Raw genomic sequence first — 53,895 nt, forward strand, 5'->3', positions numbered from 1 at the left:
GCGCCCCGGGGCGCTCGTGCATAGTGGAGCCGCTTCCGGCAAACCGATCAGTCGGTCCACGAGGTGCGGTGCTTCATGGCGTACGAACAGAACGGCCACGTCGCGGGTCCCCGCCCGGCGCCGGAGCGCGAGGCTCCGCGCCCCGGCCGGGGGAGTGCCCGCCCTCGCCCCGCGCCGGAGCGCGAGGCTCCCCGCCCCGCGGTGGTGACCGCGACCGCGCTGTTGACGGTGCTCGCCCTCGGCGCAGCCCTCGCCGGGTGCGGGCCGCTCGACGACGGGCGCGCGGCCGGCGACGCCCCGCCCGCGGGCATCGACCCCGGTCTCGACGAACTCGGCGGCGCCCCGCAGCGGATCGCACCCTCCACCGTTCCGTCCGACGCGCCCTCCCCGCCGCTGCCCAGCCCGCGGCCCAAGCCCCCGTCCGCCTCCGCCCCGGGCTCCGCCGCGCCGCCCGGGAGCCGCCCCGGCCCCTCCTACGAGGCGTGGGCGGGCCCCGGCTGCGCGGGAGGCGGGCGCTACGAGGAGGAGGGCCGCTACGACGACGGCGACGAGGGCTGGTACACCGTGCGCTCCGGCGGACATCGCGGCGACGGCTGCGACGGCCGCTTCACCGCGATCCCGATGTCGGGCGCCCGCGACGAGGACAGCGGCGGCCGGGCGACCTGGAGCTGGTACGTCGGCAGCGGCTACCGCACCTGCACGGTGGCCGTCGTCGTACCCGCGAGCGAGCGCGCCGAGGACGTGGCGGGCCAACCGTCCACCTACCGCGTCCTGTCCGACCCGGGCGACCCGGACAGCGCCGTGCGCACCTTCGAGATCGACCAGACCCGGCTGCGCGGCGAGGGCGTCGTCGTCGAACGCGTCCCCGTCCACGACCAGCGCCTGACCGTGCAACTCGTCGACCGGGGCCAGGACTGGGGCCGCGACCGGAAGGGCGCCCACCACGCGGCCGCCCAGATGCGGGCCGAGTGCGGCGGCTGAACACCTGGTGGTCCACGCGGTGTTCCTGACCCGTCGGTGACATTCCGGGTATCGCTCCGGGACCGGTACCGCCGGAGACCGCGTCCGGACCATGCGGAGACCGCGTCCGGACCATGCGGAGACCGCGCCCGGACGGCATCCGGAGCCCCGAGCGGGCCACGCGTCAGGCGAGGTCGGAGAGATCCTCCGGTGAGAGGGTGATCGCCCCGGCGGCGATGTTCTCCTCCAGGTGGGCCAGGGAGCCCGTGCCGGGTATGGCCAGCGTGACGGGGGACGAGGCGAGCAGCCAGGCCAGGGCGATCTGGGGCACCGTTGCCCCGTGCCGCTCCGCGACCGCGACCGCGACCGCGGCCGTCCGGTCGGCGGTGAGGTCGCCGCGACCACCGCCCAGCGGGAAGAACGGCACATAGGCGATGCCCGCCTCCGCACAGGCGGCCAGGAGGCCGGCGTCGTCCCGCTTGGCCGCGTGGAAGTGGTTCTGCACGGCCGCGACGGGAGCGATCGCGCGTGCCTCGGCGAGATGCCCGGCGGTGACGTTGCTCAGGCCGAGGTGGCGGATCAGACCCTCCTCACGCAGCGCGGCCAGCGCCTCGAACCGGGCGGCCACGGATTCGCCGTGCGGCGGCGGGGCGATGCCGCCGATGCGCAGATAGACGAGATCGAGGCGCTCCACACCGAGGGTCTCCAGGTTCTCCTCGACCAGCCGGCGCAGCCCGGCGGGATCGGTGATCGCGGCCAGGCCGCCGTCGGGGGTCCGGTCCGGGCCGACCTTGGTGGCGAGGACGAGGCCGGCCGGGTAGGGGTGAAGGGCCTCCCGTATCAGGGTGTTGGCACGGACGGTGCCGTCGCCGCTGGTGTAGAAGGCGGCGGTGTCGATGTGGTCGACGCCGAGCTCCACGGCCCGGCGCAGGACGGCGCGGCCGGTCTCCGGGTCCCGGGCGGGGCCGCGGAAGACGTTCGTGGGCAGACGCATCGCCCCGAAGCCGATCCGGTTGATCAGGAGGTCGCCGTCGAGGCGGAAGCCGTTGGTCATGCGTCCAGGCTGGCCGCGGGACCACCTGGGTCGCGAGTCTGTGGCACCTTGCTGCCATCGGGCAGGATGAGGGCGTGGCAGAGACCCTGACGATCCGTGGCGACCTGGAACTCCTCGCCCGCGCCGGGCACCTGTTCTCCTCGGTCCGTGAGGAACTTGTGTGCGCCGCCCGTGATGTCGGCACCTGGCCCCGCCCCGGTGCCCGGGAAGCCGCTCGCGAGCGCATGCGGAACGGCGGTACCCAGCAGGTCCGCAAGCTGTTCAGCCCGTCCGCGCTGGCCGACGAGCGCAGCCGCGCGCACCTGAAGGAGGTCGTGGCCATGGGCGCGCAGGTGCGGATCGCCGCCACCGCCCTCCCGCACGAGACGATCGTCATCGACCGCCGGTACGCGATCCTCGCCGGCCCGCACCTTCCCGGAGGCCGGGAGTACACCGTGACCACCGAGCCCAACCTGGTCGGCGGAGTGCACACGTTGTTCACGGCCGCGTGGGAGGCGGCCACCGATCTCGGAGCCTTCCTCCGGGGCGAGCATCCCCACCTCGACGACGGCGGCCGGAGGGTGCTGCGCACGCTGGCATCGGGCGCCACCGACGAGACGGCCGCCCGAGAGCTGGGCATGTCCCTCCGTACCTACCGCCGCCGGGTCGCCGAACTTCTGGCCGCCCTCGACGCGGACTCACGCTTCCAGGCCGGGGTGCGCGTGGGTGAGCTGGGACTGAGCGGCTGACACCGGAGACTCCACGGGCCACGCCACACGTTCCGGCCCGACTCCCCGACTCCCCGGCGCCGTGGCCCCGCGGCGTACAACCGTCCGCCCCTCTCCGGGGTCTTGCGGGTGCGGCCTTCTCCGCCGCACCCGCAGGACCCTTCCGAGGAGGCCCCACCGCATGTCGCGCGCCCGCGTCCGCACCAACCGGTTCCGGCTGACCGCAGCCGTCACCGTCGCTCTGGCCGCCACGGCCGCCGGCACACTCGCCACCCCCACGGCCTCCGCCGCCTCCGCCACGCCCGCCACCGCCGCGGCCTCCGCCGCTCCCGCCGCGGTGCGGGACGTCGCACCGTTCCCGGCGGGCGGCACGCTCCTCAGCGCCGGGCCGACCGGCTTCCTCGCGAAGGCGGGCACCACCGCGACGCCGTACTTCTGGACCGGGTACGACGGCACGGTCACCCCGCTGCCCGGCTCCCGCTACTACGGCGCCGCCGGCACCGACACGATCGTGCGGGCCGAGGAGAACGGCACGTACACCCTGTACGACATGGGCACCGGCGCCGAACCGGTCGTCATCACGACCCCCGGCACGCTCGCGGGCGTCGTGGGCTCGACGCTGGTGACGACGGACGGCGACGGGATCCATCTGGTGCACAGGGCGGGGGACGAGATCGTCTGCCGCGCGGTGACCGGCCTCCCCGGCCCCTCACGGGTCGAGACCTTCGGAGAGGGCACGTTCACTGCGGTGACCGGTGGCGGGGCGCTCCTGTCCCTGGTGGACGTCGCCACCGCCTCGGCGGTCGCGACCGTCGAGTCCGACAACAGCGTGCTGGGGTTCGAGGCCGTGGCCGGGTCGCCGACACATCTGACCTGGTACGACTACACGCCCGCGGACGACGGCGGGCACTTCCACGTGCTCGACCGCACCACGGGCACGTCCCGGATCCTGCCCGAGGGCGTCGGCGGTCGCCCACCGGCCCTGTCGAAGGACTGGCTGGCGCTCCTGAACACCAGCAGGGCCTCCGGACGGCCACTCCTCCTCCACTCCCTGAAGGACGGCCGGAACCTGCGCGTCCTCGACCGCGCGGACGAGGTGAAGGTCGCTGCCGACGGAACCTTCCTCGTGCGGGGCAACCTCGCGCGCCAGGACGGGATCTACCGTGTCTCCGTCGGCGATGACGGAGCGCCCCGAGCCGAGCTCGTGGCGGACGGCGGACGCCTCGCGGACCTCACCGTGACGCGCCAGGCGGTGCCGTCCGTCCTCGACTTCGACGAGGAGGACGACTGGGCGACCGTCGTCTTCGGCTTCAACCACTCCGTGTCGATCACGTTCACGCTGACGCACACCGCCACCGGCCGGCAGCGGACCTTCGGGTACTCCACCGGTTCGCAGCCCGAGTACCGCTTCACCCTGAACAGCGACGGCGGCTGGTGGGACCCGGCGGACTACAGCGGGGCGTACACCTGGACGATGACGGCCAAGGAGACGGAGAACGTCGGGCCGGGCGTCGAGCGGACGGGCAGCCTCGTGCTGAAGCGTCCCTTCCTACCGCGCGACTACGACGCCAACGGGTCCCCGGACGTGCTCGTCCGCGACAGCGCGGGCGGGCTGGCCGCGTACGACACCAAGGAACTGCGCCACATGCTGGCGGGCGACGAGCTGGCCCCGACCACCCTGGGCACCGGCTGGAACACGTACACGCTGATGGCCGCCCCGGGCGACCTCGGCGGCTCCGCGGCGGACGACGTCGTCGGCCGCGACCGCGACGGCGTCCTCTGGCTTCACCGGGGCGAGGGGCAGACGCTGCTCCCGCGCACCAAGGTCGGCGGCGGCTGGCAGGTCTACAACAAGATCACCGCCGGCTCCGACCTGAACGGCGACGGCCGGGGCGACCTCCTCGCCACCGACACCTCCGGCGTCCTGTGGTTCTACGCCGCCACCGGTGACGCCGACGCCCCCTTCAAGCCCCGCAAGAAGGTCGGCGGCGGCTGGGGCGTCTACAACCTCCTCACCGCCCCGGGCAACATCGCCGGCGCCACCGGCGGCGACCTCCTGGCCCGCGACACCTCCGGCACCCTGTGGATGTACCTCGGCAAGGGCGACGGCACCTTCACCGCCCGCCGCCGGGTCGGCGGCGGCTGGCAGCAGTTCAGCCACCTCACCGCCTTCGGCGACAAGAACGGGGACGGCCGCCGCGACCTCCACGCGATCGGCCCCTCCGGCTCCCGCTCCTACCACGCCACCGGCTCCGTGGACCGCCCCTTCGGCACCCCGGAAACGCTTCACCTGCGGTCCGACACCACGTTCAAGACCGTCTTCTGACCCCTGCACCCCCCAGGCCCCGGACCACCGGTCCGGGGCCTGCCCGGCAGGCCTCCAGTTCCACCCCGGCCAGCAGGCCCTCCAGTTCCACCCCGGCCGTCAGGCCCCGCGCCTGCACCGCTCCAGCGCCTCCCCGACGTCCGCGCCGTCCTCGACGAGGAGTTCGCCCGCCGCCACAAGACTCCGCCAGAACACGGCAGCGTCACCCCCGGACCGCGGCCCGACCGCGGCGAGCCCGACGAACGCCTTGTCGAGCCACCCCGCCTTCAGCGCCCGGATCACCCCGACCGCCCGGCCACTGGCGATGCCTCCGGAAGCCCGCATGGCGGCCTCCATCCACCGCCGCGCCTCCGCACCCCGCGCGCTCACCGCCCGGGGCACGTCGAACGCACCGTGCGCCTCGAGCAACTCCCCCGCGAACCGCTCCTCGCCCGCCTCCAGATCCTCCACCCCGCCGAACCACCACGGCTCCCCCGCCTCCGCCCGCGACATCCCGAGCGCCTCCCGAACGGCCACCAGCGCACCCCGCGCCCCGGCGGCCGGCACCAGCCCGACGAACGCGTCAACGGGCGAGCCCCGCCGCAGCATGTCGCGCGCGGCGCGCACGAGCGCGTCCACCTCACCGGCATCCGATGCGGTCACGAACGCCCCCTTCCCTGAACGCGAAAGGGCATCCAGCGAGATCGCTGGATGCCCTTCCCTCGTGTGCCCCCGGCAGGATTCGAACCTGCGACACCCGCTTTAGGAGAGCGGCTCTCATGCCACCCTGCCACCGTCTCTGACCTGGGGTGCAGGCCTCAGCCCGGGGGCCTCAGTGATCTTTTGGGAGGATTTTAGGAGGACGGAGCGGGACCACAGCGTCGGGAGCCCGACGTTGCGCATCGCCCGCTGCCAGACCCCCTCCAGGCCGTCGAGCCGATGCTGCCGCATCTCCGGCGTCACATGCTGGTACACCCTCTTGATGCCAGGGCGCCGGTGCCCCATCGCCTCGAACGCGAGCGGCTCGGCAACGTCGATCTCCGCCTGCAGGGTGTCGTGCAGGTGGCGCAGCGCGCGCATGTCGACGCCCGGGCAGATCGGTTCCCACGCCTCCCGGTGTGAGACGCCCTGGCGCCTCTCCCGCTCATCCCGCCCATCGGCCGCCGGCCTGAGTGTGCGACCCCAGTTCCCGCGGCGCCAGGGCTTGCCCGAGGGCGTGCAGAACGTCCGCTCGTGCGGCCAGTCCCACAGATGGCGTTCCAGCAGGCGCGCCAGCGACAGCGGCACATCAACGTCCCTTGTTTCGCCGTCCGTCTTCGTCGGCTCGAGGCCGATGAACGTCCCCAGCTTCCGGCCCTCGTCGTCGCGCTGCTCGTACTCCGCGATTTCCTCCACGACCGAGATCATCGGGCACTCGAAGACGCCGGCGCCCCACGGCTGCCGCCGGCGCCGCAACGCGTTGTCCCGATGCAGCCCGAGGCTCTCGCCCCACCGCAGCCCGGTGAAGGCGACGGTCAGGACGTGAGCGCCGTTCGCCGGGCCGAGGCGCTCGGCGAGCAGGAAGACGTCCTCGGGACGCACCCCGTCGCCCGTCCACACCGACTGCTTGCGCCGCGCCCGGGCCGCCTTGTTCCCGGCCCTGGTGCCCGGCGCCGGCACCAGCTCGACGGCCGGCTTCGTCCGCCGGCGCCCATAGATGGGGTTCACGTCGACCTTCTTGGAGTCGACCGCGGCCGTGATGATGGTCGACAGCAGGGACACGATGTGGCCACGGGTGACGTCGTCGCACGGGAGCTTCAGCTGCCAGGTGTCCACGTCGTACCACGTGATCGCCCGCATGTCCGTCGACTCCCAGCGGGGGAGCAGGTAGCTCTCGAGGTAGTCCCACCGCCGGCTGTTCGTCCTGCCGCGCTTCTGCCGGTCCTTCATGTACTGCCGGGCAAAGGTGCCGAACGCGGCCGCCTCCGTGGGGCGCATCTGTCTCTGCCCTGCCTTGAGTAGGGCCTCCTGCTTCCGCCCGTACTCCAGCGCCGTCTTCTTCGTCGGGAAGCCTGACTCGGAGTCGGGCCTCCCCTGCGCGTTGGTGAAGCGCACCCGCCAGGAGACTTCCCCCTTGCGACCCTTCGCCGTACTCACACGCTTCTCTGCCCAGGCCATGCCTCCGCCCCTTCCGCGATCAGGGGTGCCAACGGACCGAGGCGTCCGCCGGCCCCGGACTCAGAGCGTCTTCCTCCTGCGCGTACTCCCGGGCCTCCTCCGCCGTGAGGAAGCCCGCCTCGGAGTCCATCGACCCATCCGGATTGGTGAAGCGCACCCGCCAGGACACCTCGCCTGAACGGCTCACACGCTTCTCTCTTCTAGCCATGGCTCCGCCCCTTCCACTGTCAGGGGTGCCAGCGGACCGTGATTTCCACCGGTCCCACCCCCGGGACCCTTCCGTCGAGGCACGTGAGCAGGTCCTCAACGATGTACAGCACCCACCCCGTCCCGCGTGGCCGCAGCCACGCGAGTGCACCGGCGGGCATTGACTTGACGCACACGATCTCTATCCGCACCGGTCTCCCCAGACGCTGGCTCCGAGCGGCGGCACCTCCAGTAACAGGAGAGCCATGCAACCACACATACGGCGCATTTGGGAGAGAAGATGCTCACTTACTAAACATTCACGATCACTCTCGGTGGTCGGTGTTCCGGAGCTCAGCCTCCGTCTGCTCCCACCGCAGCAGCGCCCGCCGCATCTGATCCGGCGTCAGCTCGCCGCGTCCGCGCACGATGACGACCATCTTCGCGTCGGAGTCCTCGTCATCGCCCGCCGGCAGATCGATGACCGCGGTATCGATCAGCGGCCCGTCCGCGAGAGCCGCCCTGATCCGCCACGGCAACTCGCTGACCAGCTCTGGAGCCACGCTGGCCACGCCAAGGCTCGGAGACTGAGAGTTGCCTGACTCCTCCGGCTCCGCCATCGTCGGCTCCCCACCAACGAGGACGGCCTCGGGTGAGTCGGCAGTCCAGCCCACCTCTGTGGCATACGCGCGGATCGTCGGGCTGATGCGCGAAACCTGGCCGCGCTCGATACGCAGCAGCGCTCCCCGGCCAACGCCGATAGCGGCGGCCACCGCCTGCTGCTCGAGTCCGCGAGCCTCGCGAGCGGCCTTGAGCCGTTGCCCTAGCCGCGCCCAGTCTCGATCCATAACGCACATGATGCCGCATCCCATGCAACCGCGACAGCCAGGAATCGGCCGCACCGCTCTCCGAAACGGAGCATCGGGAGCACGCCGGGGCGTACGCACTAGCCGGGTCCCGGCCGTGCGCGACAGTGTCGATGCGCTCGATTACGACGCATAGCGCTTGCCAACGCTCCATTCGTGGGCTTCACTATGACGCGTGACACCGAATGGGATTGCAATACGGCGCATCAGGCAGGATCGAAAAATGAGCCTGCGTGCTCTGTCCCGGCTGGTTGGTCTCGATCGCGGCTACCTCTCCCGGCTGGAGAGAGGGCTCGTACACAGACCCGCTGACGACAAGCTCCGTGCGATCGCCGCCGCCCTCGAGGTGTCCACCACCGACATCACCGAGAGGAGAGACATCACCATGACGACAGCACTCCGGCCCATCCCGCCCGTCGACGACAGCGGCACCGACCCGGCTGAGCTCGTCCACTACACGCCGTACCAGGTCGCTGATCACGGCTGGCTGCCCATGGCCGGCCGCACGCTCCGCGACATGGCCGTCAAGCGCAGAGTCCCCCACAGCCAGGCCGGCGGCCGCATCACCTTCACCCTCGCGCACGTCCGGGAGATCGCCGCCTCGTATGAGGTGCGCCCGATCACCGAGACCAAGCACGGCGCCTGACAACACGAACGGGGCCGCCCGGACCCTGGCCGGTCCCTGGCGACCCCTCCGGCCCACCTCATCACTCGAGAAACGAGGCTCACCGTTGAGCACACACACTAGCGACCCCGGCCGTACGGCCGCTCTCGCCATCGACGCGCTCGGCCGTATGCACCGCGACGCGGCCGCCATCAGCAGCGCCCTCACGCAGCTCCTCGCCGAGGCCGGCGACCTGCCCGCCCTGGTCAGCGTGCATACCGGACTCGGCGACGATCACCGCGGCCCGCGCATCATGCTGCAGGCTCACGACGTCGACGGCGCCCGTGCCTGGGCCGCCTACCTGCAGATCACGCTGACCACCTCAGACCTCCCCTTCGTCGGTCGCGATGGTGGGACCAGAACCGTCAAGGGCTCCATCGAGCGTTACGAGCGTGACGGAGTCAGCATCTCCCTGGCCGGGGTCAGCCTCCTCTACACCGCCTCCGAGTGGGCCGGGCTCATGGCCGAGACGCCGGCGGACGAGGCCGGGGCCGAGGTGACCGCGTGATGACGACTCCGACCCCTCCCACCGGCACGATCACCGTGCAGACCAGCGACGTACGCCACACCCCGGACCCGCGTGACCGCATGATGCACGCCCTGGCCGCCGTCGAGGACGTCCTCAGCGCGCTGCAGGGCGGCACCCCGGGCCACATCCGGATCAGCACCGAGCGGGGCGGCACCTGCCACGTCGTGATGACGTGCTCCGGTGAGCTGGTCCGCGAGTTCGCCGCCCGGTTCCACGTCGAGCCGTGCCTGGTCTCCTGCCTGTTCGGCGAGGGGTCCCACTGGCTGGAGGCGAACGCCATCGTGCGGGGCGTCACGGTGAAGTGCGGCACCCTCGCCAGCGACGAGACCGCCGGCGTCACCGGCCCGGCCGGGACGGGTGGTGCCTGATGGGGGCCCACACCTACATGCTCGGCGCGGTCCCCGGTATCGACCCGGGCGTTGAGATCGACCTCACCCGCGTGCGGGAGGACAGCGTCGGGGCTCACTGGTTCTGGGACCGCACGTTCACCCCCGACGGCGTCCCCGTCATGGAGCGCCTCGGCCGCCCGGAGGTCCCGGGCGGCGACACGCTGCTGCCGCTGGACCAACTCGTCACCCGGCGCGGCCCGCTCAGCGCCGTCCCCGCCGTAAGGCCCCCGGACATCGCGCTGGTCCACTCCGTCCTGGGCGCCCTGGCCGACGGCTCCGACGAGGTCCCGCCCCCGGTTCCGGTCCGGCCCGTGCTCCGCTCCCCGGCCTCGACCACCACCGCGGTGGCCACGCTGCCGGCCACCGACCCGGCGACCCTCGCGACCCGCAAGACCGTGCGGGCTCACGCCGCGGCGCGCCGGGCGCTCCCCGGCCGCGCCGCCCGCCCCCACCTGCGCGGGGGTGCCCGCTTGCGCGGTGGTTCCCGCCTGCTCGGGGGTGCGCGGTGAGCGATTCCCGTATCACCGGCGCCGAGGCCGTGATCCGCAGCGCCGTCCAGTCCGGCAAGGACGCCCACCACGTCGCCACCCTGCTGGAGACCGCCGGGTGTCTCCAGACCCCCGGCGAGGTCCGCGACCTCTACACCCGGCTCCACGGCACGCAGGCTGCCGTCGAGCGCGCCCACGCCCGCGTCGAGGAGTTGCAGCACGCGTGGGAGACCACGCTGGTTGCACGGCTGGTCCTGCAGATGCAGCGCGACGGCGCGATGCGCGCGCTGGCCGGACACAGCCTGGTGCGGTCGTGCGACCGGTGCCAGTGCACCGAGGACCACGCCTGCGACGGCGGCTGCTCCTGGGTCCCCAACCGCCACGGGATCGACGTGTGCTCAGGCTGCCTCACCGAGGACGGCCGCTGCACCACCCCGCACTGCGGCACCTACGGCCACGACGACATCCCGCCCCAGGGCTGGATCCTCGTCGACATCGCCGGCAGCACCGAGCCCTCTCGCTACCGCTGCTCGCCGTGGTGCGCGCAGATCGCCCTGCAGCGCATCGGCATGGAGATGGCCGACACCGACCGCGCGGCCGCGGCCGCCACCGTGCTGGAGAAGGACACCCGCGACAGCGCGTCGCGTACGGGCGAGTCCACTCCCGCACCGCTGGTGGTCGACCGGTTCGAGATGGCCGACCCGGAGTCCACGCCGGACGGCGACGAGGCCCTGCGCATCCTCGCGGCCGCGCAGGACGGCCGCCCTGTCGTCCTGGTCCTCGACGCCGACACCCGCGCCCGCGTCGCGTCCTGGCTCGGCCACCCCCTTCGCGCCTACCTCACCCGGTACGACCACGCGCCCGCCCCCATGGGCTGGTACGGCACCGAGGCCGGCGCCCGCGCACACTGCGAGGCCGAGCTCGCCGCCGAGCACCCGGGCGGCACCCCGCCCGTACCGGACTGGATCACGGACGAGGAGGACGGCGTCGCCGAGCTGGTCGCCACCTTCGGCAAGGGCAAGGAAACCACCGGCTACCACGTCGTCGCCATCGACCTCCCGGCCGCCTACGACCCCGAGGCGACGTGGTGACCGCGCTGGAGCGGGCACTCACCCGCCACCACAGCCTGACCGCTGGTGACCCGGAAGCCTTCGCCCACGGGTTCCACCGGGCGCTGTTCGACACACGGAACGGCCGGGACACGGAGGCCGAGTGGCTGCGTATCCGTCACCTCCCCGCCCGTCCGGCCGAGGAGGCCGGGTACCTCGAGGGCCTCGCGTCGCTCCGTGAGCCCGCCGCCCCACCCCAAGGGCGGAGGCCAGCACGGTGAGCGGCGACGTCCGATGGACGGTAGCCGTCTCCGCCGCCGCGTGGATCGGCCTCGTCATCGTCGTGTTCCGGATCGTGCCGCCCGTCGTGCGCCTGGTCCGCAAGGCAGCGCAGGCCGCCTTGCAGGGGGCCTTGCGGGCCGCCCCGGCGGTCGCCCTGGTCCTCGTCGTCCTGGGAGATCCACGTGTGGGAGGCCCGCGTGTGGGAGGTCCTCGTGCCTGACGTCGTCGCCTACCTCGTCCTCGCCGTCCTCCTGGCCGTCGCGTGCGTGGTGGCCGTGGTCGCCGGCCTGCTGCTCCTCGCCGCGTGGCGGTGGGGGCAGGGCGCCGTCGCCCTGGTGGTGAGCGAGCGCCGAACGGCCCGCCTGCGGGCGGCCCTTGTCGCCGAGCTCGCCGACCCCGGGCAGGTCTATCTGCCCTGCCACACCCCCGTGTGCGGGCACATGCACACGGTTCATCACCCCGACGCCGACGGCCGCATGCGGTGCGAGCACTGCGACACCCCCGCCGACATCGACCAGTGACCGGCGCTCCCGACCCCGACCCGCCGCAGTGCGAACACCCGGTTGAGCCGCACGCCGGCGGCCTGCCCCGGCTGTTCCCGGGCGGCCGGTTCTGCGACCTGCACACCCCCCGCGCCCGCCGGGGCCTGCCGGAGATCCCGCCCGGCCCCGGCTGGCCCCCCGGCAACTACCTCAACCAGCGCGACCTCGACCAAGAGGAGAACCATGACGACCCCGACCCCGCGCCCGATCCCGACGCCGCGTGACCTCGCGCAGCGCCCCGCCAGGCCCGCACCCGCGCCGTGCGTCTCCGAGGCCCTGGCCCGGATGCTGACCAGCCTCCCCGACGGCTCGTTCCTGTCCACCTGGTACGCCGGCGCGGACAGCTCCAGCCTCCGCCCGAACGTGCGCCTGGTCGCCGCAGCCCTCGCGACCCTCGCCGACCCGGACACCGGACAGATCCCCGACGACAAGCAGCCCACCGCCAGCGACCTGATCCCAGCAACGGGCCTGTCCGGCGCGGAGATCGGCCTCGCCCTCGGCATGCTCCGCCAACGCTGCTGGCTCCAGCGCAGCCGCCGCGCCCTGCGCCCGGACGGCGTCCCGCGCCGCCACCTCACCCTCACCATCCCCGCCGCGTACCTGCCCCGCCTCACCACCCCGGCCGCCGGAGGCGAGGAGTGAGCATCGGGCCCTCGACGCGCGCCCGGATCATGGCCGGCCTCGCCGACGGCCGCACTGACGCCGAGCTTGCCGCAGACCTCGGCATCGCAGTGGGCACGCTGCAGTGCTACATCGCCGCCCTGTGCCGTCAGTACAAGGTCCCAGGACGGAACGCCCTGATCCCCCTCGCCGTTCAGCGCGGGTGGCTCCCGGCGGCCGCCGATGTGCCGCTGCCCCGGCCTGTCGGGCCTCTGGGGCTGGTGCTGCTGTGCATCGCGGCCGGTCGCACGATGCAGGACATCGGCCGCCACGCCGGCTGCTCCGAGTCCACCGCCCGGCGCCATGCCAAGGACGTCTGCGCCCACTACGGCGCCACGACACGCACCCAGGCCGTCGCCCTCGCGATCCGGTCCCGGCACCTCGCCCCACACCAGGCGTTCACCACGATCCCCGCCAACCCCTTCCCCCGCACCCGCCCCGGCCGTACGGCCTGACCAGGAGACCCACTGCCATGGACGACTGCGAAGACTGCGGCCGCACCCTCTGCCGCGACTGCGGCACGCACTACTGCTGCGAGGACTGCCCCTGCGGCCGGTCCCACACCTGCACCTGCGTGTGCGCCGACTACGACCGCCACCTCACCTACGCCGACTGACCCACCCCGGGAGACCCACGCCATGTCCGCCGCCGTCGCGCACGCAGCACCCACCGGTGCTGCACCGGCGCGCCCCCACGCAGCCGCGCCCGCGGCCGCCGGGGCACGCCCGCGTGCCGGCGGCGGGCTCCGTATCTGTGTTCCTCTGCGCCTGGTTGTAGGTGCGCAGTACCGCGACGCGGCCCTGCGCACCTACATCAAGATCGCAGCGCTCTCGCTCCGCCCCGCCGGCTGCCGCGCCAAGGTCGTCACGATCGCGGGCTGGTTGAACACGTCCGCCTCGGAGATCGAGCGCGGCCTGCGCGACCTGCAGAACCCCGACCCGGTCGACGGCATCACCGAGGTCATCACCACCCGCAAGACTCTGCCGGACGGCACCGGCGAGTCCGCCCACCGCACCGTCCGCCCCCTCGACACCGATGCCGGCGGCGAGCTGTTCGTCTGGATCCCGGTCCGGGCCGCGGACGTCCTGCGGCCCCGCCTGCTGCGCCTGTACGCAGCTATCGCCTACGCGCAGGCCCGGCGCATGCCGCTGACCGTGCGGGAGCTCGCCGACCACCTGCGCCACGAGTCCGGCGACCACCAGGGCGAGACGCTCACCGCGCGGCAGACGGCCCGCCTCCTCGAGGAGCTCGCCGCGACCGGCTGGATCACCGTCCACCACCGGCAGGGCCCGCGCGGCCGCCACGCCTACGAGGCCAACCCCAGCCCGCTGCACGCTGTGCCCGCCCCGGCGGCCGCCACCGTGGTGGTCGTCCCGGCCGCGCCCGCGCGAACGCGGGTGCCCGCCAAGGCGGCCGACGTATGCCCTGACATCCGTGACGGATCGGCCCCCGACGATCATGACGGGTCCCCCTGTGAGGAAGACCGGCCTACTGACCGACCCGACTACTCGCCCAGCTCAGCCGTGGGATCCGCCGTCAGGCGTCTACCGGTTGTAGCGGGGGAGCCTGTGGACAACTCGGCCCCGGACACGTTCCGGTCCGGTCGGCGCCGGGGTACAAGCGGCGCCTGCAGCGGAGGCCCGGCTGACGGATCGGCTCCGACGCTGTCCGCCCGTGCCTGGTCGGTCCTGGCCCCTGTGCGGCATCTCCTCGACGGCGACGAGCGCGGGTTCGTGCTCGCCCGGATCGAGCGGGAGATCTCCCGCCAGCTCGCCGCCGGCGTCGGCATTGCCCGGATCACCGACCGGCTGCAGCGGCGCTACGCCTGCACCACCCCGGTGCGCGACGGCGGCCGCTGGATCCTCGGCGCAGGCCTGCCACGGCGCGGCTGCGGTCTCGACGCGTGCGAGGACGGCGTGATCTGGCACAGCGGCCAGGCCTGCGGCGTGTGCGCAGACCTCGCCCTCACCCCGCCGCCCGGCGAGCCGCAGGCGCCGGCGGCCGCCGAGGAGCAGCCACCCATCCCGGCCCCCGCGGCCGCGCCACCCCCGGCGCTTCCGCCCGGGCCGATCCCGCCGGAGCTCACCCGCGGGCAGCTCGCCGCGCTCCGGGCCGCCGCCGGACCCGACACCATCCGCGCCGCCGTCGCCCAGTACGGCCGCGCCCACGCCACCTACCTCTACGGCTGGCGCGCCCTCGCCGCCTACGACGACGCAGGAGGACCTGATGCTCAGTGAGCACGACGTGCAGACATGCGAGAGCTGCGGTGCGCGGATCCGGTGGACCGTCACGGCTGCCGGGAAGCGGCTGCCCGTGGATGCGGACCCGGCCGCCGACGGCAACACCGCGGCGTACTACGACGGCACCGGCCGGCTCCGGTCCCGTGGGCTCACCCGGGAGCGGCCCGTCCTCGAACACGCCGAGTGGCTCGCCCGCCCACACTTCGCCACCTGCACCCGGCCGCCCGCCCGGCGGAGCTCCCGCTCCGGGGCCCGTGCCCGGCAGGGCGTGCGCCCGGGCCACTGGCGGCCGCGGTGAGCGCCCGTCCGGCGGTCACCGTCCCGGACGCGATCGCCGCGGTGGTCGCGGCGGAGGCCGAGGACTACGTGACCGCCCGGGCTCTGACGGGCCCGCTGCAGCACGGCGAGTACGTCGCCATCGGCCATGCCGTCGTCGCCGGTCTCCGGGGCGCCGGCTGGCACATCACCCCCCTGCCCACCCTGGAGGTCCCGACCATGTCACACGGTCCCTGCCCGTCCTGCGCCGCGCCCAAGAGCCCCGGCAAATACGTGTGCCTGGACTGCTGGCAGGCGCTGCCCGCCGTCACCCGCCGGCGCCTCTCCCGCCGCGACGCCCAGGCCATGGCCCGGCTCCGCGAGCTCCACCGCCAACTCGGCTGCGCCGTACCGCTCCACAAGATCACGGTCTCGCCGTGACCGTCGCCGCGCTCCGTGCGCTCCTCGACACCGCCCGCCCGGGCGTCACCCGGCACCCGGCACCGCTCATCCCGCACACCGCCCACCGCAGACAGGACCCTCATGCCCAACCCGCCCGCAGGCCGCCGCTGATGGCCACTCACCTCGTTCTCCCCGGCGGCATCGCGTCCGCCGTCACCCTCGTCGACGCGCTCCTGGTCGCGGCCGACGCCCGCCAGCAGTCGGACCCGGCGCAGGCCTCCGGCTGGCGCGGCCTCGCGCACCAGCTCGGTGACGCGCTCGACAGCCTGCCCACCCCGACGGGGGAGCGGACGTGATGCGGCTGCGCCTGGTGGCGCCGCGTGGGTCGGACACCCGGTACGTCCTGACCTACGTCGGGGCCGTCGTCGCCCTGGCCGTATCGATCACCTGCGCCGCGGCCGCCGTCTGGCCGCCGGCGATCTGCGCCTACTCGGCCGCCCTCACCCTCGCCCTGGCCGTCAGCCGCCAGCACGAAGCCCGCACCGCCGCGGCCGCCGCCGAGCACGCCGCCTGACCGAAGGACGAACGCTGATGTCCCGCCCGCCTGTCTACGTCCGAGGCCTGCGCCTGTACATGCCGCACGGGGCCGTCCTCGAGGGCCTCGTCTGGCCGGACGGCCGCTGCCTCCTCTCCGAGGACCCCCTGTACGGCCTCACCGTCGGCGCGCCGACGGCCGAGGACCTCGCCCGCGGATTCGCCGGCGCCCGGGTCGAGTGGGCGACGCCCGCCGGCCCCGCCCTGCAGCAGCTCGTCGAGCAGTGGGCCGCCCAGCCCGACCGGTACGCCGCCCTGCAGGAGCTCATGACCGCCCTGACCGACGACATGACCCCGTCTGGAGACCCGACGTGATCGACCCCTACGCCTCCACCACCCACCGCGCCGTCGACCCGGCCCTGGCCGCCGCCCGGGAGCTCGCCGACGGCGGCGCCCACGTCCACCTCGTCGACGACGGGACCGCCACCTGCCTGACCGGCGGCTGCCTGCCGCCCGCCCTGATCGGCACCGCTACGACCGGAGGCCACCGTGCATGACCCGTTGACCGTCGCGTTTCACATCCGCCGCCCCTGGCCCGGGCCCGCCCAGAGGCCCGCCGCCGGCGACCCGTCGGTGCGCTGGCGTATCCGCCTCCACCACACCTGCGGTACGTGGTGCGCCGAGGACCCGCCCCACCGCCCGCGCGCCCTCCCCTGGTGGAAGGCCTCCAGCTACACCCCGTTCTGGACCCTGGCCGGCCGCGAGTTCTACTTCCCGGCGCTGGTGGTCGTGTGGCACCGCGAGCCCGGCGGCCGCGACGGCCTCACCGTCTGCGGCCGCCGGGTCCAGCGCCGCGACGGCACATGGCGATGGCGCCGCGGCTGGCGCCTGCACGTCCACCACTGGCGGATCCAGCTCCCGCCCCTGCAGGCCCTGCGCCGGCACCTGTTGACCCGCTGCGCCTGGTGCAAGGGCCGATCCCGCCGGGGTGACGCGGTCAACATCAGCCACCAGTGGAACGGCCCGCGCGGCCGCTGGTGGCGCGGCGAACCCGGCCTCTATCACCGGGACTGCTCCGCGATCAGCAACGCGCACGACACCTGCACCTGCGACGTGCCCGTCATCGGACGCCGCGACTACGGGGAGTGCGGCATGTGCGGGCGCTTCCGTCCGTACGGCGTCACGCCCGAGCGCCTGGCCCGGGCCCGCGCCCTGGCCGTCATCCCCCGCGGCTCCCGTACCCCCACCCCGTAGCCGCACAGCACCACGGGGTGCGCCCGGGCCGCCACGGCCAAGGGCGCACCCCACCACCCAGCACCAACGCCCAGGGAGTCACGCCATGATCACCAGCACTGAGACGTCCGCCGCTCTCCTCGGCATTGCCCGCGCCTGGGCGCCGCTGACCGAGGCCGTACAGGACGCACGGCAGCACGCGTGGCCCCCGCTCACCCTGCGCCAGTACCTCGCCCAGTCCGGGGACGAGGAGGAGCTTGAGGCCCGCACCTGGCGCGCCGAGGCCCTGCGCGCACTGGAGCGCGACCCGGCGCAGATCGGCCGGCGCCCCGTCCCGCTCCGCCTCGACCTCATCGGCACCATCGCCCTGATCGAGGCCGGCCTCCTGGAGCTCGCCGACACCACCGCCGCCATGGTGCAGCGCCCCCCGATCTCCCCGCCCCGGCCGCGCCGCGCCGCGTACGCCACGACCAGGGCGCAGCGCCTCGTGTGGGAGGACCACGCCCGCCGGGTCGCCGCCGCCCAGGCCGACGCCACCGACGTCCGCCGGTGGCGCTACGCCCACCCGGTCACCGGCCGCCACCCGGCGACCGGCCGGGACGCCGCCCTGTGGCTGCTGGGTCGCGTGACCGGTGCCCGCGGCCCGTTCCATCCGCTCCCCGACCCGCTGCGGCAGCGCATCGCCCGCGCCGCCGCCCACGCGGAGGCCTGCATCGACCAGTCCCTTGGCCTCGGCGCCGGGCACACCACCCTCGCCATGCCGTGCACCTGCGGCGGCCGGATCCGCCTCTACGGCGACGGCACCCTGCCCACCGCCCGCTGCACCGGCCCGTGCGCACGCACCTGGCACGCCGCCGCCATGCCCGCATGAGCACACGAGTAGGCCCCGCCGTGGTGACGGCGGGGCCCTGTGCGGATCGAGCGGGCGCTACCCGGTCGCGGGCGGAGCAGCTCGGCGCGGTGCCCTGTCCGGGCCCCGCCCCGGCCGCTTGCTCCGCGTGTTCATGTACGTCACCAGCGCCTCGTACGGCAGGGTCCGTGCTCCCGCGACCGTGCCGTAGTCCGCCGCCCCAACCGGCCATTCAGGGTCCGTTCGCGCGAGCTTCCGCAGTCCCTCGGGGGTCATGCTGCGGACGATCTGATCAGCGACCAGACGATCGGCTGCCTGCGCAAACGTGAGCATGGTGCGCTGCTCCTCCTTCCGACGCCTGCTTTCGGGCATGCCCCATCCTCTCTGAATAGTTGCGTCCGACGCAACTATTCCGTACCTTCGGATCAGTAACACAGAAGGCCCCGGCCGGAGTTACCGCTCCATGTGGCCGGGGCCAGACCACCCGCAACCGTGACGAAGGAGTGGTCCGCCATGGAGCGTACCGACCAGCAGCCCGCCCAGCCCAGCCAGGAGGACCGCGTCGCCGCGCTGCACCGCGCCTGCGCCGCCGACTACCGGGCCGCCGCCCCGGCCCGAGCGAACGCCGACCGCGGCGACGCCTGGACCCTCAACAGCGCCCGCGACTCCGCCGCCGGCCTCTGATGCGCTGGCCCACCCTCAGCCCGAAGCCCAAGGCGACGGCCACCGACACCCCGGTCACGGACTGGAAGGCCCGCCCGGACCGCGCCGGCCGCCAGCGCCGCGCCACGCACCACCGCGGCGGCGCCGCCCGCGCGGCCGCCGCCGGCCAGCGGTGGGAGGACGGCGACCGCGCCCGCGAACGCGGCCTCTTCCGCCGCCGCTGACACCCCACCGACCGGGCCGGGCCCTGACACCCCCGCAGGGCCCGGCCCCCCACCTCGCTCCCGGAGGAGCCTCGTGACGACCACACCGACCGAGCCCTGCGCCACCGTCCCGCCCGAGGTGGCGCACCGGCGCGCCACCGTGCGCCACCTGGCGCAGCAGGGCCTGTCCAACCGCGCCATCTCGGCGCGCCTCGGCCTGTCCAAGGACATGGTGAGGCGCGACCTGGCCGCGCCTGCGCCACCGACGGAGACGCGGGCGCAGCGCCTCGCGCGCCGCGCCAAGGACACCGACGAGGCCATGCGCCAGCTCTGCGCCGCAGCTCAGGCCGTAGATGGCGCAGACCCGGCGCACACCCCCACCGACGATGAGACCGCCCGGCGCTGGTACGACGACCTGCGCGCCACGGCTGTCGTACTCCTGGCGCACGCCGAGGCGTTCGCCGACTACTACCCGCGCGCCATGATCGGCGTACAGCGGCGCACCGAGGACGTGAGCGCGCCATGATCGGCGCACGCGGACCCCGGCTGCGCCACCTCGTGCGCCAGCTCCGCCGCCGCGCTGGCGCACCGCCCGCCGACCTTGCGCCACCGCCCGCACCCGCCCCCGGATCCGTGCCCGACGCGGACGAGCGCCGCGCGCAGCACTACGTGCGCGTCCTGGTCGACGGCCAGCCCCTGCCGCCCGCCCAGAGCTCGGTGAGCGTCACCGTGCCGACCGCGGACCGTGACCCGTACTGGCTCGACGAGCTGCTGGCCGCCCGCCGTCGCCCTGCCGCACCGGCGGCCGCCGCCGCGCTGCCTCCGGCACCACAGGCGGCACCCGTACCCGAGGCGGAGCAGCCCACGGTCGACGACGTCACGAAGGGCCCGGGGGAGCGGGCGCCGTGGTGGCACCTGCCGCCCCGCCCGACGCTCACCGCCCCGCCCGCCCCGGCACCGGAGCCCGGCATCCACATCACCCTTGTCCAGCCCGCCGAGCCCACCGGGCCGACGCTCCGCGAACGCGTCCAGCGGTGGACCATCCGCCGCGGGACCGCCGGCACCCTCGGCTACCTCGTCGGCCTCGGCCCCTTCATCGGCCGCCGCCTCGAGGAGGCCGGCCCCGGAGCCACCGGATTCGCCGTTCTCCTGTGGCTCGTGAGCTGGTTCGCCGCCGCCAAGGCCCACAGCCTCATCCCGGCTGGGATCGCGCGCCAGATCACGCCCGAGATCCGCGTGGCCGCCGATTGGGCCCTGCACATCCCCGCCTCCACCGTCCTCATCGCCCTCGCCCTGCACACCCCCGGAGCCATCCTGTGACCACCGTGACCCTCGCCGTCGACGCAGCCGTGTTCGGCACCGTCGGCGCCGGCGGAGTTGCCCTCGTCCTCTCCCTCGCCCTGGTCCTCGGCGTACGCGGGGGAGGCCGCGTCAAGCTCACCGCCAGCCCCGCCACCTACCTGGCCTTCGTCGCCTCCACCTCTTTCGCGGCCGCCGGCCAGATGTGGACTCAGCCCGAGCAGCTCGCCCACGCCGTCATCGGTCTGCTCGGGGGCTGACATGACCACCTCTCAGCAGCCCCCGAACACCGCCACCGAGGCTCCGGCTCTGGCCCGCGTGCCGGACGCCTGGCTGACCTTCTGGGCCGGGGTCTGGCGTGCGGCCGCCATCGTGTTCATCGGCTCCGGCATCATCAGCGGGGTCATCGTCGGCTGGATCAGCCGCGGCCTCGCGGCCCGCCTCACCGGCCTCATCCTCGGCGCCGGCGTCATCCTCGGCCTGCCCTACACCTGGCGCATCCTCGGCCTCACCGCGGCCCTCTGGCTGGCACTGGCCATCGTCCTCGGCCGCCGCGTCACCACCAGCAGCAAACCCAAGGAGAAGGACAAGGAGCAGCCCGCCAAGGCCCCGAAACGGACCGTCGCCGACCTCACCCGGGAGGAGACCGTGACCGCGCTGCACACCCTCCTCAAGCCCTCCGGGGGAGTGCAGCTCAAAACCCTCGGCGATCACCTGGCCAAGGGCCTCGGCGCAGGGCCCGTCCGCACCCGCGAGGTGCGCGCCCTCCTCACCCGCCACGGCATCCGCCACCGGGCCGGAGTGAGGGTGCCCGGGGAGAGCGGCCGGGAGGGTGTGCACCGGGACGACGTCCCACCCCTCTCCTCCCCCGCTCCTGGCGCCTCTCTTGAGGGTGTTGTTGTCGCAGGTCAGGGCAACAACAACAACGGCAACAACGCCTCTGACCATGCGGCCGGAGAGGGGTTGTCGATCACCCAGGACACCGCCAACCCCAGCCGCTGGCACGTCGGTGTCCGACCCCGCGCGTAGCCTCCGAAGCCTCCACGTCCACGCCCATGGCTGCGCGCGGCACGCGGAGGACCACGGCCCCTCACCGCCCCCGTCGGTGAGGGGCCGACCCATCTAGTTGCATCGCGAACGATCACCGTGCATCCTGGAGGCGCTTTCGGCGTGCCCAGACACAGAAGCCCCACACAGGCCGTGTGGGGCTTTTCGCATGCCCGCCGCACCCCACCCGCCCACGCGCCGAGAGGGGACCCGCGTGGCCCGACGCCGAGCCCTCACCGTCTGCTCCCGCCCCGGCTGCCCCAACCTCACCCCCACCGGCCGCTGCCCCGCCTGCCGGCAGCACGCAGAGCAGCAGCGCGGCACCGCCCGCCAACGCGGCTACGACACCGAGCACGAGACCAGGTTCCGCCGGGCTGTCCTCGCCCGCGACCCCGTGTGCGTCATCTGCCACGCCGCACCGTCCGTCCACGCCGACCACCACCCCATCGACCGGCGCACCCTCGCCGCGAACGGACACGACCCCAACGACCCGGCCCACGGCCGCGGCACCTGCGCCCCGTGCCACTCCGCCGAGACCGCACGCCACCAACCCGGAGGCTGGAACCGATGACCGTGCAACTGCGCCTCACCGCAGCCGAGATCGACGCGCACCGCCCCGCGCTCCTCACCTGGGTCCGAGCCAACGGCATCGAGCCGCGGACCATGAGCGACCGGGAGCTGTCCATCGAGGAGCACGGCACCCGCACCGTCATCTGCTACCGCGAGATCCAGACCGACCAGCACGGCCGGCACCTCGCCGACCCCACCCACCCCGGCGAGGTCCTCACCATCCGCCGCTCCACCGAGCAGCTCGTCACTCTCGACGCCCTCGACTACCCGCTGCGCCGGCTCAACACCGGCGAGCTGCTCATGGTCCGCGGACTCATCACCCAGCCCGGCCCAGATGCCGCGGCCGCGCTCGCATCCCTCCTCACCGACACCGCCGAGCCACGCCCCTGCAGCTGCACCCTCGCCCGCCGCTGCGCCTCATGCCCTCCCGAGGACACCACCGAGGCTGCCGGCGGCGAGGGTGCGCCGTAGCCGCCTGGCCGAGCTCCGCCGCGCCCGGCCCCGGGCCTGGCTGGCCGGCCTCCACCGCGCGGCCGCCCCGCCCTGCTGGCGGACGACGGCCGCCGGCCGGGCCCTGGTGGGCGAGCTCGCCCAGGCCGTCCCGGTGACGCTGGGTGAGAGCGGAGCGGCCGGCACCGGGGGGCACCCCCCTCCCCCGGCAGGCTGACGGACCGCCGGGGAGGGCGATCGCGCCGTGTACGGGTCTGGGGGTCCCGCGACGACGCGCCCAGCGTGACGCACTGTGACTCCGCCCGGCCGCGACGGCAGGGCACCGACGTGCTGCGACAGCACCAGGAGAGTGATCGACATGGCAGGCATGGGCCCCGCCCCCAACCCCAACAGCCGGCGCCGCAACGCCACGTTGCCGATGACGCTGCTGCCGGCCGCCGGCCGCCCCGGCGACGCCCCGCGCTGGCCGCTGCTCGACGACGTCGCCCTGACCGCCCGGCGCGACGCCGCGCGCCGCCAGGCCGACGAGCTCGAGCTCCAGTTGACCGAGCCGGAGCTCACCGGCCGGCGCCGCACCGCGTTGCAGAAGAAGGCAGATGCCGCGGTGACCGAGGCCAACATCCTCACGAAGAAGGTGGAGGCACAGAGCGCCGTTGAGGCCGAGCTGTGGGCCGAGCTGTGGCGGCTGCCGCAGGCCGTGATGTGGGAACGGCACGGCTGGATCCGGGAGGTCGCGCAGTACGTCCGCTGGAAGGTCGCGGCCGAGCTCGGCGACCTCGACGCCTCCAAGGAGTCCCGCATGCTGGCCGACCGGCTCGGCCTCAACCCGTTGGCGATGCTGCGGCTGCGGTGGGAGGTCTCCTCGGACGAGGTGGCCGAGGCCCGGGCGGCCCGGCCCGCACGCCGTGCCGGGGACGTACGCTCCCGGCTCCGGGCGGTCGGTGACGAATGAGAACGCCGGGCGTCCGCCGATCTCTCGGCTACGCCCTGGCGGACTGGATCGAGTTCTACCTCGTCCACGGCCCCGGCGACGTCCAGGGCCAAGTGATCGAGCTCGACGAGGAGATCCTCCGATTCATCGTCTGCTGCTACGCGATCGATGCGCGCGGCCGCCGCCGGTTCGACGAGGCGATGCTGTCCCGGGCCAAGGGCCGCGCCAAGAGCGAGATCGCCGGGATGCTGGTGGTCGCCGAGGCCCTGGCCCCGGTCCGTTTCGACCACTTCGCCGAGGCCGGCGAGGTGTCGGACTGGGGGTACGAGTACCAGAGGGGCGAGCCGGTCGGCAGGCCGGTCGTCTACCCGTTCATCCGGTGTCTGGCGACCGAGGAGACGCAGGCCGGGAACACGTACGCCAACGTCACCTACATGCTCAGCCACTCCGAGCTGCTGCAGGAGGACTATCCGGGCGTCGACGTCGGCAACGACTGGCAGACGTCGACCCGCGTGTTCCTGCCCGGCGGCGGGGAGATCCGGCCCTCAACCGCGAGCTCCGCCGCAAAGGACGGCGGGAAGGAGAGCTTCAGCGTCGCGGACGAGACGCACCTCTATGTGCTGCCCGAGCTCCGCGACATGTACGACACCGTCCAGCAGAACACCATGAAGCGGAAGATCGCCGAGCCCTGGTTCCTGCAGACCACGACCATGTACGCCATCGGCGAGAACTCCATCGCCGAGCTCACCCATTGCGACCACCGCAAGGGCAAGGCGCCGCGGCTCCTGGTCGACCACGTCCAGGCGCCGGCCGCCCTCATCGAGGACGAGGCGTACGACGACCCCGGACAGCTCAAACGGGGCCTGATGCAGGCCTACGGGCCGTTCGCGCGCCACATGGACCTCGACCGGATGATGGCGAAGGCCTACAAGCCCAGCCAGGACAGGGCCAAGTTCAGGCGCTACTTCTTGAATTTGCCCGTCTCGACGTCGGAGACATGGCTCAGCAGACATGTGTGGGACCGGTGCGAGCTCCCGCAGGACGTCGAGCCCGGCGAGCGGATCACGCTCGGTTTCGACGGGAGCGACCACGACGACTGCACCGCGATCACCGCCTGCCGGCTGAGCGACGGGTACGTGTTCACGCCCCGGTTCGCCGACGGCCGCCAAATGATCTGGACCAAGTGGGACGACGGAGACCCCGACTCCTGGCGCGTCCCACGGGCCGAGGTACGGGCCGCGATGACGTACCTGCGCCAGACCTACGGGGTCGCCCGGGCATACGGCGACCCGCCCGACTGGCGTGACGAGTGCGACGACTGGGCCGAGGAGTTCGGCGCCGAGGTGTTCTTGATCTTCGAGACGCGGGTGGCGACCCGGATGTGCCCGGCGCTTGACCGCATGAAGACCGCCGTGATGTCCGGCGAGCTCACCCACGACGGCAACGAAACCATGGGCGAGCACGTCGGCAACGCCAAGCCGATCCGCAGACCCTCGGGCATCGCGATCACCAAGCCCAGCCAGGACCGCAAGATCGACAGCGCGGTCACCGCCGCCATCGCCATCGAGGCCCGCGCGGACGTCATCAAGCTCGAGCTCGCCGCCGCGGCGACGAGCTCCAGTTTCAGCGCCTACTGAGAGAGGGGGCCCCGGTGCCCGTCAGCGTGCAGGAGGCCCTGCGGATCACCCGGGTCCTGGAGCAGGAGCTGGACCGCCGGCAGGCCAACATCAAGGAGTGGAACCGCTTCTACCAGGGCGAGGAGAACCTCGCCTTCGCGTCCGACCGGTTCCGCCAGGCCTTCGGCGGACTGTTCGACGAGTTCTCCGACAACTGGAGCTGCGTCGTGTGCGACGCCCCGGCCGAGCGCATGACCCCGGTCGGCTTTCGGTTCGGACCGACGGACGGCAAGGAGGCGCGGAAGGCCGACGAGGACGCGCAGCGCTTCTGGCAAGCCTCGTCCATGGACGCCTGGGCCCGCATCGCGCACCTCGAATCCATGGTGAAATCCCGGTCCTACCTGTTGGTGTGGGCCGAGGACCCGACCGACAACGAGACCGAGCCGGAGATCACCGTCGAGGACGCCACGCAGTGCATCGTGGCGTACGAGCCGGGCAACAGGCGCCGGCGCAAGTGGGCGCTCAAGCGGTGGACCGACGATGACGGGTTCGCCTACGCGACCCTCTACCTGCCCGATGAGATCTGGAAATGGCGCCGGGCCCGCGTCAACTCGGGTCTCATCCTGCCCTCGTCCCTCGCCCTGGGGAGCGGCTGGCACCCGCGCGACGACCAGGCCGTCATCCCCAACCCGCTCAAGCGGGTGCCGCTGCTGGAGCTGGTCAACAAAGCCCGCCTCATCGACGACCCCACCCCCGAACACAAGATCGTGATGCCGCTGCAGCGCGCCGCGAACAAGCTCATCGTCGACATGCTCACGGCCTCGGAGGCCGGTGCGTTCCCGGCCCGCTGGGGCTCGGGCATCGACCTGCCGAAGGACCCGCGCACCGGCCAGGAGATCGACGACCCGGAGCTGTGGCGGCTGTCCGTCTCCAAGATGCTCCGCGCCTCCAACCCCCAAGCGAAGTTCGGGAACTTCGAGGCCGCGGACCTGCGGAACTTCGCCGCCGGTATCACCCTGCTGATCGAGCACATCAGCAGCCTGTCCCGCACCCCGCCCACCTACTTCATGGGCAAGGTGGAGAACGTCTCGGCGGACACGCTGACCGCCTCGGAGGCCGGCCTCGTGTCCAAGACCCGCGACAAGTGCACGTTCGCCGGTGAGACGTGGGAAGAGGCAGCCCGGTTGTGCTTCCTCGTCAAGGGCGACGAGAAGCGCGGCCGCGACCCGCTCGCCGAGACGATCTGGGCGCCCGTCGAGTACCGCACCGAGGCGCAGCACGTGGACGCGGTGGCGAAGAAGAAAGCCTTGGGCGTGCCGTGGCGTCAGCTCATGGAGGACCTCGGGTACACCCCGACGCAGATCACCCGCATGGAGCGGATGGCGGAGGCCGACGCCGCCCGGGCGGCCCGGGCGCTGGCGTTCCAGCCGCTCGGCGACGACGCCGGCGACGGCCAGGAGGACGGGGCCGGCGCGGAGGAGCGGGCGGGTGAGCTGGTGTGAGCGGGCCCTCGCCGCAGGCCCGGCGCTGGTCCGCCGAACACCAGGCCCTCGCCCTCTCGCTGGTGCTGCGGGCGGATGCCCTGTGGTCCCAGGTCGACCCCCGCCGGATCGGCGCCTCCTGGCGGCGGATCAGCGCCCAGCTCACCGCCATGCTCATCGCCGCGCAGCAGGCGTCCGCCGAGGGCGCGCAGGCCTACGTCGCCGCGGTGGTGGCGGCGACCGGGGAGCAGTCCCGCGAGGAGGGCAGCCTCAACGCCGCGGCGTTCGCCGGGTGGGCGGCGGACGGCCGGTCGTTGTCCTCGCTGCTCGAGCTCCCGTCCATCACCACGCTGACGGAGATCGCGGCAGGCCTGCCGGAGGAGGCGGCCCTGCAGCGGGGCCGGATGCAGCTGCAGCGGATCGTGGCCACTGAGGTCGCCGACGCCGGCCGGTCCGCTGTCGGGGCGAGCATCGTGTCCAACAGGACGTGCACCGGATACGTTCGCGTGGTGGCGCCGGGGGCGTGCGGGCGGTGCGTGGTCCTCGCCGGGAACGTGTACGGGAGCGCGATCGCGTTCCGCCGGCATCCGCTGTGCCACTGCATTCATGAGCCGACCACTCTGGGCCGCCGCGGCGCCCTGGTGAACCCCCGGCAGTACTTCGACTCCCTGACCGAGCGGCAGCAGAACCGGGCGTTCACCGTCGCGGGCGCCCGGGCCATTCGGGACGGCGCGGACATCAGCTCCGTCGTCAACGCGCGCCGGCGCGGCGCGGTGTACACGGCGACCGCCTACGGCCGCCAGGTCCGCGCCACCCGCGAGGGCACCACCAGGCGCGGATTGTTCACCTACCAGGAGCGGGCCCGGGCGATCGCCCGCGGCCAGGTCCCCGCCTCCGGCCGGGGATTCCGGCTCCGCACTCCCCGGCTGCTGCCGGAGGAGATCTACGACCTGGCGGCAGGCGACCGCGACGAGGCGATCAGGATGCTGCGGCGCTTCGCCTACATCCGCTGACCCGGCGCGACGCCGCACACCACCCCTTCACCATGGAGAGCGCGATGCTCAAGCACACCCGCACCCGCATGCTGGCCGCCGTCCTCGACGGCCCCGGCTGGGCGCACCCCTACACCAGCCCGTTCGTCCTGTACGCCGACGGCGGCGACGGATCCGACGGCGGGGACGGGGGAGGCAAGACCGGCGACGGCGACGACCAGGACGGCGACGACTCCGGCGACGGAGACGACGGCGACGGCCAGGGCGACGGAGACGACGACCAGGACGGCGAAGAGCTCGGCGCCAAGGGCCTCAAGGCGCTGCGGGAGGTGCGGCAGGAGAACCGCCGTCTCAAGGCCGAGAACCGGCGTCTCAAGTCCTCGTCCTCCGGTGGGGGCGGGAAGGCCGGCGGCGCGGGCAAGGGCACGGCCAAGGCCGGGAAGGCCGACGACGGCGACGGCGACGGCCAGGAGCTCGACGCCGATGCGATCCGCGAGCAGGCCCGCCAGGAGGCCCGGGCCGAGGTCTGGACCGAACGGGTCGAGGCCGCGGCCGTCGCGGCCGCCTCCGGCCGCCTGGCCAACCCCCAGCTCGCACCCAGGCTGCTGCGGGACGGACTCGCCGACGTCGGCGAGGACGACAAGGGCCGGCCCGACCGGGCCACGCTCACCGAGCTGATCGACGAACTCCTCGAGGAGGAGCCGTACCTGGCCGCAGCGTCCGCGAAGGACAAGGGCGGCCGGCGATTCGAGGGCGGCGCCGACGGCGGCGCCCGCAGGACCAGCAAGAAGGCGACGAGCCTCGGTGAGGCCGTCGCCAATCGACTCGCCGGTAAGTCCGGCTGACCAGGGAGCATCTGATGCCCGTAACCCTCGCTCAGGCGAAGCTCAACGCGACGGACGACATCGACGTCAACGTCATCGACGAGTTCGCCAAGAACAACTACCTGCTGGAGACGATGACGTTCGACGACGTCGTCAACCAGGCCGGGGCCGGCGCCACGCTGACCTACGGCTACACCCGGCTCGTCTCCCAGCCCACTGCCGACTTCCGCGCGATCAACTCCGAGTACACCCCGGCCGAGGTCACCAAGGCCCGGTACACGGTCGACCTGAAGCCGCTCGGCGGCTCGTTCCAGATCGACCGCGTCAACAACCGGATCGCCGCCGCGGCGGAGACCACGCTGCAGATGCAGCAGAAGATCAAGGGCACGCAGGCCCGCTTCAACGATGCCGTCATCAATGGGGACACCGCGGTCGACGCGAACGGGTTCGACGGCCTGTCCAAGTCGCTGGCGGCCTCCTCGACGGAGTACGGCGCGGCTGTCTCCACCGACTGGCGCGGTGTCACGATCGGCGCGGACGCCGGGAAGGCGAACGATGGGCTGGACGCCCTGGACGCGTGGCTGTCCATGCTCGACGGCCCGGCGGACGCGATCCTCGGCAACATCGACTCGATCGCCCGGATCCGGTCCCTGGCCCGCCGCGCCGGGTACTACGACCGGTCCTCGTCCGCGTTCGGCACGCAGGTCGAGACCTACCGGGGGATCCCGTTCGTTGACCTCGGCGCCAAGGCAGGGTCGAACAACTTGGTCATCCCGACCACGTCCAAAACCGTGGCCACGGTCGCCGGCAACTACACGGACATCTACGCGCTGAGGTTCGGCCTCGACGGGTTCCACGGCGTGTCCATGGCCGGCGCGCCGCTGGTCCAGACGTGGCTCCCCGACTTCTCTACCTCGGGCGCCGTCAAGACCGGCGAGGTCGAACTCGGGCCGGCGGCCGTCGTCCTCAAGCGCACCAAGGCCGCGGCCGTGTTCCGCAACATCCTCGTCCGCTGACCCCTGTTGGCCCCTGACCTGATCGGAGAACCGCCGACATGGCACGCATCACCGCACCTGTCCGTGACTACAGCGGCCCCGGCCCCGGAGGCATCATGTTCTCCGAGGGCGAGGCCGAGACCGACAACGAGGCCGTCATCGCCTACTGCAGGGGCGCCGGGTACGGCATCGACGAGGACCCGCCGGCCCCGGCCGTGCCGTCTGTCCCGGACCCGCGCGACGTCGCCACCACGGTGGTGGGCGGCCCGCTGCGGGACGCCGCGGTCGACCCGCGGCCGGAGGATTTCCGGCCGCCGGTCGGCGCCGGGGACGGCAACCCGCACGGTCCCGACGTCTACGCGCCGGGCCTGCCCGGCGGAGGCCTGCAGCCCACCGCCCCGCCCCTCGTCGACGACGGCAACGGTGAGGGCGAGGGCGAGGATATGGACGCCGGCCCCGGCCCCGTGCGCCCGCCGCAGGCCGCCACGGTCGGCGAGTGGCGCGGCTACGCCAAGCAGGTGGTCGACAACGACCCGGCCGTTCACGCCGAGATCGACAAGGCGACCAAGGCCGAGCTCATCAAGACGTACGGGAAGGACTGAGCGCCATGGCGCTGGAGGCGTTCGCGTCGGTCGACGACCTCGAGGCCCGCACCCTGCGGGACCTCACGGATGTGGAGCGCCAGCACGCGCCGCGGCTCCTGGCGGACGCCTCCAACCTCATCCGGATGACCGCCGGGTACCAGCAGATCAGCCGCGTCGTCGACGACACGGTCCTGCTGCGCGGCTCCGGCACGCACGTCCTGGTGCTGCCGCAGCGCCCGGTCGCGGGGGTGGCCTCGGTGGCCGGCCTCACGACCGCGCAGTGGCAGTGGGACGGCGGGGAGAAGCTCACCCGGCTCGATGGCCGGTGCTGGACCGGGCCGGTCACCCTCACCTACACCCACGGCTACCTGCCGGAGGAGACCGCGTATCAGGTGGCCGCGACGGTCGCCTGCGACTCCGTGAAGCGCCTGTTCCTCAACCCCGACATGCTCAGGCAGAGATCGATCGACGACTACGCGGAGACCCTCACCGACGCCCGGGCAACCCTCCTGGCCGGTGAGGAGGACACGATCCGCACGGCGTTCGCGGTCGCCTCCTGGGGGGTGTCCGGATGAGAGGCCTCGACGAGCTCCTGGCCCGCGGCCGCGCGGCCGCCCGGGGACTGCAGCGTGAGCGGATCCGGCTCTACCGGCCCGGTGCCGGCGGGATCGACTGGGAGACCGGCGAGGAGAACCCTGCGGACGGCGCGACGCTGTTCGAGGGCCCGGCCCGGGTCAAGCCCGCGGCGCACGTCGGCGAGGAGGTCGACGCCGGCGAGGCGAACGTGACCCTGCGGGACTACGTCGTCTCCCTCGACTGGGACACCCCGGCCCTGCCGCAGCGCCCCCAGGTCGGGGACCGGATCGAGGTCCTGGAGAGCCCGGAGGCCCGCATGGTCGGGCTCCAGTTGTGGGTGACCGGCGTCGGGTACGGGTCGACGGCGACCGCATGGCGGATCGGAGCGGAGGACAGGCAGTGACGGCAGACACCCGCGAGCTCCGCCAGCTCGCCCGCGCGCTGGAGCGCAACATGGCCGAGGCCGAGGCCGGGATGACCGGCATCGTGACCCGCGGCGCGCTCAACACCAAGAACGACTGGCGGCGCAACGCCGAGCGGACCGCCGGGCGTCACGCCCGGCTGTACCCGCGGAGCATCAGCTACGACGTCGTCCCGATCCCCGGCGGAGCGCAGGCGGAGATCGGCCCCGACAAGACGAGGGTGCAGGGCCCGCTCGGCAACATCCTCGAGTACGGCACGTCCCGGCAGGCCGGGCACAACGACGGCGGCCGCGCGCTGCTGGCCGAGGCCCCGCGGTTCGAGGCGGCGACCGTCGCGCTTACCGCCCGGCTCGGGAGGCTGTGATGCCCCCCGGGACCGCGCCGGACATCGGCCCGCACATTCAGGCCGTCACCGTCCGGCTCACCGAGCAGGGTCTGACCGTGGGCGACGGAGGGGCGCCTGCGGCCAGACCCGCCAACGGCCGCTATGTGGCCGTGTACTTCGACCCCGGGCAGTCCCTGTCGGAGTCCCTCGCCGACCGGCGCACCATGCTCGCCCTGGGGTTTCAGCTCACCTGCGTGGCCCCCACGACCACCGCGTGCCTGTGGGTCGCCCAGCAGGTCCGCCACGCCCTCCACCGGCCCCTCGTCGTCCAGGGCCGCGCCACCTGGAGGGCCGAGGAGCTCGGCGGCCCGTACGTACAGCGCGACGACGACGTGTCGCCGCCCTTCTTCTACCTGCCGGTCCAGTACCGGCTCCAGTCCACCTAGGAGTGCCCCATGGCCATCCTCACCGCGCAGGCCGTCAGCCTCGCCGGCATCAACCCCACCTACGCGAACGCCGCGTCCGGCGGCGACAAGGTCAGTCCGGGCGACCGGACGTTCCTCCACGTCAAGAACGGCGCGGGCGCCCCCGTCACGCTCACGCTGACCACCACGGCGGATGTCCGCGGCCAGGCCGTCGCCAACGTCACGGTGTCCGTTCCGGCCTCCGGTGAACGGATGATCGGGCCCCTGTCGCGCGACCTGTTCGCCTCCCCGTCCGACGGCCTGGTGGCCATCGGCTACAGCTCGAACACCTCGGTCACCCTCGCCGCCCTGCGCATCTGACCACCCGCCCGCTCACCCACCCGCCGCCCCTCCCGGGGCGTTTTTCATGCCCCAAGGAGGGCCTCTCATGGATCTCATCAGCGACGGCAAGACCCGGGTCGCCTGGGCGAGCAGCCTCGCCAACCTGGCCGCTCCCAGCCTCGCCGAGCTCGGCGCCGCGCAGGAGCTGACCGACCGCATCACCCCCGACGGCCTCAAGATCGACCCGTCGACGGCGGACGTCGACACCGGCAGCCTGGCGAGCAAGTTCGACACCAAGGAAGTCGGGCGCGTCGGGTACGAGACGGAGCTGACGTTCAAGCGCGGCACCACCACGCAGGAGGACTGGCCGTACCAGAACCTCACCTACGGGGTGCACGGCGTGCTCATCGTGCGCCGTGGTGTCGACGTCGAGACGGCCTGGGCGGCCGGGCAGCAGGTCGAGGCCTACCCGGTCGTCTGCGGCGAGCGCGCCAACGTGTCCCCCGCGGCCAACGAGGTCATGAGGTTCCTCAGCCCGATCAAGGTCTACGCGCCTCCGGCGACCGACGCAGTGGTGGCTGCCTGATGCCGAACATCGAGGAGATTCTCAAGCGCGCCAAGCCGCGGCAGAAGTCGGTCTGGATCTGCGTGGCCGGTGACCTCCTGTCGGAGGTCGACCGACTCGAGCGCGAGCTCCGCGAGGTGGGCGAGGGCTGGTCCCCGGACTCGCTCGCTTCCTGCGACCCGCGCGAGAAGATCGCCAAGCGGATCAAGACCGTGCGCGAGGCGATGAAGAAGGCGGAGGTCGAGTTCGTGTTCCGGTCGATCGGCGACCGGGCATGGTCCGATCTCGTGGCCGCCCACCCGCCGAAGAAGCAGGGGCCCGGCGGGCAGCAGCTCGCATGGGATCCGGACACGTTCCCCCGGGCCCTGGTGTCCGCCAGCGCGGTGGACCCGGTCATGACCCCGGAGCAGCTCGACGAGCTGTTCGAGGTCCTCAACGAGGGCCAGCGCAGTGAGATGTTCGACTGCGCTTACGCGGTGAACACGGAGGCGACGAGCATCCCTTTCTCCGTGACCGCCTCCGGGATCCTCTCCTCCCTCACCGACGGGAAGTAGAGACCGCCCGCGCCTGGGGAGTGCCCCGGTCGGTCTTCCTCGGCCGCGTGGTCGCCCCGGGCGAACCGCTGTGGACCGACGAGGACCGATCGTGGGCGCTCGCCCTGGCGGACGTCGAGCGGGACGTCTGCCCGGACTGTGGCCATCCCTGGTCCGAGGCGTCCGCCCCCGACTCCGAATGGGCGTACACGGCCGAGCTCCTGCGCTGCCACGCGTGCGCGGCCGGCGCACGGGCCGCGCACGCCCACCAGGACAGCGGCGGCGACATGCGCGGCATCCACGTCTCCATCATCAAGAGAGAGAGCTGACCCATGGCCGTCCGCACTGTGCGGGTGCTGCTGACCGGCACCGTCACGCCGTACACCACCGCCATGCGGGCGGCCGCCCGGACAACCGCGACCACCGCGGCGTCGATCCAGACCAGCATGCGCGCTGCGTCCGCCCGGGCGACGGCGTCCATGACCACCATGGCCCGGGCCACGGCGGCGCAGGCCGCCCGCGCCACGGCCGCCGTGCGGGGCATGGCGGCCCGCGTGAGCGCGGACGTCACCCGCATGAGCGTGCGGACCTCGGCGGCCGTCCGGGCCGCCCTGGCGCCGATCCCCGCCCTGGCCGCCCGCATGGGGATCTCCTTGCGCGTCGCGGCCGCCATGGGATCCGCCGCGCTCACGACGATGGCCGTGCGCGGTGCGGCCGCGTTCACGACGATCCGCGCGGCGGCCCTGCGCGCGGCGACCACCGCGGTGACGCTCGGCGGCCGCTGGTCGACCGGCGCGGCGATCGCGTCCGCCGCCTGGGCGCGCGCCGCGGCGATGGTGTCCGCGTCGGCGGCGACCGCGCGCACCGTCGGGGGCGCGGCCGCCGGTTGGCTGTCCTCACGGTGGGCTGCTGCGGGGACCGTGGCGTCGGGCGCCTGGGCGCGCGCGGGCTCGGTCATCACCGCGGCGATGACCGCGACCCGGGCCGGGGCCGGCGCGGCCGCGACGTGGATCGGCGGCCGGTGGACGGCCGCCGCGGCGGCCGCGTCCGGCGCGTGGGTCCGCACCAGCGCCGTCGTCACCGCGGCGACCACCGGCATGCGCACCGCGGCCGGGACGGCGGCCGGCTGGGTCGCCGCCCGCTGGGCGGCCGCCGCCACCGCCGTGGGCCGGTCCTTCGCCGCGATGCGGCTGGCCGGATACGCGGCCGGGGCCTCGATCATGGGGGTGGCCACCGGCGGCCGCCGCAGCCTTGAGGCCATGCGCGGCGCGTCGCTGGGCCTGGTCGCGGCGTTCGGCCTCGCCGCTTACGCGGCCGCGCGGTTCGAGAAGTCGATGTCGGAGGTGCGCGCGGTCACGGGCGGCTCGGCCGCCGACATGCGCAAGCTGGAGGCCGCGGCCTTGGAGGCGGGGCAGGCCACTATCTACAGCGCGACCGAGGCCGCCAAGGCGGAGGCGGAGTTGGCCCGCGCGGGCATCTCGACGGCGGACATCATCGGCGGCGCCCTGCGCGGCTCCCTCGACCTCGCCGCCTCCGGGCAACTGGAGCTCGGCGAGGCCGCGATCATTTCCGCGCAGGCCATGAACGCGTTCAAGATGAGCGGGGTGGAGGTCGGGCACATCGCCGACGTCATCTCCGCGGGCGCCGGCAAGTCCGCGACGAACGTGCACGACATGGGGATGGCGTTCCGTCAGGCGGCGCTCCTGTCCTCGCAGACGGGCCTGTCCCTCGAGGAGACCGTGGGCACCCTGTCGCTGTTCGCGCAGAACGCGCTCACCGGGTCGGACGCGGGCACGTCGCTCAAGGTGATGCTGCAGCGACTGGTGCCGCAGTCCAAAGAGGCCGCCAGCATGATGGACTCCATCGGGCTGTCCGCGTACAACTCGCGCGGCGAGTTCGTTGGCCTGACCGCCCTCGCCGGGCAGATGCGCGAAAGCTTCTCCAGGCTCACCCCGGAGGCGAGGAACGCGGCGATGGCGACCATCTTCGGATCGGACGCCGTCCGCGCGGCCACGGTGCTGTACGAGGCGGGGGCCGGGGGCGTCACCGAGTGGACCCGCGCCGTCAACGACAGCGGTTATGCGACCCGCGTGGCGGCGACGATGACCGACAACCTGTCCGGCGACCTGGAGCGCCTCAAGGGCGCCCTGGAGACCGCGCTCATCAGCTCCGGCTCCGCTGCTAACGCCGTCCTGCGGGACATGGCTCAGGCCCTCACCTCGGTCGTCAACTGGTACAACTCGCTGTCCCCGGCGATGCAGTCGAGCGTCACCGTGGCCGCCGGCCTGGTCGGTGTCCTCGGCCTCATCGGCGCCGGTCTGCTGCTGATGCTGCCGCGCATCATGCTGGTCCGCCGGGAGCTCGTCGCGCTCGGCATGACCGCCGCCCGCACCCGCACCATGATGATGGGCCTGGGCAAGGTCGGCCTCATCGTGGCCGGGATGGCGCTGGTCGGCGAGGGCGTCCAGTACCTCACCCGCCGGTTCGGCGAGGCGCCGGCCTCCGTCGCGAAGATGACCCAGTCCATGGTCGACTTCGCACAGAAGGGCCGTGCGGTCGGCGAGATGAGCCGCGTGTTCGGCGAGAACATGGACGGGCTCGGCGAGGCCGTCCAGCGCATCGCCCACCCCACGGGCATGGAGCGGTTCAACAACGCCATGGACGAAATCTTCACGCTCGGCATGGCGGACCCCATCAAACTCGCCGAGGCGCGCGAGCAGATCAAAGCCATCGACGAGGGCCTGGCCGCCCTCGTCGCGAGCGGGGCCACCGAGGCCGCTGCGACGAATTTCCGCGCGTTCGCGGCCGAGGCGGAGAAGGGCGGGACGTCCACCGAGAAGTTCCGCACGCTGCTGCCCGGCTACACGGACGCGCTCGCCACGGCGGACACGCAGAGCAAGCTCGCCGCGGACGGGCAGGGGGAGCTCGCCGACGCCACCAGCATGGCCGCGGACGAGATGCAGGACACCCGCACCGAGGCCGAGAGGCTGGCCGACGCCCTCAACACCCTCAACGGGGTGTCGATCAGCGCCGCCCAGTCGGAGATCGGATTCCGCGGTTCGCTCGCCGACCTCACCGCCACGGTGAAGGAGAACGGTCAGTCGATGGACATCACGTCCGAGGCCGGCCGCAAGGTCAAGGGCGCGTTCCTCGACGCCGCCGATGCGGCGATGGAGCACGCCCAGGCCGTCGCCGAGCAGCAGGGGTCCGTCGAGGCCGGTAACACGGCGCTGGAGAAGGACATCCGGCTGCTGCGCGAGACGATGAAGGCCGCAGGGTTCGGCAAGGAGGCCATCGACCAGCTCACCGCCTCGTACCTGCAGGTCCCCGACACGGTGTCCACCCGCATGGACACCAACGTGAAGACCGCCGTGGGCGAGCTGGAGGGTCTGCAGCAGAAGATCAAGAACACCAAGGGCAAGAGCGTCACGCTCAACGCCCTGACGGCGACGGCCGAGAAGAACCTGAAGGACCTCGGGTTCAAGGTCACCCACATGAAGGACGGCAAGGTCAAGGTGGACCTGCCGACCGGCGGGACCCGGGCCGCGATCACGTCGATCCAGCGGTGGCTCGACGCGATCCGCTCCAAGACCGTCACGGTGACGACGAGACACGTGGTGGTCGGCAGCGGCGCGGGCGCCCGCCAGACCGGCTCGCACGGCACCTCCCTGCGCGAGGCGGACGGCGGGCTGGTCGAGTTCTACGCCGGGGGCGGTGTGCGGCGGGAGAACCACATCGCGCAGATCGCCCGCGGCGGGACCTGGCGCGTGTGGGCGGAGGACGAGACGCAGGGCGAGAGCTACATCCCTCATGCCCGAAGCAAGTGGCCGCGCTCCCGTCTCATCGCCGAGGAGACCGTTCGCCGCCTCGGCGGGAAGGGCGTCGCCTGGAACGCCAACGGCAGCGTGTCCGGGGGCCTCACGGGCTTCACATACACCCCGACCGGGGCCAGTGTCCTCGGCGGCCCCGGCGACGCGATGGAGCGCTACAACAAGGCGTTCGAGGCCTTGCAGAAGGCGTGGGCCGACCTCAACTCGGCGATCACGGAGGCGAAGAAGAAGGCCGACGCACTCCGCGAGGCGGAGAAGAACCTCGCGAAGGTCCGCAAGGACGGCGGCACCCGCAAGCAGATCGAGGCCGCCCGGGAGAAGGTCGAGGACGCCCGGGCCGCGAAGCGGAAGGCGGACGCGCGCGTGCGCCAGGAGCGCGCCGACGTCGCCGCGGCGCAGAAGGCCACCGGCGCCGGCCGGGCCAGCCGGGCCACCGGCCCGGTCAACCTCGCCGCGTACCAGAAGCAGCTCGGTGACTCGCTCGCCGCGACGGAGAAGTGGCGCAAGAACTTGACCGTCATCGGCGCGCGGGGAGGTGACGAGGTCCGGCAGATGCTCGAACAGATGGGAGAGGCCGGGTACGGCCTCGTCCAGTCCCTCGCCGGCGCCTCGGACGCCCAGTTCAAGGACATCGTCGCCAAGCTGAAGAAGACCGGCGACATGGCCAAGGCGACCCTGGCGGATTTCACCCAGCAGCTCACCGGGGTGAACAAGCAGCAGGGGCAGTTCTCGGCGGACCTGCAGCAGCTCGCCGCCATGGGCTACGGCGACCTCGCCATGGCCCTGGCGGCGCAGGGCGACGCCACCGCGATGCAGCTCGCCCGTGGCGCGGTGACCGGCGGCGCGCGGGAGCGGGACGCGGCCAACAAGGCCGTCCAGAACAACCGGGCGACGCTCACCGGGGAGGACCTGGCCGCGTCGCTGGTGCTGCTGTCCACGCTGCGCGGCGGGCCCGGGCGCGGCTACGCCGAGCTCGTCGCCGCAGGCCTCGACCCGGGCACCATCCGGGCCCTGGTGCCGAGGATGCTCGGCCAGATTCAGGCCCTGCCGGAGGAGAACAAGGCGCACTTCCTGCGGCAGTGGACGCAGCAGGGTGGTGGGGTGGCGATGGCCCGGGGCGGGATCCTCACCCGGCCCACCGCCGTCCTGGCCGCGGAGGCCGGCGACGTCGAGTCGTGGATTCCCGTCAACGGCAGCCCGCGATCGCGGGGGCTGCTGTCCGCCACCGCACAGCTCATGGGCTACAGCCTCACCCCGGCGGCCCGCTACGGGGCCGCCCGGGGCGGCGGCGCGACCAGCGTCCGCGAGGGTGACCGGCACTACTCGGTCACCCTCAACGGCGCCCGCCAGACCAGTGCGGAGCAGGCGCGCGACGTCGTGCGCCACATGGAACTGCTCACCTGAAAGAAGGGAGGTGCGCCGGATGTATCAGCCGGGGACGGACCTGGGCGGGATGCGGGCGGACCTGGGCGAGCTCCCGCTCGGCGCGGTCGACGCGAACGGGGTGGCCTGGTTCCTGCAGGGGATGCAGGGCTGGGACTCGCCGGAGCTCCGCGCCGAGCTGCAGCAGCGCGAGGGCGATCACGGGGCCTGGCACACGCCCGGCTACCTCGCCGAGCGGCCCGTCACGCTCACCGGGACGATCGTCGCCCCGGACCGCACGGCGCTCGAGGACGCCATGGACCGGGCCCGGGCGGCGGCCGGCCTCGACGACGTCCTCCTGGTCGTGCGCGAGCACATCCCCCGCCAGGCCGTCGTGCGCCGCAGCGGCCGCCCGGTCATGGAGTACACCACCGACCGGATCGCGACCTACAGCCTGATGGTCACGGCCGCCGACCCGCGCCGGTACGCGACCGAGGAGCAGTCCGACAGCACACCGCTGGCGTCGTCGACCGGCGGGCTGACGCTGCCGGCGTCGCCGCCGCTGACGCTGGCGGCGACGACCGTGTCCGGCGAGGTCGCCGCCTACAACGCCGGCGACATGGCCACCCGGCCGGTGCTGCGGATCGACGGGCCGGTGGCCGCCCCGCGGATCTACGCCCAGTACGAGAACGCCGCGGTGCGCGCGCTGCTGTACGCGGAGACGCTCGGCGCCGGGGACAGCCTCGTCATCGACGTCGACGCCAAGTCCGTGATCCTCAACGGCACCGCAAGCAGGCGCCGGTTCCTGACCGCGCAGTGGCCAGAGATCCCGGCCAAGCAGACCGTGCGCTTCCAGTTCACCGCCGACGTGTACGCGCCCGGCGCACTGCTCACCGTCACCTGGCGGTCGGCATGGATGTAACCCCCCGATGTGAGAGGAGCCGTTGATGCCCACGGACCCGACGTGGCAGAACACGGTGGCGTACGACGGCGCGGAGCTCCGCCGGGCGGACTCCATGCTGCTGATGGGCAACGCCGCGGCGGGCGGCGGCCGCAGCGGCGTGCGGCCCGGCGACCCGGGCCTGACCGTGTCGCTCGCCGGATCGACCATCAACGTGTCCGCCGGCGTCGCCGCGATCGCGTGGCCCGGGCAAGGCGTCTACCGCGTCGCCCTGCCGGCGTCGGTGTCGCCCGGTTCGGTCGCGGCCGCGCACGCCACCCTGCCCCGGATCGACCTCGTGTATCTGCGCGTGTGGGACACCGACGTCGACGCCTCCGGCCTGCGGCAGGCCGATCCCGTGTACCTGGCGGGGACCGCCTCGTCGACGCCGGCGGCGCCGACCCCCGCCGGAACGGTCGTCTACATGCCGCTCGCCACGATCAGCGTGCCCGCGTCCGGCGGCGGCTCCCCGGCCGTGTCCACGGCGGTGCGGCCGCTCACGGTGGCGCCGGGCGGCATCCTGCCCGGGCAGGCGTCCACACCGGCGTCCCCGTACACGGGGCAGGCCTGGCACGACGGCACCGACCTCAAGGTCTGGAACGGCTCCTCGGTCGACACGTACGCGAAGGTCCGCAACACCCCGTACACGGCCCTCAGCGTCGCCTCGGGCTTCACCACGCCGTTCGGTTCCCTGTCCCCGCTCGGCGCCCGCCTGGTCGTCGACGACGGCGTGACCATGGTCAAGCTCCGCGGCTCCGTCGGCTGCACCTCCGACGTGACCACCGCCCAGGTGTTCGCGACGTTCCCCGCCCAGTTCCGCCCGCCGGCCACCCAGCTCCGCACCATCACCGTGGCCCGGAACTACAACGCCAGCACCATGGGCAGCACCCGCGTGGAGATCGCCGCTAACGGCACCGCGACCGTCTACGGCTCGGTGGCCCCCGGGCAGACGACGTGGTTCTGCTTCGACGGGTGCGAATATGACATCTGACGCCGTCGTGCTCGACTGGTACGGCTGCGACCTGCGCACCGGCCGCATCGTCGAGGACCTCCCCGCCCTGCGCCCCACCGGGGTCCTCTCCCGCCGCCTCGGCGCGCACACGTCGACCGCCTTCGAGCTCGCCCTGGGCGGTGCGCCGGCCGACTGGGAGGCCGCCACCGCCCCGGGCCGCAGCCTCCTGGTCGCCGTCGACCGGGACACCGACACCCCCGTGTGGCCCGGCATCGTCCTGACCCGCGACGGCGGCAGCACCCAGACCGTGAACCTCGGCGCCGCGACCCCGGAGGCCTACCTGGAGCGCCGGTACACCGGGGACGTGACGATCGTGCAGCAGGACCAGGCGGACGCGGCCGCCGCCGCGGTGACGCCGGCGCTCACGCAGGGCCCGCCGTTCGTCCTCGACGCCACGGCGACCGGCACCCTGATGGACTGGATCGTCATGGACGGCGACGACCGCACCGCCCTGTCCGCGCTCCAAGAGCTGATGGGCCTCGACGGCGGCCCGGAGTGGACGATCGACGTCGCGTGGAAGGCGGACCGGTCGGGCTTCGACCTGCCGCTGCGGATCGCCTCCCGCATCGGCAGCCAGGCGCCAGCCCCTGAGGGGACGTTCGACTTCCCCGGCTGCATCTCCTCGTACACGCTCGCCGAGTCGTACGAGGCCGGGAAGGGAGCCACGGTCGTCCAGGCCCGCGGCGAGGGTGAGGGAACCTCCCGCCTGACCAGCGTGCCGCAGGTCGCCGACCAGCTCGAGGCGCTCGGCTGGCCCCGCTACGTCCACCGGTTCACCCCGGCGACCGGGGTCACCGACCCCGACCAGCTCACCCGGCACGCCGCCCAGGCCCTCGCCCTCATGGGCACCGGAGCCCGGGTCTGGACCGTGGACGCCGTCGCCTCCAAGGCGCCGCGCATCGGCCGGGACTGGGCACTCGGCCACACCGTCCGCATCGACGTCACCACCTCGCCCCGCCACCCCAAAGGCATGGACGTCGTCGCCCGCGCCTGGTCCTGGGAGCTCGACCCCGGAGCGGACCGCGTCCGCCCGATCCTCGTCCAGGAGGACTAGATGCCCACCCCCGCACACCAGCTCCCCGGCGGCCCGACCGACCTCAACCGGCGCGTCGCCACCCTGGAACGCGAACTCCGCGAACTGAGGGCCGCCCGCCGCGCCCGCCACACCTCCCTCGACGTCGACGGCTCCCTGCGCCTGGTCGACGCGCAGGGCAACGTCCTCACCGAGATGACGTCCTCCTTCGACGCCGACCGGCGCGCGGCCGTCGCCGCGTACGAGGAGCGCGGCGACCGCCGGTTCTACGCCGCCCTCGCCGCCGGCGACCTCGCGTTCGGCATCGACGGCATGCGCCGACAGGACGAGGGGCGCGTCGCCTTCGCCGACCTCGGCGACAGGCTGGAGCTCTACCTGTCCTCCGGCAGCCGCGAGAGCGCCGCCAGCAGCCTCGTGGTCATGTACTCCGGCACCGCGCCCGGGTCCGGGGACAGCCTCATTGACCTCGTCACCGACCGGGTCGCCGTGGGCGGGGTGCTCACCGCCGGCAGCATCGCGGTGGGGACCACGACCGTCACGCCGAGCGGGGCGAACATCCCCACGAGCTTTCTCGTGACCGGCCTCAACGTCCGGGGCAGCACGTTCCGCGCGTACGTCACCGCGGCGACCGCAGTCCCCGGCGGCGCCGGCGTCACCGGCGTCGGTGCCACCAACGTCACATCAGGCGGGTTCACCCTCTGGGTCACCCGCGCGAACACAACCCCGACAGCCCTCTACTGGATGGTGATAGGCCAATGATCAAAGTCAACAAGCCCGCCGACGTCCCCACCGAGCCGCAGCCGATCGTCTGGCAACCCTACCTGTACTACCGGGTCACCGCCCGCGACGACAACGAGGACTGCGTCAACTACGAGCAGGTGTTCCTCTGCGAGCCGTTCTATTCCAACGACGGCGCCCCGATCCGCACCCGCGCGGTGTGCGGCCGCTGCGGCCACGACATGACCCTCCTGACCGCCGAGCTCCTGGTCCCGCAGCCTGAGGTCTCCTGACCTCGTCCCCCTCCCACGACGGCCCCGCCCACCGGCGGGGCCGTCCGCACATCTGGAGCACACCCATGGCAACACCCCTGTCCGCGGACAGACTCCTGCAGGCCCTCCGCGCGGAGGGCCTGCGCGTCGTCGAGCACAGGAGCTGGCGGACGAACAACCGCAACCACAAGGGCCCGTGGGGGCCGGTCGAGGGCGTGATGATCCATCACACCGTCACCTCCGGCGCCCAGGCCACCGTCGATCTCTGCTACAACGGCCACTCGGCCCTGCCCGGCCCCCTGTGCCATGGCGTCATCGACAAGACCGGCACCGTGCACCTGGTCGGGTACGGGCGCACGAATCACGCCGGACTCGGCGACGACGACGTACTGCGCGCGGTCATGGCCGAGGGCACCCGCCCTGCCGACAACGAGGCCAACACCGACGGCAACCGGTACTTCTGGGGCTTCGAGTGCGTCAACCTCGGCGACGGCGAGGACCCCTGGCCCGCCGCCCAGCTCCTCGCCATCGAGCGCGCCTCAGCCGCGGTCATCCGCGCGCAGGGCTGGCGCAGTGCGCGCCGCGCGATCGGGCACGCCGAGTGGCAGCCCGGCAAGATCGACCCGCGCGGGTTCACCATGGACGCGATGCGCGGCCGGATCGCGACCCGCCTCGGCACCAGCGCGCCCGCGCCGCTCCCCGCCCCGCAGGCCCCCGTCGTCGACCTCTCCCGGCTCATCACCGCGGCGCGCACCGACCCGGCCCGCTCCGGTACCCCCGTCACCTACACGGGGGTGCGCACCGTGGAGGCCGCCCTGATCGACGCCGGCCTCCTGGCCAAGGTCTACGGCGATGGGCACTACGGCAGCAGCACGGTGGCCGCCTACGCGAAGTGGCAGCGCTCCAAGGCCGGCGGCTCCTACACGGGCGCCGCTGCCGACGGCATCCCCGGCCGCGCCAGCCTCGACCGCCTCGCCAAGCGCGCCGGCTTCAAGGTCGTGGCGTGAGAGAGCGCCTGATCTGCCCCAACTGCCTCGCCCCCCGCTGGTCGCCCGGACACATGCTGCGCGTCGCCATCGGCATCTGCAAGCCCTGACATCCGGCCGCCACTCCGGCGGCCGGACCCGTCTCACGGAAGGAGCGGGCCCATGGCCACCTCCCTGTACGTCTCCGTCATGCGCACCGTCGTGCCGCTCGTCGCCGGGTGGCTCATCACCACGGGTGCCCGCGCGGGCCTCGAGCTCGACGGCGAGCGCACCGTCACCCTGGTCCTGGCGGGCTGCACGGCCGTCTACTACGTGGTGTTCCGCTGTCTGGAGATAGCCGGGCAGCGGGCCCGCGGCACCGCGCTGCAGACCGTCGCCGGACTGTTCCTCGGGTGGGCCCGCCCGCCGGAGTACCCGGCCAAGCCTGCCCTGCCCCCGGTCACCGGCGATGCCTACCGTGGGCAGGCGAACGGCTGATGCGGGCCCTGTTGCAGCGCGTGGGCCACCGCCTCGGCTATCGCGGCATGGCCCTCCTGGTGTGCGGCATCGCGTGGCTCAACTGGGGGTTGGGCCTCCTGATGGATCCGCGGTACGGAACGGTCCGCGGAGCGTCCGCGCTCACCGCGGTGGCGCCCATGCCCGTCTGGGCCTGGGCCTGGATCGGGACCGGTGTCCTGTCCTGCTCCGCCGCCGTCCTGCCGAGCTCACGGGACTGGTGGGGCTGGGCCGCCGCCACCGCGATGCCCGTCGTCTGGGCCGCCGCCTACACCAGCGCCCGCGCCCTGGGCGAGTTCCCGCAAGGGCTCACCTCGGGACTCACCTGGCTGGCGTCCCCTGCGCTGGCACTGATCGTCGCCGCCTCCACCCGGCGGCTCGTACACCTGCGGCGGGAGGTGGCGACACTGCGACGCACCGTCGTCCCGCCGGCAGCACGAGGGGACGGCCCATGAACGAAAACACCCTGTACGGTCTGGCGAGTCTGATCATCGGCGGAGGGTTCTCCGTCATCGTGGCCATGGTGTCGAGGCCGCGGCCGGCGGCTGCGGAGGTGACGGCGGAGCAGCCCGAGGGCAGCCTGTCGACCATCGCGGACATCGCCTCCGTCGTCGCCGCGCAGGGTAAGAGGATCAACGAGTTGGAGGCCGGGCAGGACGCGGCCCGTGAACGCGAGGCCGGGCAGGACCGCGTCATCCGCGCGCTCCGGCGGTACGTCATCGTCCTGCAGGAGACGATCCGCGGCTCCGGCATACCCGTGCCCGATCCAACTCCCGACGACGCCCCCCTGATACAGCAGTGACAACGCCCCCGCCCCGGCTACGGCCGGCGGCGGGGGCGCTCTCTGCGTTTCGCCTCCGGGCCCCGGGCCGCGCGCTACTCTGAGGGCTGATGCGAGACCCCGGGCCCGACACCCGGGGTCTCCGTCATGTCGGGCCCCGGGGCTACGATCCGCGGATGCGCACCTACGACATCACGTTCCGAGTCCTGCCCGCCGGCGTTGGGCCGGACGACTATGAGCCGGCCGACCTCGAGGAGCGGACCGAGCGGTGCACGTTCCCCGACCCGGGCCCGGATGACACCTACGAGCTCAACGGCGAAACGCGCGAGTACGGGCCGCACCACGCCCACCAGGTCTCAGCCATCAAGGCCACCCTCGACGAGGGCCAGGAGCCGCTCATCATCCGGACCCGGCTCGTCGACTAGGACCGGCGCTCGGCCTCGGCCAGGCGCTGCTCGTAGTGGGCGCGGTCGCGCGGGTACCCGTCGAGCTCGGGCAACACCTCGCGGAACATGGCGGCCGCCTCGTCCCAACGGTGGCAGGCCGCGGCCGCGTCAGCAGCCTGCAGCCGCGCCCTGGTTGGCGTGAGCCAGTACAGCCAGCCCGGGCGGTCCGCCTCGTCCTCGGAGGCCAGGGCCAGTGCCAGGGCGCGATCGGACAGACGCCGCGCACGGTCCCGCTCGCCGAGAGCGGCGGCCGCCATGCATGCCTGATGCGTGGCCGCCGACTCCGCGACGGAGGACAGCGGCCCGGGGAGCGCCCGGGCCGCCTCGGCCGTGCGCAGGGCCCGGATGGGGTCGCCAGCGCGCAGCGAGTACCAGGACCGGACGCGGTACGCCCATGACGACATGTCGACGTGCCCGCCGTCGACCGCCCAGCCGTGCGCCGTGTCGATCCATGCCAGGGCCGGGCCTGTGCGCTGCTCCTGCCAGGCCACCCAGGACAGCCAGTGCGCGTGCTCGGCCGCCAGGAGCATCAGCCGGTCCGCGGCCGCGCCACTCGTCGACGGGATCAGAGCGGTCACGGCGTCGAGCTGGGCACGGACCACGGGCCACAGCGCGCGGCCGCCCACCTCGTCCTCGGCACGCCGGTGCTGAGCGAGGACGTCACCGATCCACTCGGCGGTGCGGAGATCGGTGCGGCCGGTCGCGTGCCCGTGCGCGATGCGTTCGCGGAGGGCGGCGGGCGGATCCCAGGTGCTCGGCTGGTCTTGTGTCATGCCTGTCAGTTCGCTCGGCACCTGCAGCCCCTTGGCTAGGCGGGCCATGAGGTCGGCGGACGTCACCCGTCGGCGGCCCGACTCGATAGCGGAGATGTGCGGCTGTGCGACGCCTGTGAGTATCTGCAGGTGTCGCTGCGAGATGCCGGCGGCCCTCCGGTATTCGCGGAGGATCTCGCCCCAGTCGCCACGCACCCAGGCAGCGCGCAGCCTGACGTCTGTCCACAGTGCCCGACCACTCATGCCAGGACGATACGCCCGGGCGATACACAGTGTGTATCGGATCCGGCACACCCTGCTGGCACTCTGGCCTTTCGTCCACACCGAGTCGGGTCGGGAGAGACCAATGAGCAGCCAGGTAAGCCCTGCGTCCGTTACTACAGACGCCACGCCGCCGGACCTCGCGACGATGCGGGAGACCGGGCGCCGGGTGCATGCCCTCGACGGGCCGCCGCCGGCCGCGGACCTGGCCGTGCTGCTGGACACGCTTCGCGGCCACGTCCAGCTCCTCGTCCCCGACATCCGGGCCCTCATCCGCGCCGCGCCCGCCGGTGACTACGCGGCCGCCGTGGCCCTGGTCGGCGTAGACGAGGCATGGCGCCGGCTGAACACACCGCCGGGATTCGGCACCTACGCGGCGTACCGGCACGCCCGCAAGGTCGCGTTGTCCGTGCTGTCGCTCTGCGACCACTGGGAGAACCTGGCCCGCCCGGGCGCCGCCGCAGCACATTGACCAGCGCTCAGGTGCAGCTGATCTACGAACGGATCGGCCGCCAGTACGACCGGACACCCTGCAGGGAATGCCACGGCACCCAGACGATGGCCGTCCTCATGGGGGACAGAATCATCGTCACCTGCGAGGCCTGCGGTGGCGCGACGCCCAGGAGGCGGCTAGCCCCGGACGACTACCCCAGCAGTGCCTCGACCGCCCGGAGGGCTACTCACTCGGGTGAGGGGGATCGCCTAGGAGGTCGGGCCAGGTGACCTCGAGCGCCTGGGCGAGTAGAACGAGATCCAGGTGTCCGGGGTCGCGCTCGCCGAGCTCCCATCGAATGATGCTGCGCCGCTCGACGAGGGCCCGCTCCGCGAGCTGCTCCTGGGAGAGGCCAGCAGCCTGCCGCAGTAACGCGAGGCGATGTCCAAACGCAGCGCGGCGGGCGAGGATCCACGGCGGGCGAGGGTAGCGACGGGAAGGCACTCGACAGACGCTTGATCGAGATCGATCATGTGTCAGTACCTAAGTGGTCACAGTCGATGATCCAGGGCTATGGCATATGCATGAGCCATGCCTCGCTGTATGGTGCAGCGAATAGAACACCTGTTCACACCTTCGAGTGAACCGGCGCTTGACTTCCATTCCTCTGGGGATGGGGGAGGTGTGTCGGGGTACGAGGCGGCACCTCCGTTCCCGGCACTAGGGCGACCCCCGGCAGCGCACGCCGGGGGTCGCTTCTAACTCCATCCCCCCGCCATGATCATTTGGGAGGAATTTGGGAGCCGCGCTCCCTGACCCATAGTGTCATCAGTGCGACTGAGACTGTTGCGGTTGCGACTCTCACGTGAGAGGCCAGGTCCGGGATCAGCGTCCCGACCTGGCCTCTTCTCTCGTTCACACCTGGTGAACAGTGGTGCCCCCGGCAGGATTCGAACCTGCGACACCCGCTTTAGGAGAGCGGTGCTCTATCCCCTGAGCTACGAAGGCGGGGCGGCCGTGTGCCCGGGTGGGACGGGCCGCCGCGGACAGTGTAGCGGGTGGGGTGGGGGCGGGCGGGTGGTGATCGGGGGGTCAGGGGGCGGGGGTGCCGATGGGGGAGGGGCCGGTCAGGCGGACCGGTTCGGTGCCGGTGGTGCTGTGGCGGGCCGCCCAGGTCTCCAGGGCGGTGCGGCAGGCGTGGTCGAGGTGGTGGAGGCCCGAGAGGTCGAGTTCGACGGGGCGGTCCTGGGGGAGGGCCTCCAGGCTGTCGAGTATCTTCGGCAGGCGCAGGAAGGTGGCGTTCCCCGACAGGTGGGCTTGCACGGGGCCGGCGCCCTTGTCTATGACCTCCAGCCGGATGTGGGACGCCTCCCAGGCGGCCTTGACGACGGAGAGGGCCAGGCCGATCAGGACGCCCTCGAACATGTTGACCGCGACGATGGACGCCGCCGTGACCACCAGGATCAGCGCCTCGCCCCGGTGCTCGCGCCACAGGCCGCCGAGCGCCCGCAGCGGGATGAGCTTGGAGCCCGCGTGGATCAGGACGCCCGCGAGGGCCGGCAGCGGGATCAGCGCCAGGGCGGACGGCAGCAGCGCCGCGAAGAGCAGCAGCCACACTCCGTGCATCACCCGGGACGCCTTGGTCCTCGCACCGGCCCGGACGTTGGCCGAGCTGCGCACGATCACGGCGGTCATGGGCAGGGCGCCCAGCAGGCCGCACACGGTGTTCCCGGCGCCCTGGGCGACGAGTTCCTTGTTGTAGTCGGTCCGGGGTCCGTCGTGCAGCCGGTCCACGGCCGCCGCGCTGAACAGGCTCTCCGCGGAGGCGATCAGGGTGAAGGCGGCGACCGTCCCCAGCAGCCCGAAGCCCAGCAGCCCGGCGAAGGCGTCGGGCGAGGGCGGCTGGACGGCGTCGAACAGGCCCTGCACCTCGACCGTGGCCACCGGGAGCCCGAACGCGAGGGACGCGAGGGTGGCGAGCACGACCGCCGCCAGCGCCGCGGGGACGGCGCGCAGCGGCCGGGGCAGACGGTTCCACAGCACGAGTACGGCGACGGTCGCCGCGCCGAGCGCCAGCGAGGTGAGGGCGCGGGTGTCGCCGGTCGCGCCGGCGAGCGTGCCGGGCAGCCCGGTCAGTTTGTCCAGGCCGGACGCCGGGGCCGGCAGCCCCGCGGCGGCGTACAGCTGGCCCGCGATGAGCACCAGGCCGATGCCGGCGAGCATGCCCTCGACGACCGACACCGAGATGGCCCGGAACCAGCGGCCCCAGCCGAGGCCGCCCATGGCGAGCTGGAGCAGTCCGGCCGTGAGCACGATCACCCCGAGGGCGGGCAGCCCGAACTGCTGGACCGCCTCGAAGACCAGCACGGTCAGTCCGGCGGCGGGGCCCGAGACCTGGAGGCTGCTGCCGCGCATCATGCCGGTGACGAGTCCGCCGACGATGCCGGTGATCAGCCCGAGTTCGGCGGGCACCCCGGAGGCCACGGCGACGCCCACGCAGAGCGGGAGGGCGACGAGGAAGACGACGAGGGAGGCGGCGAAGTCCTGCCGCAGGTGGGGGAAGCGGGCCGGGCGGTCCCCGTCGGCGTTCACAGCGCGAGGAAGGCGTCGGAGCGGACGTCGTGCGCGAGGACGCGGCCGGTGTGCACCTCGTAGAACCAGCCGTGCAGGCGCAGCCGGCCCGCGGCGAGGCGCTGGGCGACGGCCGGGTACGCGCGCAGCCGCAGCAGTTGGGTCAGGACGTGGGTCTGCACGGCCGAGGTGACGGCGGGGTCCTCGGCTGACCCGGGCGGCAGCGCGGCTGCGGACTCCTGGGCGAGCCAGTCGCGGACGGCCGGTACGGCGGTGAGGTCGTCGCCGCGGACCAGGGCGCCGACGGCGCCGCAGTGGGAGTGGCCGCAGACGACGATGTCGGCGACGCCGAGGACCTCGACGGCGTACTCGACGGTGGCGGCCTCACCGGTGGGCCGCCCGGTGCCGTGCGGGGGGACGATGTTGCCGGCGGAGCGCAGCTCGAAGAGTTCGCCGGGCCGGGCGCCGGTGATCAGGGCGGGCACGACCCGGGAGTCCGAGCAGGTGATGAAGAGGACCTGGGGCGTCTGTCCCTCGGCCAGCCGGGCGAGTTCCCCGGGGCGTCCTGCGGACCGGCGGCCGTACGAGCGGGCGTGGTCGATCAGCGGTTGCATGGCAGTTGTTCCTCCTGGCGCGCCGGTGGGAGGCGCGTCGGTGCGTACGAGTCAGGGCGCAGGCGGGCACGGCGGAGCGCTCCCCCGTGTGCGCGGGCGGACGCGGGGGACGCGTCGCGCGCGGGGCGTGGGGGCCGGTGACGGGGAGTCGCTTCGCGGGCTCGTGCCGCGGGTCAGCTCAGCAGCGGAACACCTGGAGTGCGGGCAGCGAGCGGCCCGTCGCCGGTCTCGGCCCGTCCGCCGACGGCGGAAGGACCGGTGGGCGGGCGCCGGGGGAGGCGTCGGCGGCGCGCACGAGATGGTGGACGGTCCTCGGCGTCAGATCGCCGGGGCCGCGCGTGCGGTCGCGCCGGGACCAGTCGACCGGGTCGGTGGGCTGGTCCTTGCCGCGGCAGTGGACCGTTTCCTCAACGGCCCGCTCCGGGTGGTGGGGGCGCTCCGGAAGCGCGGGCGCGGTGGCCGCGTGCGCCGCGTGGGCCGGCGTCGTGGGCGCCGGGAACAGCAGGGCGGCGAGCACCAGCGCCAGGAGGACACATGCCGAGCGGGGCGTCGCACGGTGCATGGCGCGCTCCTTCCGCCGGAGTGGTGTCTCCTCCTCGCATTTCCAGGAAGCTAACACGCGCAAATTGCATGAAGCGTTAACTTCGAGTGAAGGCATCGACGGGCGTGCGAACGAATGGCCTGAATTCATCTCCACGGGCCAGCGGGGGAGCGGCCGAGAGCATTAGAGGCCCGGGACGGGTTGGCCGGATCATGGTGTCCACGTGGGGATATGCCGTTGGCCATTTCTCCGGGCGGGGGTGTATGTGGTCGTCCTGTGAAGCGCCGGGGAATTCTCCGGACGGGGTGGTCCGGGTGTCGTAGGTGAATACGTGATTCGCACATGCGCACGATCCAGCGGCAGGATGGAGGCCCGGGGTACGCCTGTGCGAAAGCCTTTCCGGTGACGGCGTTCGGGGCGCCTTTCGTGGGTGCCCGCACCGGGCGCCTGGCGGGTCTTGCCCGTGCCGCCCGGGTGCGCATAGCGTCGCCGGCACGACCGCCGGGAGCCGGCGCCGAGGCCTCCGGCACGACCGCCGCCGCCGAGGTCGCCGATATGACCGCCGGCGCCGATCTTCGGTACGACCGCCGCCGAGGTCGCCGATGCGACCGCCGAGAGAGGGGCCCACAGCGTGCCGCACCCCGAGACGAACGACCCCGCGTACGCCCGCCTCACCGCGCCCGGGGCGCCGTTCGCCGTGGAGCGCGGCGAGGACGGGGCGCTGGAGTACGTGAGCGGCCCGCGGACGCTGCGTGAATTCGCCGAGACCACCTGGGCGTTCGGCGAGCGGCCGTTCCTCGTCGCGGAGAGCGGGACCCTCACGTACGGGGAGTTCTTCGCCGCGGCGAGCGCCCTCGCGTGCCGGTTCACCGAGGAGTACGGCTTGGTGCCCGGCGACCGCGTCGCCATCGCCATGCGCAACCACCCCGAGTGGCAGATCGCCTTCTGGGCAGCCCAGTTGGCGGGGGTCGTCGCCGTCCCCCTCAACGCATGGTGGACCGAGCCGGAACTGACGTACGCGCTGGACGACTGCACGCCCCGGCTGCTGCTCGTCGACGGGGAGCGCCTGCCGCGGATGGACGCCTGGCGGCGGCGCAGGGGCGCGCGCTGCGTCGTCTTCCACGGCGACGGGCCGCGGGCCGAAGGGGTGGAGCGCTACGAGGACTTCCCGGCGCCCGATCCGTACGCCGCGCCGCCCGCCGTGGACGTCGCCCCCGAGGCGGACGCCACGATCATCTACACCTCCGGCACCACGGGCCGCCCCAAGGGCGCCGTCGCCACCCAGCTCGCGCAGGCCGGCGCCACCGTCCACCCGCGGTTCCACGCCACCGCCGCGGCCCTCGCGCGCGGCGCCGTCCCCGGGCAGGGCCCGAGCCCGGTCACCCTGATGACGTTCCCGTTCTTCCACGTCGCCGCGTTCACCACGCTCTACGCGATGATGGGCGTCGGCGGCACGCTCGTCCTGATGCGGCGCTGGGACGCCGAGCGGGCCCTCGCCCTCGTCGAGGAGCACCGGGTCACCCACTACTCCGGGGTGCCGGCCACCGCCCTCCAACTGCTCGACGCCGCCCGGCGGACGGGGGCGGGCCTGGAGACGCTGACCCATCTCAACACCGGCGGCGCCGCGCCCCCGCCGGACCTCGTGGGGCGGCTGACCGCCGCGTACGGACGGCGGATCGAACCGCGCAACGGCTACGGGCTCACCGAGACCAGCGGCGGGATGCTCGCCGCATCCGGCGACGGCTACCGCGCCGACCCCGGCGGCGTCGGCCGTCCCGCGCCCGCCGTGGAGACCCGTGTCGCCGGACCCTCGGGCGAGGCCCTGCCCGAGGGCGAGGTCGGCGAGCTGTGGATCCGTGGCCAGGGCGTCGTCCGCGGCTACTGGCGCGACCCGGCCGCGAGCGCCGCGGCGTTCCACGAGGGCTGGTTCAGGACCGGGGATCTGGCCACGGCCCGCGACGGGCGGATCAGCATCGTCGACCGGCTGACGGACATGATCGTCCGCGGCGGCGAGAACGTGTACTGCGTCGAGGTCGAGGCGGCCCTGCACGGGCACCCCGACGTCGACGACTGCGCGGTGCTGGGCATGCCGCATCCGGAGCTGGGCGAGGAGGTGGCGGCCGTGGTCCGGCTGCGACCGGGCGCCACGGCGGGTCCCGGGGACCTGCGCGAGCACGTCGGCGCGGTGCTCGCGGCGTTCAAGGTGCCGGCGCACGTGGTGCTGCGCGACGAGCCGCTGCCCCGCAACGCCACGGGCAAGATCCTCAAGCGGGAGCTGCGGGACGGTTTCGTGGCACAGCGCGTGGACGGCTGACCGGTTCAGGAGCGGGTGACCCGCACCCGGTAGGTGCCCTCGTCCTCGCCGACGACGAGGACGCGCACGCCGTTCTTCTTGTCGGTGAAGGTCTCGCCGGGCCGGAACGGCGCGTCGGACAGCTCGGCGTGGACGTTGGGGCTGCGGGTGCAGCCGCCGCTGTCGGGCTGGCTGTCCTCGACGGTCACCGGGCCCTGGCCGGTGTCCACGTTGCTGCGGACGTGGTAGATCAGCACGCCCGGCTCGCAGACGGCGTCGTCGTTGCCCTCACGGGTGCGCACCTCGATCGCGTAGCCGGCGTCCTCGCCCAGCGGCACGATCGCCATCTTGGAGCCGCCGGAGACGGCGAGCGGGGTGAGCGCGTACTCGGTGGTGCCCGGTGCGGCGGCGCAGCGGATCTGGTCGTTGTCCAGCCAGCCCAGCTTCCACTTGTGCCAGCCGAGCAGGTCGTTGTTGGCCCCCCAGTCCTCGGACATGATGTCCCAGTGGCCGACGGCGCCGCCGCCCTGCGCCGTGTAGAGGTCGGGCAGCCCGAAGACATGGCCGTTCTCGTGCGGCAGGACGCGGTAGCCGGTCTCCTCGTACGATCCGGAGCCGTCGTCCTGGCGGCTGTACACGAAGGACGTGTTGGCCAGCGGCACCCCGTCCGCGTGCGGCGCCTCGTCGTTGCCGGAGAAGGTCACGGAGAGCACGGTGTCCAGCGCGGAGGGGCCGGCGTTCGGGGTGACGATCACGTTGACGAGGTCGTACGCACTGAAATCGACCTCGGCGTCGGCGACCTCGACCAGGTCCTCGACGAGTGCCCGGTAGCCGGGCTCGTAGGGGGAGCCGCGGTCGAGGCCGTACTCCGCGAACGGCTTCGGCATCCGCAGCCAGTCGCCGACCGGGGCGTGGGGGCGATAGGCGAGCCGGCCGTACGAACTGGTCCTGAACCACTCCGAGGTCTGCGGGAAGAACTCGGCGAGCCGGTCCAGCGCCGCGCCCTCGCCCTCCGCGTCGGAGAAGTCGATCATCAGGTTGAGGGCGCTGACCTCGCCGGTCGAGCGGGTGTACCCGGCGGGGGTGGGGAGGCCCTCCGACATCTGCACGCCCAGGACCGAGGCGATGCGGCACGGGCCGAGCCCGGTGGTGTCCGGAGCGGCGACCGGGCCCGCCGACGCCCGGGTGGAGACGGGGAGCGTCGCGCTCGCCGTGGTGAGCCCCGCGAGCGCGAGCGCGGCGAGGGCGGCGAGGGGGCCGAGGCGGGACCGGCGGCCGTTCCGGCTGCGTATCCGGTGGCGGGGCTGCTGCATGCGTTCGCCTTCGGGGCCGCGGCAGCAGGCCGGACCCTGGCTGCGCTC

70 protein-coding genes and 1 tRNA gene are annotated in these 53,895 nt (G+C 73.3%); 59 read left to right on the forward strand and 12 right to left on the reverse strand.

All coding sequences use genetic code 11. The annotated features are described in order from the left end of the window. Window positions 1–75: 75 nt before the first annotated feature. Window positions 76–981: an adhesin gene (locus JE024_RS20015; protein WP_205374892.1), complete on the forward strand. Its 906-nt coding sequence runs from the start codon at window positions 76–78 to the stop codon at window positions 979–981. Between the two features lie 163 nt (window positions 982–1,144). On the opposite strand, the gene JE024_RS20020 is transcribed toward JE024_RS20015, so the two are convergent. After that, complete coding sequence (locus JE024_RS20020; RefSeq protein WP_205374893.1) at window positions 1,145–2,014, reverse strand: oxidoreductase; 870 nt, start codon at window positions 2,012–2,014, stop codon at window positions 1,145–1,147. Between the two features lie 74 nt (window positions 2,015–2,088). Here JE024_RS20020 and JE024_RS20025 point away from each other — a divergent pair, with 74 nt between their 5' ends. Further along, window positions 2,089–2,742, forward strand: a complete 654-nt coding sequence (locus JE024_RS20025) for a helix-turn-helix domain-containing protein (protein ID WP_205374894.1) — start codon at window positions 2,089–2,091, stop codon at window positions 2,740–2,742. A 160-nt stretch (window positions 2,743–2,902) separates the two neighbouring features. After that, window positions 2,903–5,047 (forward strand): FG-GAP repeat domain-containing protein, encoded by a 2,145-nt coding sequence (locus JE024_RS20030; RefSeq protein ID WP_205374895.1) that lies wholly within the window; start codon window positions 2,903–2,905, stop codon window positions 5,045–5,047. A 99-nt stretch (window positions 5,048–5,146) separates the two neighbouring features. Here the strand turns inward: JE024_RS20030 and JE024_RS20035 are convergent, their stop codons facing one another. From JE024_RS20035 to JE024_RS20050, 4 genes are all read right to left on the reverse strand, one after another. Next, entirely contained in the window at window positions 5,147–5,689 is a 543-nt protein-coding gene (locus tag JE024_RS20035) for a hypothetical protein (protein WP_205374896.1), read from the reverse strand. A gap of 114 nt (window positions 5,690–5,803) precedes the next feature. Next, window positions 5,804–7,183: a site-specific integrase gene (locus JE024_RS20040; RefSeq protein WP_205374897.1), complete on the reverse strand. Its 1,380-nt coding sequence runs from the start codon at window positions 7,181–7,183 to the stop codon at window positions 5,804–5,806. A gap of 19 nt (window positions 7,184–7,202) precedes the next feature. Further along, window positions 7,203–7,370 carry a hypothetical protein gene (locus tag JE024_RS20045; RefSeq protein ID WP_205374898.1) on the reverse strand — a complete coding sequence of 56 codons (168 nt, stop codon included), beginning with the start codon at window positions 7,368–7,370 and terminating at the stop codon, window positions 7,203–7,205. A 325-nt stretch (window positions 7,371–7,695) separates the two neighbouring features. Beyond that, window positions 7,696–8,217, reverse strand: a complete 522-nt coding sequence (locus tag JE024_RS20050; protein WP_205374899.1) for a helix-turn-helix domain-containing protein — start codon at window positions 8,215–8,217, stop codon at window positions 7,696–7,698. Between the two features lie 193 nt (window positions 8,218–8,410). Here JE024_RS20050 and JE024_RS20055 point away from each other — a divergent pair, with 193 nt between their 5' ends. The 54 genes from JE024_RS20055 (at window position 8,411) to JE024_RS20320 (ending at window position 45,027) form a co-directional block, all read left to right on the forward strand. Next, on the forward strand, window positions 8,411–8,881 hold the full coding sequence (locus tag JE024_RS20055; RefSeq protein WP_280521564.1) for a helix-turn-helix domain-containing protein: 471 nt from the start codon (window positions 8,411–8,413) through the stop codon (window positions 8,879–8,881). An 85-nt stretch (window positions 8,882–8,966) separates the two neighbouring features. Further along, window positions 8,967–9,407 (forward strand): hypothetical protein, encoded by a 441-nt coding sequence (locus JE024_RS20060; protein WP_205374901.1) that lies wholly within the window; start codon window positions 8,967–8,969, stop codon window positions 9,405–9,407. After that, window positions 9,407–9,796 carry a hypothetical protein gene (locus JE024_RS20065; RefSeq protein WP_205374902.1) on the forward strand — a complete coding sequence of 130 codons (390 nt, stop codon included), beginning with the start codon at window positions 9,407–9,409 and terminating at the stop codon, window positions 9,794–9,796. The genes JE024_RS20060 and JE024_RS20065 overlap by 1 nt, the downstream gene beginning before the upstream one ends. After that, window positions 9,796–10,326, forward strand: a complete 531-nt coding sequence (locus JE024_RS20070; RefSeq protein ID WP_205374903.1) for a phiSA1p31-related protein — start codon at window positions 9,796–9,798, stop codon at window positions 10,324–10,326. Before JE024_RS20065 ends, JE024_RS20070 begins: the two co-directional genes overlap by 1 nt. After that, a complete protein-coding gene (locus JE024_RS20075) occupies window positions 10,323–11,396 on the forward strand; it encodes a hypothetical protein (protein WP_205374904.1) in 1,074 nt (357 codons plus the stop codon). Before JE024_RS20070 ends, JE024_RS20075 begins: the two co-directional genes overlap by 4 nt. Next, a complete protein-coding gene (locus JE024_RS20080) occupies window positions 11,393–11,635 on the forward strand; it encodes a hypothetical protein (protein WP_205374905.1) in 243 nt (80 codons plus the stop codon). The genes JE024_RS20075 and JE024_RS20080 overlap by 4 nt, the downstream gene beginning before the upstream one ends. 213 nt (window positions 11,636–11,848) lie before the next feature. Then, window positions 11,849–12,157 carry a hypothetical protein gene (locus JE024_RS20085; RefSeq protein ID WP_205374906.1) on the forward strand — a complete coding sequence of 103 codons (309 nt, stop codon included), beginning with the start codon at window positions 11,849–11,851 and terminating at the stop codon, window positions 12,155–12,157. Then, on the forward strand, window positions 12,154–12,402 hold the full coding sequence (locus JE024_RS20090) for a hypothetical protein (protein WP_205376777.1): 249 nt from the start codon (window positions 12,154–12,156) through the stop codon (window positions 12,400–12,402). The genes JE024_RS20085 and JE024_RS20090 overlap by 4 nt, the downstream gene beginning before the upstream one ends. Continuing rightward, window positions 12,362–12,820, forward strand: a complete 459-nt coding sequence (locus JE024_RS20095) for a hypothetical protein (protein WP_205374907.1) — start codon at window positions 12,362–12,364, stop codon at window positions 12,818–12,820. Before JE024_RS20090 ends, JE024_RS20095 begins: the two co-directional genes overlap by 41 nt. Then, window positions 12,817–13,293 (forward strand): helix-turn-helix domain-containing protein, encoded by a 477-nt coding sequence (locus tag JE024_RS20100; protein ID WP_205374908.1) that lies wholly within the window; start codon window positions 12,817–12,819, stop codon window positions 13,291–13,293. The genes JE024_RS20095 and JE024_RS20100 overlap by 4 nt, the downstream gene beginning before the upstream one ends. Window positions 13,294–13,310: 17 nt before the next feature. After that, window positions 13,311–13,454, forward strand: coding sequence for a hypothetical protein (locus JE024_RS20105; RefSeq protein WP_205374909.1), 144 nt, complete (start codon window positions 13,311–13,313; stop codon window positions 13,452–13,454). 22 nt (window positions 13,455–13,476) lie between these two features. Beyond that, the gene (locus JE024_RS20110) at window positions 13,477–15,075 is read left to right on the forward strand and encodes a hypothetical protein (protein WP_205374910.1); all 1,599 of its coding nucleotides are present in this window, start codon (window positions 13,477–13,479) and stop codon (window positions 15,073–15,075) included. Then, complete coding sequence (locus JE024_RS20115) at window positions 15,065–15,376, forward strand: hypothetical protein (protein WP_205374911.1); 312 nt, start codon at window positions 15,065–15,067, stop codon at window positions 15,374–15,376. The genes JE024_RS20110 and JE024_RS20115 overlap by 11 nt, the downstream gene beginning before the upstream one ends. Continuing rightward, window positions 15,373–15,774, forward strand: coding sequence for a hypothetical protein (locus JE024_RS41185; RefSeq protein ID WP_244882997.1), 402 nt, complete (start codon window positions 15,373–15,375; stop codon window positions 15,772–15,774). Before JE024_RS20115 ends, JE024_RS41185 begins: the two co-directional genes overlap by 4 nt. Then, window positions 15,771–16,091: a hypothetical protein gene (locus JE024_RS20125; RefSeq protein WP_205374912.1), complete on the forward strand. Its 321-nt coding sequence runs from the start codon at window positions 15,771–15,773 to the stop codon at window positions 16,089–16,091. The genes JE024_RS41185 and JE024_RS20125 overlap by 4 nt, the downstream gene beginning before the upstream one ends. Beyond that, complete coding sequence (locus tag JE024_RS20130; protein WP_205374913.1) at window positions 16,091–16,309, forward strand: hypothetical protein; 219 nt, start codon at window positions 16,091–16,093, stop codon at window positions 16,307–16,309. The genes JE024_RS20125 and JE024_RS20130 overlap by 1 nt, the downstream gene beginning before the upstream one ends. A gap of 17 nt (window positions 16,310–16,326) precedes the next feature. Then, complete coding sequence (locus JE024_RS20135; protein ID WP_205374914.1) at window positions 16,327–16,644, forward strand: hypothetical protein; 318 nt, start codon at window positions 16,327–16,329, stop codon at window positions 16,642–16,644. After that, window positions 16,641–16,826, forward strand: coding sequence for a hypothetical protein (locus JE024_RS20140; RefSeq protein ID WP_205374915.1), 186 nt, complete (start codon window positions 16,641–16,643; stop codon window positions 16,824–16,826). Before JE024_RS20135 ends, JE024_RS20140 begins: the two co-directional genes overlap by 4 nt. A 4-nt stretch (window positions 16,827–16,830) precedes the next feature. Then, the gene (locus JE024_RS20145; RefSeq protein WP_205374916.1) at window positions 16,831–17,523 is read left to right on the forward strand and encodes a hypothetical protein; all 693 of its coding nucleotides are present in this window, start codon (window positions 16,831–16,833) and stop codon (window positions 17,521–17,523) included. Window positions 17,524–17,608: 85 nt separating this feature from the next. After that, window positions 17,609–18,373, forward strand: a complete 765-nt coding sequence (locus JE024_RS20150) for a hypothetical protein (RefSeq protein ID WP_205374917.1) — start codon at window positions 17,609–17,611, stop codon at window positions 18,371–18,373. Window positions 18,374–18,865: 492 nt separating this feature from the next. Next, entirely contained in the window at window positions 18,866–19,036 is a 171-nt protein-coding gene (locus tag JE024_RS20155; RefSeq protein ID WP_205374918.1) for a hypothetical protein, read from the forward strand. After that, window positions 19,036–19,239 (forward strand): hypothetical protein, encoded by a 204-nt coding sequence (locus tag JE024_RS20160; protein WP_205374919.1) that lies wholly within the window; start codon window positions 19,036–19,038, stop codon window positions 19,237–19,239. Before JE024_RS20155 ends, JE024_RS20160 begins: the two co-directional genes overlap by 1 nt. Before the next feature lie 73 nt (window positions 19,240–19,312). After that, entirely contained in the window at window positions 19,313–19,744 is a 432-nt protein-coding gene (locus JE024_RS20165; RefSeq protein ID WP_205374920.1) for a hypothetical protein, read from the forward strand. Next, complete coding sequence (locus JE024_RS20170; RefSeq protein ID WP_205376778.1) at window positions 19,741–20,538, forward strand: hypothetical protein; 798 nt, start codon at window positions 19,741–19,743, stop codon at window positions 20,536–20,538. The genes JE024_RS20165 and JE024_RS20170 overlap by 4 nt, the downstream gene beginning before the upstream one ends. Further along, window positions 20,535–20,777: a hypothetical protein gene (locus tag JE024_RS20175; RefSeq protein WP_205374921.1), complete on the forward strand. Its 243-nt coding sequence runs from the start codon at window positions 20,535–20,537 to the stop codon at window positions 20,775–20,777. Before JE024_RS20170 ends, JE024_RS20175 begins: the two co-directional genes overlap by 4 nt. A gap of 1 nt (window position 20,778) precedes the next feature. Then, entirely contained in the window at window positions 20,779–21,546 is a 768-nt protein-coding gene (locus tag JE024_RS20180) for a hypothetical protein (protein ID WP_205374922.1), read from the forward strand. A 232-nt stretch (window positions 21,547–21,778) separates the two neighbouring features. Further along, complete coding sequence (locus JE024_RS20185) at window positions 21,779–22,135, forward strand: holin (RefSeq protein ID WP_205374923.1); 357 nt, start codon at window positions 21,779–21,781, stop codon at window positions 22,133–22,135. After that, the gene (locus tag JE024_RS20190; protein WP_205374924.1) at window positions 22,132–22,605 is read left to right on the forward strand and encodes a hypothetical protein; all 474 of its coding nucleotides are present in this window, start codon (window positions 22,132–22,134) and stop codon (window positions 22,603–22,605) included. Before JE024_RS20185 ends, JE024_RS20190 begins: the two co-directional genes overlap by 4 nt. A gap of 337 nt (window positions 22,606–22,942) precedes the next feature. Beyond that, the gene (locus JE024_RS20195) at window positions 22,943–23,536 is read left to right on the forward strand and encodes a hypothetical protein (protein ID WP_205374925.1); all 594 of its coding nucleotides are present in this window, start codon (window positions 22,943–22,945) and stop codon (window positions 23,534–23,536) included. After that, on the forward strand, window positions 23,533–25,152 hold the full coding sequence (locus JE024_RS20200; protein WP_205374926.1) for a terminase large subunit domain-containing protein: 1,620 nt from the start codon (window positions 23,533–23,535) through the stop codon (window positions 25,150–25,152). The genes JE024_RS20195 and JE024_RS20200 overlap by 4 nt, the downstream gene beginning before the upstream one ends. A gap of 14 nt (window positions 25,153–25,166) precedes the next feature. Further along, entirely contained in the window at window positions 25,167–26,633 is a 1,467-nt protein-coding gene (locus tag JE024_RS20205; protein WP_205374927.1) for a phage portal protein, read from the forward strand. Then, window positions 26,630–27,625 carry a hypothetical protein gene (locus JE024_RS20210; RefSeq protein ID WP_205374928.1) on the forward strand — a complete coding sequence of 332 codons (996 nt, stop codon included), beginning with the start codon at window positions 26,630–26,632 and terminating at the stop codon, window positions 27,623–27,625. Before JE024_RS20205 ends, JE024_RS20210 begins: the two co-directional genes overlap by 4 nt. Before the next feature lie 44 nt (window positions 27,626–27,669). Continuing rightward, window positions 27,670–28,449 carry a hypothetical protein gene (locus JE024_RS20215; RefSeq protein ID WP_205374929.1) on the forward strand — a complete coding sequence of 260 codons (780 nt, stop codon included), beginning with the start codon at window positions 27,670–27,672 and terminating at the stop codon, window positions 28,447–28,449. 14 nt (window positions 28,450–28,463) lie between these two features. Next, window positions 28,464–29,444 carry a major capsid protein gene (locus JE024_RS20220; RefSeq protein ID WP_205374930.1) on the forward strand — a complete coding sequence of 327 codons (981 nt, stop codon included), beginning with the start codon at window positions 28,464–28,466 and terminating at the stop codon, window positions 29,442–29,444. A 38-nt stretch (window positions 29,445–29,482) separates the two neighbouring features. Next, window positions 29,483–30,025 (forward strand): hypothetical protein, encoded by a 543-nt coding sequence (locus tag JE024_RS20225; RefSeq protein WP_205374931.1) that lies wholly within the window; start codon window positions 29,483–29,485, stop codon window positions 30,023–30,025. A gap of 5 nt (window positions 30,026–30,030) precedes the next feature. Further along, on the forward strand, window positions 30,031–30,582 hold the full coding sequence (locus tag JE024_RS20230) for a hypothetical protein (RefSeq protein WP_205374932.1): 552 nt from the start codon (window positions 30,031–30,033) through the stop codon (window positions 30,580–30,582). Continuing rightward, on the forward strand, window positions 30,579–30,986 hold the full coding sequence (locus tag JE024_RS20235; protein ID WP_205374933.1) for a DUF6093 family protein: 408 nt from the start codon (window positions 30,579–30,581) through the stop codon (window positions 30,984–30,986). The genes JE024_RS20230 and JE024_RS20235 overlap by 4 nt, the downstream gene beginning before the upstream one ends. Continuing rightward, window positions 30,983–31,369: a hypothetical protein gene (locus JE024_RS20240; protein ID WP_205374934.1), complete on the forward strand. Its 387-nt coding sequence runs from the start codon at window positions 30,983–30,985 to the stop codon at window positions 31,367–31,369. The genes JE024_RS20235 and JE024_RS20240 overlap by 4 nt, the downstream gene beginning before the upstream one ends. Then, window positions 31,369–31,776, forward strand: a complete 408-nt coding sequence (locus JE024_RS20245; protein ID WP_205374935.1) for a hypothetical protein — start codon at window positions 31,369–31,371, stop codon at window positions 31,774–31,776. Before JE024_RS20240 ends, JE024_RS20245 begins: the two co-directional genes overlap by 1 nt. A gap of 9 nt (window positions 31,777–31,785) precedes the next feature. Next, window positions 31,786–32,115 (forward strand): hypothetical protein, encoded by a 330-nt coding sequence (locus tag JE024_RS20250; RefSeq protein ID WP_205374936.1) that lies wholly within the window; start codon window positions 31,786–31,788, stop codon window positions 32,113–32,115. Window positions 32,116–32,182: 67 nt separating this feature from the next. Next, entirely contained in the window at window positions 32,183–32,662 is a 480-nt protein-coding gene (locus tag JE024_RS20255; protein ID WP_244882999.1) for a phage tail tube protein, read from the forward strand. After that, window positions 32,662–33,195 carry a hypothetical protein gene (locus JE024_RS20260; RefSeq protein WP_205374938.1) on the forward strand — a complete coding sequence of 178 codons (534 nt, stop codon included), beginning with the start codon at window positions 32,662–32,664 and terminating at the stop codon, window positions 33,193–33,195. Before JE024_RS20255 ends, JE024_RS20260 begins: the two co-directional genes overlap by 1 nt. Before the next feature lie 47 nt (window positions 33,196–33,242). Further along, entirely contained in the window at window positions 33,243–33,503 is a 261-nt protein-coding gene (locus JE024_RS20265; RefSeq protein WP_205374939.1) for a hypothetical protein, read from the forward strand. 3 nt (window positions 33,504–33,506) lie between these two features. Beyond that, window positions 33,507–38,408: a phage tail tape measure protein gene (locus JE024_RS20270; RefSeq protein WP_205374940.1), complete on the forward strand. Its 4,902-nt coding sequence runs from the start codon at window positions 33,507–33,509 to the stop codon at window positions 38,406–38,408. Window positions 38,409–38,427: 19 nt separating this feature from the next. Then, a complete protein-coding gene (locus JE024_RS20275) occupies window positions 38,428–39,288 on the forward strand; it encodes a phage tail family protein (RefSeq protein ID WP_205374941.1) in 861 nt (286 codons plus the stop codon). Window positions 39,289–39,313: 25 nt separating this feature from the next. Then, window positions 39,314–40,297, forward strand: a complete 984-nt coding sequence (locus tag JE024_RS20280) for a hypothetical protein (RefSeq protein ID WP_205374942.1) — start codon at window positions 39,314–39,316, stop codon at window positions 40,295–40,297. After that, window positions 40,287–41,372 carry a hypothetical protein gene (locus tag JE024_RS20285; protein WP_205374943.1) on the forward strand — a complete coding sequence of 362 codons (1,086 nt, stop codon included), beginning with the start codon at window positions 40,287–40,289 and terminating at the stop codon, window positions 41,370–41,372. Before JE024_RS20280 ends, JE024_RS20285 begins: the two co-directional genes overlap by 11 nt. Then, window positions 41,373–42,110, forward strand: a complete 738-nt coding sequence (locus JE024_RS20290; RefSeq protein WP_205374944.1) for a hypothetical protein — start codon at window positions 41,373–41,375, stop codon at window positions 42,108–42,110. Further along, on the forward strand, window positions 42,107–42,361 hold the full coding sequence (locus JE024_RS20295) for a hypothetical protein (protein WP_205374945.1): 255 nt from the start codon (window positions 42,107–42,109) through the stop codon (window positions 42,359–42,361). The genes JE024_RS20290 and JE024_RS20295 overlap by 4 nt, the downstream gene beginning before the upstream one ends. 65 nt (window positions 42,362–42,426) lie before the next feature. Continuing rightward, entirely contained in the window at window positions 42,427–43,347 is a 921-nt protein-coding gene (locus JE024_RS20300) for an N-acetylmuramoyl-L-alanine amidase (protein ID WP_205374946.1), read from the forward strand. Between the two features lie 141 nt (window positions 43,348–43,488). Beyond that, window positions 43,489–43,803, forward strand: a complete 315-nt coding sequence (locus tag JE024_RS20305; RefSeq protein ID WP_205374947.1) for a hypothetical protein — start codon at window positions 43,489–43,491, stop codon at window positions 43,801–43,803. Next, the gene (locus JE024_RS20310; RefSeq protein ID WP_205374948.1) at window positions 43,803–44,276 is read left to right on the forward strand and encodes a hypothetical protein; all 474 of its coding nucleotides are present in this window, start codon (window positions 43,803–43,805) and stop codon (window positions 44,274–44,276) included. The genes JE024_RS20305 and JE024_RS20310 overlap by 1 nt, the downstream gene beginning before the upstream one ends. Then, the gene (locus JE024_RS20315) at window positions 44,273–44,623 is read left to right on the forward strand and encodes a hypothetical protein (protein WP_205374949.1); all 351 of its coding nucleotides are present in this window, start codon (window positions 44,273–44,275) and stop codon (window positions 44,621–44,623) included. Before JE024_RS20310 ends, JE024_RS20315 begins: the two co-directional genes overlap by 4 nt. 155 nt (window positions 44,624–44,778) lie before the next feature. Beyond that, window positions 44,779–45,027: a hypothetical protein gene (locus tag JE024_RS20320; protein ID WP_205374950.1), complete on the forward strand. Its 249-nt coding sequence runs from the start codon at window positions 44,779–44,781 to the stop codon at window positions 45,025–45,027. Here JE024_RS20320 and JE024_RS20325 read toward each other — a convergent pair. After that, window positions 45,024–46,064, reverse strand: a complete 1,041-nt coding sequence (locus tag JE024_RS20325; RefSeq protein WP_205374951.1) for a helix-turn-helix domain-containing protein — start codon at window positions 46,062–46,064, stop codon at window positions 45,024–45,026. The two genes, JE024_RS20320 and JE024_RS20325, sit on opposite strands and share 4 nt — an antisense overlap. A gap of 103 nt (window positions 46,065–46,167) precedes the next feature. On the opposite strand from JE024_RS20325, the gene JE024_RS20330 reads away from it, so the two are divergent. Next, window positions 46,168–46,554, forward strand: coding sequence for a DUF6415 family natural product biosynthesis protein (locus JE024_RS20330; protein ID WP_205374952.1), 387 nt, complete (start codon window positions 46,168–46,170; stop codon window positions 46,552–46,554). A gap of 204 nt (window positions 46,555–46,758) precedes the next feature. On the opposite strand, the gene JE024_RS20335 is transcribed toward JE024_RS20330, so the two are convergent. From JE024_RS20335 to JE024_RS20355, 5 genes are all read right to left on the reverse strand, one after another. Then, entirely contained in the window at window positions 46,759–47,019 is a 261-nt protein-coding gene (locus JE024_RS20335) for a helix-turn-helix transcriptional regulator (protein WP_205374953.1), read from the reverse strand. Between the two features lie 428 nt (window positions 47,020–47,447). Next, window positions 47,448–47,523 (reverse strand) — tRNA-Arg (locus JE024_RS20340). Between the two features lie 84 nt (window positions 47,524–47,607). Then, entirely contained in the window at window positions 47,608–49,107 is a 1,500-nt protein-coding gene (locus JE024_RS20345; protein WP_205374954.1) for a SulP family inorganic anion transporter, read from the reverse strand. Next, on the reverse strand, window positions 49,104–49,700 hold the full coding sequence (locus tag JE024_RS20350) for a carbonic anhydrase (RefSeq protein ID WP_205374955.1): 597 nt from the start codon (window positions 49,698–49,700) through the stop codon (window positions 49,104–49,106). Before JE024_RS20350 ends, JE024_RS20345 begins: the two co-directional genes overlap by 4 nt. A gap of 178 nt (window positions 49,701–49,878) precedes the next feature. After that, window positions 49,879–50,262 carry a hypothetical protein gene (locus tag JE024_RS20355; protein WP_205374956.1) on the reverse strand — a complete coding sequence of 128 codons (384 nt, stop codon included), beginning with the start codon at window positions 50,260–50,262 and terminating at the stop codon, window positions 49,879–49,881. Between the two features lie 610 nt (window positions 50,263–50,872). Between JE024_RS20355 and JE024_RS20360 the strand changes: the two genes are divergently transcribed. Continuing rightward, complete coding sequence (locus JE024_RS20360) at window positions 50,873–52,555, forward strand: class I adenylate-forming enzyme family protein (protein WP_244883001.1); 1,683 nt, start codon at window positions 50,873–50,875, stop codon at window positions 52,553–52,555. Between the two features lie 5 nt (window positions 52,556–52,560). On the opposite strand, the gene JE024_RS20365 is transcribed toward JE024_RS20360, so the two are convergent. Beyond that, window positions 52,561–53,847: a M6 family metalloprotease domain-containing protein gene (locus tag JE024_RS20365; RefSeq protein ID WP_205374957.1), complete on the reverse strand. Its 1,287-nt coding sequence runs from the start codon at window positions 53,845–53,847 to the stop codon at window positions 52,561–52,563. Window positions 53,848–53,895: the final 48 nt, after the last annotated feature.

Origin of the sequence: Streptomyces zhihengii (assembly GCF_016919245.1) — a bacterium.
GTDB classification, from domain to species: Bacteria; Actinomycetota; Actinomycetes; order Streptomycetales; family Streptomycetaceae; genus Streptomyces; species Streptomyces zhihengii.

What these genes read in the sequence shown, in the direction of transcription:
- JE024_RS20130 (WP_205374913.1), top strand. Translation starts at nt 16,091, where the DNA reads ATGCGGCTGCGCCTGGTGGCGCCGCGTGGGTCGGACACCCGGTACGTC.
- JE024_RS20170 (WP_205376778.1), top strand. Translation starts at nt 19,741, where the DNA reads ATGATCGGCGCACGCGGACCCCGGCTGCGCCACCTCGTGCGCCAGCTC.
- JE024_RS20365 (WP_205374957.1), bottom strand. Translation starts at nt 53,847, where the DNA reads ATGCAGCAGCCCCGCCACCGGATACGCAGCCGGAACGGCCGCCGGTCC.
- JE024_RS20050 (WP_205374899.1), bottom strand. Translation starts at nt 8,217, where the DNA reads ATGGATCGAGACTGGGCGCGGCTAGGGCAACGGCTCAAGGCCGCTCGC.
- JE024_RS20225 (WP_205374931.1), top strand. Translation starts at nt 29,483, where the DNA reads ATGGCACGCATCACCGCACCTGTCCGTGACTACAGCGGCCCCGGCCCC.
- JE024_RS20330 (WP_205374952.1), top strand. Translation starts at nt 46,168, where the DNA reads ATGAGCAGCCAGGTAAGCCCTGCGTCCGTTACTACAGACGCCACGCCG.
- JE024_RS20015 (WP_205374892.1), top strand. Translation starts at nt 76, where the DNA reads ATGGCGTACGAACAGAACGGCCACGTCGCGGGTCCCCGCCCGGCGCCG.
- JE024_RS20200 (WP_205374926.1), top strand. Translation starts at nt 23,533, where the DNA reads ATGAGAACGCCGGGCGTCCGCCGATCTCTCGGCTACGCCCTGGCGGAC.
- JE024_RS20320 (WP_205374950.1), top strand. Translation starts at nt 44,779, where the DNA reads ATGCGCACCTACGACATCACGTTCCGAGTCCTGCCCGCCGGCGTTGGG.
- JE024_RS20300 (WP_205374946.1), top strand. Translation starts at nt 42,427, where the DNA reads ATGGCAACACCCCTGTCCGCGGACAGACTCCTGCAGGCCCTCCGCGCG.
- JE024_RS20315 (WP_205374949.1), top strand. Translation starts at nt 44,273, where the DNA reads ATGAACGAAAACACCCTGTACGGTCTGGCGAGTCTGATCATCGGCGGA.
- JE024_RS20260 (WP_205374938.1), top strand. Translation starts at nt 32,662, where the DNA reads ATGCCGAACATCGAGGAGATTCTCAAGCGCGCCAAGCCGCGGCAGAAG.
- JE024_RS20150 (WP_205374917.1), top strand. Translation starts at nt 17,609, where the DNA reads ATGATCACCAGCACTGAGACGTCCGCCGCTCTCCTCGGCATTGCCCGC.
- JE024_RS20020 (WP_205374893.1), bottom strand. Translation starts at nt 2,014, where the DNA reads ATGACCAACGGCTTCCGCCTCGACGGCGACCTCCTGATCAACCGGATC.
- JE024_RS20250 (WP_205374936.1), top strand. Translation starts at nt 31,786, where the DNA reads ATGGCCATCCTCACCGCGCAGGCCGTCAGCCTCGCCGGCATCAACCCC.
- JE024_RS20065 (WP_205374902.1), top strand. Translation starts at nt 9,407, where the DNA reads ATGACGACTCCGACCCCTCCCACCGGCACGATCACCGTGCAGACCAGC.
- JE024_RS20235 (WP_205374933.1), top strand. Translation starts at nt 30,579, where the DNA reads ATGAGAGGCCTCGACGAGCTCCTGGCCCGCGGCCGCGCGGCCGCCCGG.
- JE024_RS20355 (WP_205374956.1), bottom strand. Translation starts at nt 50,262, where the DNA reads ATGCACCGTGCGACGCCCCGCTCGGCATGTGTCCTCCTGGCGCTGGTG.
- JE024_RS20295 (WP_205374945.1), top strand. Translation starts at nt 42,107, where the DNA reads ATGATCAAAGTCAACAAGCCCGCCGACGTCCCCACCGAGCCGCAGCCG.
- JE024_RS20180 (WP_205374922.1), top strand. Translation starts at nt 20,779, where the DNA reads ATGACCACCTCTCAGCAGCCCCCGAACACCGCCACCGAGGCTCCGGCT.
- JE024_RS20275 (WP_205374941.1), top strand. Translation starts at nt 38,428, where the DNA reads ATGTATCAGCCGGGGACGGACCTGGGCGGGATGCGGGCGGACCTGGGC.
- JE024_RS20270 (WP_205374940.1), top strand. Translation starts at nt 33,507, where the DNA reads ATGGCCGTCCGCACTGTGCGGGTGCTGCTGACCGGCACCGTCACGCCG.
- JE024_RS20215 (WP_205374929.1), top strand. Translation starts at nt 27,670, where the DNA reads ATGCTCAAGCACACCCGCACCCGCATGCTGGCCGCCGTCCTCGACGGC.
- JE024_RS20305 (WP_205374947.1), top strand. Translation starts at nt 43,489, where the DNA reads ATGGCCACCTCCCTGTACGTCTCCGTCATGCGCACCGTCGTGCCGCTC.
- JE024_RS20310 (WP_205374948.1), top strand. Translation starts at nt 43,803, where the DNA reads ATGCGGGCCCTGTTGCAGCGCGTGGGCCACCGCCTCGGCTATCGCGGC.
- JE024_RS20105 (WP_205374909.1), top strand. Translation starts at nt 13,311, where the DNA reads ATGGACGACTGCGAAGACTGCGGCCGCACCCTCTGCCGCGACTGCGGC.
- JE024_RS20095 (WP_205374907.1), top strand. Translation starts at nt 12,362, where the DNA reads ATGACGACCCCGACCCCGCGCCCGATCCCGACGCCGCGTGACCTCGCG.
- JE024_RS20290 (WP_205374944.1), top strand. Translation starts at nt 41,373, where the DNA reads ATGCCCACCCCCGCACACCAGCTCCCCGGCGGCCCGACCGACCTCAAC.
- JE024_RS20350 (WP_205374955.1), bottom strand. Translation starts at nt 49,700, where the DNA reads ATGCAACCGCTGATCGACCACGCCCGCTCGTACGGCCGCCGGTCCGCA.
- JE024_RS20255 (WP_244882999.1), top strand. Translation starts at nt 32,183, where the DNA reads ATGGATCTCATCAGCGACGGCAAGACCCGGGTCGCCTGGGCGAGCAGC.
- JE024_RS20285 (WP_205374943.1), top strand. Translation starts at nt 40,287, where the DNA reads ATGACATCTGACGCCGTCGTGCTCGACTGGTACGGCTGCGACCTGCGC.
- JE024_RS20230 (WP_205374932.1), top strand. Translation starts at nt 30,031, where the DNA reads ATGGCGCTGGAGGCGTTCGCGTCGGTCGACGACCTCGAGGCCCGCACC.
- JE024_RS20110 (WP_205374910.1), top strand. Translation starts at nt 13,477, where the DNA reads ATGTCCGCCGCCGTCGCGCACGCAGCACCCACCGGTGCTGCACCGGCG.
- JE024_RS20070 (WP_205374903.1), top strand. Translation starts at nt 9,796, where the DNA reads ATGGGGGCCCACACCTACATGCTCGGCGCGGTCCCCGGTATCGACCCG.
- JE024_RS20030 (WP_205374895.1), top strand. Translation starts at nt 2,903, where the DNA reads ATGTCGCGCGCCCGCGTCCGCACCAACCGGTTCCGGCTGACCGCAGCC.
- JE024_RS20325 (WP_205374951.1), bottom strand. Translation starts at nt 46,064, where the DNA reads ATGAGTGGTCGGGCACTGTGGACAGACGTCAGGCTGCGCGCTGCCTGG.
- JE024_RS20190 (WP_205374924.1), top strand. Translation starts at nt 22,132, where the DNA reads ATGACCGTGCAACTGCGCCTCACCGCAGCCGAGATCGACGCGCACCGC.
- JE024_RS20280 (WP_205374942.1), top strand. Translation starts at nt 39,314, where the DNA reads ATGCCCACGGACCCGACGTGGCAGAACACGGTGGCGTACGACGGCGCG.
- JE024_RS20115 (WP_205374911.1), top strand. Translation starts at nt 15,065, where the DNA reads ATGCTCAGTGAGCACGACGTGCAGACATGCGAGAGCTGCGGTGCGCGG.
- JE024_RS20160 (WP_205374919.1), top strand. Translation starts at nt 19,036, where the DNA reads ATGCGCTGGCCCACCCTCAGCCCGAAGCCCAAGGCGACGGCCACCGAC.
- JE024_RS20220 (WP_205374930.1), top strand. Translation starts at nt 28,464, where the DNA reads ATGCCCGTAACCCTCGCTCAGGCGAAGCTCAACGCGACGGACGACATC.
- JE024_RS20155 (WP_205374918.1), top strand. Translation starts at nt 18,866, where the DNA reads ATGGAGCGTACCGACCAGCAGCCCGCCCAGCCCAGCCAGGAGGACCGC.
- JE024_RS20195 (WP_205374925.1), top strand. Translation starts at nt 22,943, where the DNA reads ATGGCAGGCATGGGCCCCGCCCCCAACCCCAACAGCCGGCGCCGCAAC.
- JE024_RS20135 (WP_205374914.1), top strand. Translation starts at nt 16,327, where the DNA reads ATGTCCCGCCCGCCTGTCTACGTCCGAGGCCTGCGCCTGTACATGCCG.
- JE024_RS20040 (WP_205374897.1), bottom strand. Translation starts at nt 7,183, where the DNA reads ATGGCCTGGGCAGAGAAGCGTGTGAGTACGGCGAAGGGTCGCAAGGGG.
- JE024_RS20245 (WP_205374935.1), top strand. Translation starts at nt 31,369, where the DNA reads ATGCCCCCCGGGACCGCGCCGGACATCGGCCCGCACATTCAGGCCGTC.